General features: G+C 56.3%; 30 protein-coding genes and 1 tRNA gene. 16 read left to right on the forward strand and 15 right to left on the reverse strand.

What is annotated here, in order from left to right; genetic code table 11:
- Positions 1-207 precede the first annotated feature (207 nt).
- The 6 genes from glk to JAO32_RS17400 all read right to left on the reverse strand — a co-directional run bounded on the left by glk (position 208) and on the right by JAO32_RS17400 (position 9,441).
- Positions 208-1,254 (reverse strand): glucokinase, encoded by a 1,047-nt coding sequence (glk, locus tag JAO32_RS17375; RefSeq protein WP_334242732.1) that lies wholly within the window; start codon positions 1,252-1,254, stop codon positions 208-210.
- Entirely contained in the window at positions 1,251-2,051 is an 801-nt protein-coding gene (gene pgl, locus JAO32_RS17380) for a 6-phosphogluconolactonase (RefSeq protein ID WP_334242734.1), read from the reverse strand. Before pgl ends, glk begins: the two co-directional genes overlap by 4 nt.
- Before the next feature lie 157 nt (positions 2,052-2,208).
- On the reverse strand, positions 2,209-3,741 hold the full coding sequence (gene zwf / locus JAO32_RS17385; protein ID WP_334242736.1) for a glucose-6-phosphate dehydrogenase: 1,533 nt from the start codon (positions 3,739-3,741) through the stop codon (positions 2,209-2,211).
- A 122-nt stretch (positions 3,742-3,863) separates the two neighbouring features.
- Entirely contained in the window at positions 3,864-4,769 is a 906-nt protein-coding gene (gene gnd / locus JAO32_RS17390) for a phosphogluconate dehydrogenase (NAD(+)-dependent, decarboxylating) (RefSeq protein ID WP_334242738.1), read from the reverse strand.
- A 96-nt stretch (positions 4,770-4,865) separates the two neighbouring features.
- Complete coding sequence (gene tkt, locus JAO32_RS17395; RefSeq protein ID WP_334242740.1) at positions 4,866-6,851, reverse strand: transketolase; 1,986 nt, start codon at positions 6,849-6,851, stop codon at positions 4,866-4,868.
- 160 nt (positions 6,852-7,011) lie between these two features.
- Entirely contained in the window at positions 7,012-9,441 is a 2,430-nt protein-coding gene (locus JAO32_RS17400) for a glycoside hydrolase family 15 protein (protein ID WP_334242743.1), read from the reverse strand.
- A gap of 246 nt (positions 9,442-9,687) precedes the next feature.
- Here JAO32_RS17400 and JAO32_RS17405 point away from each other — a divergent pair, with 246 nt between their 5' ends.
- Positions 9,688-10,302 carry a superoxide dismutase gene (locus JAO32_RS17405; RefSeq protein ID WP_334242746.1) on the forward strand — a complete coding sequence of 205 codons (615 nt, stop codon included), beginning with the start codon at positions 9,688-9,690 and terminating at the stop codon, positions 10,300-10,302.
- 82 nt (positions 10,303-10,384) lie between these two features.
- On the forward strand, positions 10,385-11,077 hold the full coding sequence (locus tag JAO32_RS17410) for a GNAT family N-acetyltransferase (protein WP_334242748.1): 693 nt from the start codon (positions 10,385-10,387) through the stop codon (positions 11,075-11,077).
- Here JAO32_RS17410 and hemL read toward each other — a convergent pair.
- On the reverse strand, positions 11,074-12,369 hold the full coding sequence (gene hemL, locus JAO32_RS17415) for a glutamate-1-semialdehyde 2,1-aminomutase (RefSeq protein WP_334242750.1): 1,296 nt from the start codon (positions 12,367-12,369) through the stop codon (positions 11,074-11,076). The genes JAO32_RS17410 and hemL overlap by 4 nt on opposite strands.
- A 50-nt stretch (positions 12,370-12,419) precedes the next feature.
- Here hemL and purM point away from each other — a divergent pair, with 50 nt between their 5' ends.
- Genes purM through JAO32_RS17430 form a run of 3 tightly spaced genes read left to right on the forward strand, consistent with a single transcriptional unit; the run spans position 12,420 to position 15,762 of the window.
- On the forward strand, positions 12,420-13,601 hold the full coding sequence (gene purM / locus JAO32_RS17420; protein ID WP_334242752.1) for a phosphoribosylformylglycinamidine cyclo-ligase: 1,182 nt from the start codon (positions 12,420-12,422) through the stop codon (positions 13,599-13,601).
- Positions 13,598-14,215, forward strand: a complete 618-nt coding sequence (purN, locus tag JAO32_RS17425) for a phosphoribosylglycinamide formyltransferase (protein WP_334242753.1) — start codon at positions 13,598-13,600, stop codon at positions 14,213-14,215. Before purM ends, purN begins: the two co-directional genes overlap by 4 nt.
- Before the next feature lie 59 nt (positions 14,216-14,274).
- Positions 14,275-15,762, forward strand: a complete 1,488-nt coding sequence (locus JAO32_RS17430) for an ATP-binding protein (RefSeq protein WP_334242756.1) — start codon at positions 14,275-14,277, stop codon at positions 15,760-15,762.
- A gap of 74 nt (positions 15,763-15,836) precedes the next feature.
- Here JAO32_RS17430 and JAO32_RS17435 read toward each other — a convergent pair whose 3' ends face one another.
- The 3 genes from JAO32_RS17435 to JAO32_RS17445 are packed head-to-tail and all read right to left on the reverse strand — an operon-like array spanning position 15,837 to position 18,676.
- On the reverse strand, positions 15,837-17,036 hold the full coding sequence (locus JAO32_RS17435; protein WP_334242758.1) for a S1C family serine protease: 1,200 nt from the start codon (positions 17,034-17,036) through the stop codon (positions 15,837-15,839).
- Between the two features lie 54 nt (positions 17,037-17,090).
- Positions 17,091-17,759 carry a dephospho-CoA kinase gene (gene coaE / locus JAO32_RS17440; RefSeq protein WP_334242760.1) on the reverse strand — a complete coding sequence of 223 codons (669 nt, stop codon included), beginning with the start codon at positions 17,757-17,759 and terminating at the stop codon, positions 17,091-17,093.
- 5 nt (positions 17,760-17,764) lie between these two features.
- Positions 17,765-18,676: a bifunctional 5,10-methylenetetrahydrofolate dehydrogenase/5,10-methenyltetrahydrofolate cyclohydrolase gene (locus JAO32_RS17445; RefSeq protein ID WP_334242761.1), complete on the reverse strand. Its 912-nt coding sequence runs from the start codon at positions 18,674-18,676 to the stop codon at positions 17,765-17,767.
- 163 nt (positions 18,677-18,839) lie between these two features.
- On the opposite strand from JAO32_RS17445, the gene JAO32_RS17450 reads away from it, so the two are divergent.
- A complete protein-coding gene (locus tag JAO32_RS17450) occupies positions 18,840-19,082 on the forward strand; it encodes a hypothetical protein (RefSeq protein WP_334242763.1) in 243 nt (80 codons plus the stop codon).
- A gap of 29 nt (positions 19,083-19,111) precedes the next feature.
- Here the strand turns inward: JAO32_RS17450 and JAO32_RS17455 are convergent, their stop codons facing one another.
- Positions 19,112-20,380 (reverse strand): ABC transporter permease, encoded by a 1,269-nt coding sequence (locus JAO32_RS17455; protein WP_334242764.1) that lies wholly within the window; start codon positions 20,378-20,380, stop codon positions 19,112-19,114.
- Positions 20,381-20,477: 97 nt separating this feature from the next.
- Here JAO32_RS17455 and JAO32_RS17460 point away from each other — a divergent pair.
- Positions 20,478-20,567, forward strand: a tRNA-Ser gene (locus tag JAO32_RS17460).
- Between the two features lie 351 nt (positions 20,568-20,918).
- Here JAO32_RS17460 and JAO32_RS17465 read toward each other — a convergent pair.
- Positions 20,919-24,272 carry a TonB-dependent receptor gene (locus JAO32_RS17465; protein WP_334242766.1) on the reverse strand — a complete coding sequence of 1,118 codons (3,354 nt, stop codon included), beginning with the start codon at positions 24,270-24,272 and terminating at the stop codon, positions 20,919-20,921.
- Between the two features lie 194 nt (positions 24,273-24,466).
- Between JAO32_RS17465 and JAO32_RS17470 the strand changes: the two genes are divergently transcribed.
- From JAO32_RS17470 to JAO32_RS17480, 3 genes are all read left to right on the forward strand, one after another.
- Positions 24,467-25,903 (forward strand): ATP-binding protein, encoded by a 1,437-nt coding sequence (locus tag JAO32_RS17470; RefSeq protein WP_334242768.1) that lies wholly within the window; start codon positions 24,467-24,469, stop codon positions 25,901-25,903.
- A gap of 2 nt (positions 25,904-25,905) precedes the next feature.
- Positions 25,906-26,598 carry a response regulator transcription factor gene (locus tag JAO32_RS17475; protein WP_334242770.1) on the forward strand — a complete coding sequence of 231 codons (693 nt, stop codon included), beginning with the start codon at positions 25,906-25,908 and terminating at the stop codon, positions 26,596-26,598.
- A gap of 377 nt (positions 26,599-26,975) precedes the next feature.
- The gene (locus JAO32_RS17480) at positions 26,976-28,688 is read left to right on the forward strand and encodes a glycosyltransferase family 39 protein (RefSeq protein WP_334242772.1); all 1,713 of its coding nucleotides are present in this window, start codon (positions 26,976-26,978) and stop codon (positions 28,686-28,688) included.
- A gap of 218 nt (positions 28,689-28,906) precedes the next feature.
- On the opposite strand, the gene JAO32_RS17485 is transcribed toward JAO32_RS17480, so the two are convergent.
- The 3 genes from JAO32_RS17485 to JAO32_RS17495 all read right to left on the reverse strand — a co-directional run bounded on the left by JAO32_RS17485 (position 28,907) and on the right by JAO32_RS17495 (position 35,787).
- Positions 28,907-31,018: a phosphocholine-specific phospholipase C gene (locus tag JAO32_RS17485; protein WP_334242774.1), complete on the reverse strand. Its 2,112-nt coding sequence runs from the start codon at positions 31,016-31,018 to the stop codon at positions 28,907-28,909.
- Positions 31,019-31,115: 97 nt separating this feature from the next.
- Positions 31,116-34,613 carry a TonB-dependent receptor gene (locus JAO32_RS17490; RefSeq protein WP_334242776.1) on the reverse strand — a complete coding sequence of 1,166 codons (3,498 nt, stop codon included), beginning with the start codon at positions 34,611-34,613 and terminating at the stop codon, positions 31,116-31,118.
- Between the two features lie 169 nt (positions 34,614-34,782).
- Entirely contained in the window at positions 34,783-35,787 is a 1,005-nt protein-coding gene (locus JAO32_RS17495; protein WP_334242777.1) for a helix-turn-helix domain-containing protein, read from the reverse strand.
- A gap of 153 nt (positions 35,788-35,940) precedes the next feature.
- Between JAO32_RS17495 and eat the strand changes: the two genes are divergently transcribed.
- The 6 genes from eat to JAO32_RS17525 all read left to right on the forward strand — a co-directional run bounded on the left by eat (position 35,941) and on the right by JAO32_RS17525 (position 43,518).
- Complete coding sequence (gene eat, locus JAO32_RS17500) at positions 35,941-37,302, forward strand: ethanolamine permease (RefSeq protein ID WP_334242779.1); 1,362 nt, start codon at positions 35,941-35,943, stop codon at positions 37,300-37,302.
- Between the two features lie 3 nt (positions 37,303-37,305).
- Positions 37,306-38,682, forward strand: a complete 1,377-nt coding sequence (locus JAO32_RS17505; protein ID WP_334242781.1) for an ethanolamine ammonia-lyase subunit EutB — start codon at positions 37,306-37,308, stop codon at positions 38,680-38,682.
- 6 nt (positions 38,683-38,688) lie between these two features.
- Entirely contained in the window at positions 38,689-39,453 is a 765-nt protein-coding gene (gene eutC / locus JAO32_RS17510) for an ethanolamine ammonia-lyase subunit EutC (RefSeq protein ID WP_334242783.1), read from the forward strand.
- Between the two features lie 113 nt (positions 39,454-39,566).
- The gene (locus JAO32_RS17515) at positions 39,567-39,875 is read left to right on the forward strand and encodes a DUF3175 domain-containing protein (RefSeq protein WP_334242785.1); all 309 of its coding nucleotides are present in this window, start codon (positions 39,567-39,569) and stop codon (positions 39,873-39,875) included.
- A 284-nt stretch (positions 39,876-40,159) separates the two neighbouring features.
- Positions 40,160-41,491 carry a GGDEF domain-containing protein gene (locus tag JAO32_RS17520; protein WP_334242787.1) on the forward strand — a complete coding sequence of 444 codons (1,332 nt, stop codon included), beginning with the start codon at positions 40,160-40,162 and terminating at the stop codon, positions 41,489-41,491.
- A 188-nt stretch (positions 41,492-41,679) separates the two neighbouring features.
- Positions 41,680-43,518 (forward strand): phosphoenolpyruvate carboxykinase (GTP), encoded by a 1,839-nt coding sequence (locus JAO32_RS17525; protein WP_334242789.1) that lies wholly within the window; start codon positions 41,680-41,682, stop codon positions 43,516-43,518.
- Positions 43,519-43,659 lie beyond the last annotated feature (141 nt).

The following is a 43,659-nucleotide window of genomic DNA, read 5'->3' on the forward strand; positions in this document are numbered from 1 at the left end:
AAGGGGGAATTTGCGTCCGAACATTAAGGTCTCCAGAAAGTGTTTCGGTGAAGCGAACGAAGATTATTGATAATCGTCTAGATCGTCAATAACAGCCTCGCGTTACATTTCCGTTGACCGAAGTAGCTACGAATGAAAGCGAATTCATAAACGATGAAGGTGGCCGTGGCGGCCACCTTCATCGTTTATATTCAAAATCGCCTTTAGTTACGGCTGTGAAGCAGCTCGTTCACTGTGTCCGCTGATCTCCGCAGCACGTGCTTCTGCAAACGCAGCAGCACCAATCAGCGCACACTTGTCTTCTAAGATGACGCGTACTGGCATGGTGTGAAGTAGCGGAGAGAGACGGCCCTTATCCAATAGCGCATCACGGAACGGACCCGACTTTAGTGTCTTCAAAATCTTCGGCGGGATGCCACCACCAAGATAGATACCGCCAGCAGCCAGCAGCTTCAATCCCATGTTGCCGCACTCTGCGCCAAGAGAGGCACTGAACATCTCCAGTACCTTCGCGGTCAGTTCGCACGAACCATCCTCACCCGTGGTGCCGATCACGAAGTTCGGATCTTCCGTCTCCATGCGTTCGCGCAACCACTTGGGTTCTTCCATCTTCTTCGCGTCGCGAAGGAATTCATAGATGTTCTTCAAACCAAGACCACTCACCACGCGCTCGGTAGATACGCGGCCCTTGAGAGTCTTCAGCAGGTATTGCAACAGTTCAATCTCAAGCGGATTGCGCGGCGCCCAATCCACATGGCCGCCCTCCGATGGCAGCGGAACATGCCGCCGCGCTAACGGATTCCAGACCAGCAGGGCCTCTCCAAGACCGGTTCCTGGAGATACAAGAGCACGATGTCCCAGAGCCGACTTATCGCCTGCTTCCAACTCAAATATCTGATCCGGGCCAAGCTCCGCAACACCGTAGCCATTCGCTTCCAGATCGTTGATCAGGAAGATGTGTTCAATGCCCAGGCCCTTCGACAACTCACGCGCATCCAGTTCCCACGGCAGATTGGTCAGCTTTAGGTGACCATCCTTCACCGGCCCAGGAACGCCGAAGCATGCGGCCACTACCTGCTTCTCAACGCCCGGAGCAATACCGGGATCATCGAGAAATTCCTGAACGACATCCTGCAGACCGGCATAACCACCGGCGGGATACTTCTTGTTGCAGACCATCTGCAACTTACCGCTCGTGAAGTTATACAAGGCAAGATCAACCTTAGTGCCACCTACATCGCCTGCAAGAATCATCGTGTTAGCTCCAGAGTTCCTGTCTCTGCATCGCCGTGTGTGCCTGACTTCGGCAGCCGCTTTGCGGCCTCGGCATCCAGCAGAAGTCCAATCTGTCCATTCTCAGGCCGAATGAGCTGTGCGGGAAGTCGATCCGGATCATAACTGCCCAAAAGAACCTCGCGCAGCACCTCTGCCTTCGCGCCACCTTCAATCAGGAACACCACGCGACGGCCGTGATTGATGACCGGCCACGTCAGCGTGATGCGCCAGGAATCCTTCTGCGGTACATGGTTCGCTGCAACCAGCGTTCCCATCGCATCGATCGCGGAGGTGTTCGGGAAGATCGACGCTGTGTGACCGTCATCGCCCATGCCTAACAGCACAAGATCAAACGCAGGAGCTTCTGCTCCTTCTAGTCGGAAAGTATTGCGCAACGTCGCTTCATAACGCGAGGCAGCATCCTCAGGATTCAGTTCGCCTTCCATGCGGAAGACATTCTCTTCTGCCAACGGCACTTTGCTCAGTAGCTGCTCGCGCGTCATGCGGTAGTTGGAGTCCGCATGATCCGCAGGAACGCAGCGCTCATCCACCCAGTAAAGACGCAGTTTTTCCCAATTAATCTGTGAACGGAACGGCTCCTCTGCCAGCAGAGCGAGCATGCGCTTCGGGGTGCTGCCTCCACTGATAGCGATACGCGCCACGCCACGCGCTGCGACACCATCTGCGGCATACTTCGCAAAGACCTCTGCTGCTGCGTGTGCCAGCCGTTGCGGCGTGTCGTAGACAAGATAATCGGCAATAGTTTTTCTCGGCATTTCTTGATCCTTCTGTTCTTCGGATGCGTCGCCGCGCTGCGAGATAGTCTAGGCCTTCATCCTGAAAAAACAGAATGACGACACCATCGCCTCAAGCTCCGCACAAAGAAAACGGGCGCTGATGAGATTTCATCAGCGCCCGCTCCTGTTCCGTTAGTTAGGCCTGCCATGCGCGTCCATCGCGCTCCAACAGTTCATCTGCTTCCTTCGGGCCCCACGAACCAGCATCGTAGTTCGGGAAGTCCTTCTTCTGAGCCTTCCATGCTTCGAGGATCGGCGTCATCAGAGCCCATGTGGTCTCCACGCCTTCACGCTCTGCGAACAGCGTTCCATCACCCAGCATGGCATCCAGCAACAGACGCTCGTAGCCATTGGCAGACGACTTGCCGAACGCTTCAGCATAGGAGAAGTTCATGTTCACCTGTGCAATGTTCGTCGTCGGTCCAGGGATCTTCGCACCGAACTTCAGCTTGATGCCGTCATCCGGCTGAATGCGCAGCGTAAGAACGTTCGGCTCAAGCTGTTCTGCACCAGCACCAGAACCCTGGAAGATGTGCAGCGGAGGACGCTTGAAGGTGATGACCACTTCCGTCACACGCGTCTTCAGACGCTTGCCTGCGCGGATGTAGAACGGCACACCAGCCCAACGCCAGTTGTCGATCTCTAGCTTCATCGCAGCAAACGTCTCCGTCTGCGATTCTGGACTCACACGGTCTTCCTCGCGATAGCCCTTTACGGCTTCGCCATCAACAGTGCCCGGACCATACTGGCCACGCGCCGTGTTCTCTACCGGAATGGGGCTGATTGCCTTCCAAACCTTCAGCTTCTCGATACGCACGGGAGCCGACTCGAAAACGTCTGGTGGTTCCATGGCGACGAAGCTGAGTACTTCCATCACGTGGTTCTGCAGAACGTCACGCAGAGCACCGGCTGCCTCGTAGAACGGTCCGCGGCCTTCAATGCCGATGGATTCCGCAGCGGTGATCTGGATGTGATCGATGTAATTGCGGTTCCAGATGGGCTCAAAGATGCCATTGCCGAAGCGGAAGACGAGGATGTTCTGAACCGTCTCTTTGCCCAGGTAATGGTCGATACGGAAGATCTGATCTTCCTTGAGCACCTGGTTGATCTCAGAATTGAGCTTCTTCGCGCTTTCCAGATCCGTACCGAAGGGCTTCTCGATGATGACGCGGACCCAGTGGTCGCCGTCTTCACCAGTCATGCCGTGGTTGCCCAGGCGGTGGGTGATGTCAGCGAAGAACTCCGGAGCAACGGCAAGATAGAACAGGCGGTTGCCCTTGGTGCCGAACTGCTTGTCGAGGTCGGCGAGATACGCCTTCAGCTTCTCAAAACCTTCGTCGTTGTCGAACTCGGTGGCGAAGTACTTCACGCGGTCGATGAACTTGCCGAGCTTCTCTTCCTTCTCATCGACGCCGCCGCCCTTGAGGATGCCGTCCTTCATGTCCGGCGCAAAGGTAGCAGAGAGGTCGCGACGAGCTACGCCGACAACCGCAAAATTCTCAGGCAGAAGATTCGCCTGCTCCAGGTGATAGAGCGCGGGCAGCAGCTTACGCTTCGTCAAATCGCCCGAAGCACCAAAAATCACAACGATGCAAGGCTCCGGAATGCTTTCCTTGCACTTGTTCGCTTCCACCTGCTCCGGGGAAACATTGATACCGGTTGTTGCCATGGGTTCAATCCTTCTTCAATTCTTGCTGCGAAAGGCCGCCGCAGTCTTCTTTGTTGTTAGAGCGCACGGCGGCCTCGCCGGATTCATGGGAATGCGCTCGAATACTGCTCCAGTAGACGAAACTACTCCTTCTTCATGGCGTGACCGCCGAAGGCATTACGCATCACGGACAGCATCTTGTCCGTCAGGTTGTCAGTTTCACGCGAACGAATACGGCGGATCAGCGACTCCGTGATCACCGGTGCCGAAACATTCAGATCGATTGCCTCAAACACTGTCCAGCGGCCTTCGCCCGAATCCGGAACGAACGGTGCGATGCCCTTCAGTTCGGGGTTCGCCTTTAGAGCTTCCGCGGTCAGGTCCAGAAGCCACGAACGGACGACCGAACCGTACTGCCAGATCTCTGCGATCTGTGCGTTGTTCAGGTTCAGCTCCTTCTTCGCTTCAAAGATCGCAAAGCCTTCTGCGAACGCCTGCATCATGCCGTACTCAATGCCGTTGTGCACCATCTTCACGAAGTGGCCTGCGCCGCTCGGTCCAGTGCGTCCCCAGCCCTTATCAGGAGCAGGAGCCAGCGTCTCGAAGATGGGGCGAAGCTTCTCAACCACGTCTTCGTCGCCGCCAATCATCATCGAGTAGCCTTCCTTCAGGCCCCACACGCCGCCGGACGTACCTACGTCGACAAACTCAAAGCCTTCAGCCTTCAGCTCGCCGTGACGACGGATCGATTCCTTGTAGTTCGAGTTACCGCCATCGATGAAGATGTCGCCCTTCTGCATCAGGGGCTTCAGCTTGGCAATGGTGTCGTCCACGGGCTTGCCGTCCGGAACCATGATCCAGACTGCGCGCGGAGCCTGCAGGTTCTTCACCAGGTCTTCCACGGAATCCACGCCTACCGAACCGGCAGCGGTCAGCTTTGCAGTGGCTTCCTTGTTGAAGTCAAAACCCACCACCTTGTGGCCACCCAGGCGGAGACGCTCCGCCATGTTGCCGCCCATTTTGCCAAGGCCAATCAGACCAATTTCCATGTTGTACTTCCTCTCAAAATCGGTTGAAGCTGAATCTCTTGAAATAGGGGAAAGAGCCGGATTGCTCCGGCCCTTCCTGTAGTTCTCCGCGAAGTGTTACTTCGCGATGGCTGCCTGTGCAGCCTTGACGATGTTTTCCGGCGTGAATCCGAAGTGCGCCAGCACTTCCGGTCCAGGCGCCGAACCGCCGAAGTGGTCCAGTCCGACAACGGAACCGTCGCGGCCCACGTACTTCCACCAGCCCTGCGTTGCACCGGCTTCCACAGCCACCTTTGCCACGCCGTGCGGGAAGATGCTGTTCTTGTACTCTTCCGTCTGCTCATCGAAGAGGTGGAAGCTGGGCATGGAGATCACGCGAGCCTTGATGCCAGCCTTCTCAAACTCAGGCAGCGTCTTGAGTACCAGCGAGATTTCAGAGCCGGTTGCCACAACGATGACGTCCGGGTTCTCCACGTCGACGAGGACATATGCGCCCTTGCGAACGCCTTCCCACAGTGTGGGATACTTCGCGACGTCGAGTACCGGCAGGTCCTGACGCGACAGCGCCATGAACGAAGCCGACTTGCGCTCCACCATCAGCTGGTAGCAGACCGCGGTCTCATTCGCATCCGCCGGACGGAAGTCCGTAAGCTGCGGGATCGCGCGAAGGCTCATCAAGTGCTCCACCGGCTGGTGTGTCGGACCGTCAGCGCCGAGCGCGATCGAATCGTGCGTGAAGACGAAGAGCGAGTGCGTGCTCATCAACGCTGCGAGACGGATGGCGTTCCGCATATAGTCGCTGAACACGAAGAAGGTCGATCCGAAGGGGATCAGGCCGCCGTGCGCTGCCATGCCGTTCACTGCTGCCGCCATACCGAATTCGCGCACGCCGAAGAAGATGTTGCGGCCCTTCGGATCGTCGTGGAACGAAGGCGAGTTGTTGAAGATCGTCTTCGTCGACGAGGTAAGGTCAGCTGCGCCGCCGATCAGTTCCGGCAGAGCATCGCCCAACGCCTGCAGAACCACCTGACCGGCGGAACGCGTCGCAATGGCCTTTTCTGTGGAGAAAGGCTTGATGTTCTTGTTGTAGTCAGCAGGAAGCTCAGGCTTTGCCGTGCGCGTGAACTGCGCAGCCAGCTCGGGGTGAGCCGCCTTGTACTTTGCAAACAGCTCGTTCCAGGCTTCCTGTTCCTTCTTGCCCTTGGGAACTGCGGAACGCCAGTCATCCAGCGCGGCCTGCGGCTCAGCGAAGTCAACATCCGGATCGAATCCGAAGAATTCCTTCGTCTTGCGCGTGGCTTCCTTGCCCAGAGCTTCACCGTGCACGTGCTTGGTGCCAGCCTTCGGCGAACCGTAGCCGATGATGGTGCGGATGCGGATCAGCGACGGCTTCTCCGTCTCCAGCTTCGCAATGTTGATCGCCTGCTGGATCTTCGCGAGGTCGTTGCCATCGTCAACGTACTGCACGTGCCAGTGGTACGCATTGAAGCGCTCATCCACGTTCTCCGTGTAGCTCAGTTCGGTGGGACCATCCAGCGAGATCAGGTTGTCGTCATAGAATACGATCAGCTTGCCCAGCTTGAGCGTGCCAGCCAACGAAGCGGACTCGTGCGAGATACCTTCCATCAAGCAGCCATCACCCACAATGCAGTAGGTGTGGTGATCGACGATCTTCATATCCGGCTGGTTGTAAACAGCGGCCTGGTGCTTTTCAGCAATTGCCAGACCAACGGCCATGGCAAGTCCCTGACCAAGCGGTCCGGTGGTCACTTCCACGCCCGGCGTGAAGCCGTATTCCGGGTGTCCCGGAGCCTTGGAGTGCCACTGACGGAATGCCTTCAGGTCGTCCAGCGAAAGGTCATAACCGGACAGGTGCAGTGCGCCGTACTGCAGCATGGAAGCGTGGCCGTTCGATAGTACAAAGCGGTCGCGATCAATCCACAATGGGTCCGTCGGGTTGTGCTTCATGTTGCGCGCGTACAGCAGGTATGTCAGCGGCGACAGCGCAATCGGCGCTCCGGGGTGCCCATTGGCCGCCTTTTCAATCGCATCTACGGCGAGCAGGCGGAGTGTGTCAATTGACAGCTTCTCGAGATCGGTCATTCGTTCCTCTGGGTTGGTGGTCGCCTCTCATGGGCGCCGGATCAACGTTTGCGGCAGCACGCCGCATCTTCAGTAATCAAAACGCTTCAGCCCCGCATAACCGTGCATTTACGTAAACAGGGCTTAGCATTCAGTGTACAGGCGACGTGCGAAAACCGCCTCACGCCCCCTCTAGATTCACCGAGAAGTTACGCCCAAGCCACCGGTTTTCCAGCGGCCAGAACAGTGTCATCTCCAGTGTTCCACTTGTTCCCGGAGGAATCGGCAGTTCCGCCGCAAACCCCGGATATCCGACCAGTTTTGCATCGGTATTATGGGTATTCGCCCAGCCATCCACGGTCCACACCACGCGGAAACGCTCCGGATCAAGCACCTGCAGGCGCTTCCCCGCAGGCAATTCCGTTACAGGTCGCGTGATCTGGAAGAACTCCACTTCGCTGCGGAAAGTACGCTCCTCGCGCCGCACGCCGTAGCGCTCTTCCACTACGGAAATGCGGTCGAACACCCGACCATCCACCACAGAACGCAATAGCTTGATGTACTCGGCATGGGCCCACACCAGCGGTTGCGCCGATCCGGCGCTGCGGCCGAAGTACAGCCCTTGCTCCGGCATATCCGCGTAATCCCACACCTGCTCCGGCAACATGCCACCGAACGAACTGAACCGCTCAATCGCCTTCACATACTGCGCGTAATTGCCGCCGCCAGCCAGTTCATAATGGGCGCGTTCGCCGGTCAGAATCGGCCATGCCCTGCCCTGGCCATAGTGAATGAACGGTTCGCCATCCTTCTGCTGACCGTAGCCATCATGGTTGTACCGCCGCCAGCACGCGCCATAGGGCGTGTCGATCTTCAACACCTTGTCGATGACCTTCAACGAATCAACAATCAGAGGATCATCCGCACGCCGCACACCGTAGCGCACCAACTCCAGGAAGCCCGCATCGACAATCTCATTCGCCGCGAAGTTATAACGCTCACCGGGAGCGCGATTCGCGATGTTGTAGCGGCCTTCGCCAAAGGCAGGGTTATAGAAGCTCTCGCCCGGCTTTGGCGGCTGGATACGCACATAATGCCGCTTCACATCTGGATGCAGCACACCGTCATTCGTAACGGTCCACTCATCCAGATGATCTTCAATCCAGTCGGCATAGCTTTCCAGAAAGTTCGCCAACTCCGGCGAATGATGTGCACGCGCGACATCTGCCGCGCATACCAGCGCAGAGATCACCGTAGCCAGCGTCGAAGGCGAATAGCCCGAAGCCTCTTCCCAACGCTCCTGCTGCGTAATCGGCGCATAACGCACAAGAAACGCTGCAGCATGCTCAATGAACGGAAACACATCAAAATTTCCCAATCCATCCAGCTTCCACAAACGCCACGCCAGCATGATGGGAAACGCTACTTCATCCAGTTGAATGCCGGTCCAGTAAGGCGTTCCGTCAATCCAGAAATTCTGCGCAAACGATCCATCCGGACGTTGCGTACAAGCCAGATACACCAGCGCACGCCGCGCCGTATCAATGCGTCCACACGCAAGTAAAGCCGTGGCGGATTGGATCATGTCTCGCGTCCACACAAGGTGGTATCCGCCCAGATCGTCATCGCCCTTTGCATTGCCCCACGGGATCGAGGCCGATGCAATGAACGCGCCCGAATACGTCTTGTCCTCGTGCGCCAGAATCGTATTGTGACTAATGCGCATCAAGCGGCCATTGTCATGCGAAGCCGCCGCCAAACGTTCCGGTGAAGCCGCACGATGCCACTGTTCCACAAACCGCTTCACATGCAGTTCATATGGCACCGAAAGCGACTGCATCATGCCCGCCAGCGCCGCGTGATAGCCATCGCCAAACGCAATCGCAAGTGTGAATTCTCGGTTACGGGCTACGTCAATTTCGCCCGTCACGGCGATGTTGCCGTCCAACGCCTGGCCGAACTCCCAGTCCATCCGCATATTGCCGGACAAATCCTGGTAACCATCGCTTGAGCCCACATACCCGCAGGAACTGCGCGTAAATCCGCAATCCACGCCCATTGCCAGCGATGTGTTTCCCTTCCACGCCAGGATTGCGCGGCGACCAGCCACTTCAATCGATCGCGCGCTGTTCCCTGCGCCGCCGCCGTCCAAATGAGGAGCCAGCAGCGCATAACACTTCAAACGCGAGAGAACGCTCTCATCGCCTTCAATCTTCACGTGCATTAGCACTACAGGATGATGCGGATCGCAGACGAATTCCTTCGTCACCGTGTAGCGTCCGCCCAGGTCGCTGGCCACAACGCGCACCGCCAACGCATCCGGATCGATGTAGTGAAAATCAAACTCGAAATCGCGCTTTTCTTCATGTACGAACGTCTCGCCGTCCGTGAAGATCAGTTCCATGTCGCGCGTCTGCGGGCGATCGATGGTGGGATAGTAAATCTCGTTCAGAATGCCATGGGAAATGGTGTACCAGACACGGCTGGACGCGGCATACGCGGTACACACCGCATCCTTCTTGCTGGAAGTCCAGCGCGCTTCCAGCCCGGGTGCGCCAAAAGCTGGGCCCTGATCGTTCAGCCACCGGTAAGCAGCGGTCAATGCATTCATGCTGATTCCATTACACCCTACCCGGCGCGGCATGTACACGGCGGAAGCCACTCTGAAACGGGAAATATCGACCGTTATGCCGCTTTCTGTAATCCACAACTCACGGCGCATCCACTCCGCGCACCCCGGCATCCAACCTTAACGCGATAGCAAGCCGTGTGTTGTCACAATGAAACCCGGGTGTTTCATAATGGACGCACCAACAAAGTTCCCCCGAGACGAGCAGCACCCAAGGAGAAGAACACCGTGCCTTTCGAACTTCCGCCACTTCCCTACGCGTACAACGGCCTGGAGCCGCACATTGACGAAGCGACCATGAAGCTTCACCACGACAAGCACCACGCTACCTATGTGAACAATCTGAATGGCGCGGTGGAGAAGCACCCCGAACTCGGAACCAAGTCCGTGGACGACCTGCTGAAGGATCTGAACGCTATCCCGGAAGATGTGCGCGGCGTAGTGCGCAACAACGGTGGCGGTCATTCCAACCACACCATGTTCTGGGAGATCATGAAGCCCAACGGCGGCGGCGCTCCCGCCGGCGCAATCGCTGAGCAGATCAAGGCTGACTTCGGCGACTTCGAAACCTTCAAGAAGACCTTCAACGAAACCACCGCGAAGCAGTTCGGCAGCGGCTGGGGATGGCTCATCTTCAAGGGCGGCAAGCTCACCATCGTCACCACGCCGAACCAGGATAGCCCCATCTCCACGGGCAGCTACCCCATCCTGGGCAATGACGTTTGGGAGCACGCCTACTACCTGAACTACCAGAACCGCCGCCCCGACTACCTGGCCGCATGGTGGAACACCGTGAACTGGGAAGAGGTCAACAAGCGTTTTGAAAAGGCGAAGAACTACTAGTTCACTTCCTTAACCATAATCCGGGGCCACGAGCAATCGTGGCCCTTCGTTATGGAAGCGATGAAAGGAGCACAATAATCCAATGCCCCTTCTCAGCGAAGCGCAACAGGCATATCTCGCAAACCCGTTCTACAGCGCGCTCACCACTGCTCAAAGAGCTTTTTGCGAACACGTGAGTGGAGCATTGCGTTATCGCCCCGAAATACTTCCTTTCGCGGCGGTCGCAACACCCGAAACACACCTCGATCTCATACGATTACGCCGCGATACCGATACCAACTTCATCGGCGTTATCCCACGCATGGCAGCAGAAATGCCAGATGCAATACGTGCCACATGCGTGCAGATGGCCTGGCAGCCACGCAAACACTTCATCCCACCCGCGCCACTCCCCAACGAATGCGAACTTGGCGCTGCGGAAGCGCATGAGATGGTGGAACTCACACAGGCAGCCTTCCCCGGTTATTTCCGCGCAAAAACGTACCGTCTGGGCCGTTACATTGGCATGCGCGAGAATGGGCAGCTAGTCGCCATGGCAGGCCACCGCACACGCATGCCCGGCCTGCGTGAAATCAGCGGTGTCTGCACACGCCCCGGCCACACAGGCAAGGGCTATGCACAACACCTCATCCAACGATTGTTAGCGGATGAATCGGGCGATATTCCTTACCTGCACAGCGTCAGCACCAACGCACGCGCCATCGCCATCTACAAAGCACTCGGCTTCATCACGACGGGCGAAGTGGACTTCCTGAAGTTGTCGCAGCACCCTTAAAACGAAGCGAACACTTCACGCGCAGCGGCAATGGTTGCTTCCACTTCTGCTTCGCCGTGCTGCAACGAAACAAACGCTGCCTCAAACTGCGAGGGCGGCAACCACACGCCCCGCTCCAGCATGCCGCGATGGAATCTCCCAAAGCGCGCCGTGTCGCTCTTGGAAGCATCCTCAAAGTTACGCACCGGGCCCTGCTGGAAGAACCACGTAAACATCGAACCTGTTCCTGCAACCCAGAGATCGATGCCGGCTTTCTTCGCTTCCCGCGCCACACCATGCGCGATCAGACTCGTGACCTCCGCAAGCTGTTCGTACAGAGCATCGCCGCCATCCAACAACTGCCGCAAAGTCGCAATGCCCGCAGCCATTGCCAACGGATTGCCGCTTAGCGTTCCCGCCTGATAAACAGGGCCCAGCGGTGCAAGGAGATTCATAATCTCCGCGCGACCGCCGAACGCACCCACCGGCAAGCCACCGCCAATAATCTTTCCAAGCGTCGTCAGATCCGGCGTAATGCCGTAGAGCGACTGTGCACCGCCCAGCGACACGCGGAAGCCCGTCATCACCTCGTCAAAGATCAGCAGTGTGCCTTCGCGCGTGCAGATCGCACGCAAACCTTCCAGAAACTCTGGCTGCGGCAGAATCGTTCCTGCGTTGCCCACCACCGGCTCCAAAATTACGCACGCTATTTCGCCGGGATGCTTCGCAAACACCGCCTCGACCTCGGCAAGATCGTTGTATCGAATGGCCGTGGTGAACTGCGTCGTCTCCATGGGAATGCCAGCAGAACCGGGAATACCCAGCGTCGCCACACCGCTACCTGCCTTCACCAGCAGGGCGTCGGAGTGTCCGTGATAACAGCCCTCAAACTTCAGAATCCGATTGCGATGCGTAAACGCGCGCGCCACGCGAATCGCACTCATCACAGCTTCCGTGCCGCTGGAAACAAAGCGCAGCTTTTCAATGGACGGCACACATTGCATCACCATCGCAGCCAATTCCGCCTCAGCCGCGGTTGAGGCACCAAAGCTCGTCCCCTTTGCCGCCGCTGCCTGCACCGCTGCCGTCACCGTCGGTTCGGCATGGCCCAGGATCATTGGCCCCCACGAGCCGAAGTAGTCGATGTAGCGATTACCGTCCGCATCGAACAAGTACGCGCCCTCCGCGCGTTCCACAAACGGTGGGTCGCCGCCGACAGAGCGAAAGGCCCGCACCGGCGAGTCCACGCCTCCGGGGATGAGCGCCTCAGCGCGCTGCTGCAGTTCACGGGAGCGATTCAGAGAAAGAGACATCAGGAAAAGTATAAAGTTCCTCTGAGAACGGCTCGGACCCCCTGTATCACATGCCGCGCCTGATATCCTCAAAGCTCACGCAGCAAAGCGCCGCCGACCGCCTTACACCGCAGCCAACCACTCCGCGACAAAGACGCAAGGGATCGAACGTGAACGCAGGCACCAAAACAACCAAGGCCGCAACCAAAACCGCCGTAAAGACCAAGCCCGTCACCTATGCTGACGCTGGCGTAGACATCTCTGAAGGCGACCGCACCAAGCAGCGTATCAAGATGCTTGCGCGCAAGACGTTCAACAAGGGCGTCCTCAGTGAAATCGGCGGCTTCGGCGGCCTCTTTGGCCTCGATGTGGCCAAGTATCCTGACCCCGTTCTGGTTTCCAGCGCCGACGGCGTGGGCACCAAGCTGAAGGTCGCCTTCGAGCTCGGAATCCACCACACCGTGGGTTGTGACCTGGTCAACCACTGCGTCAACGACATCGCTGTACAGGGCGCTACCCCCCTCTTCTTTCTGGATTACCTCGCCACCGGCAAGCTCGAAGGCGGCGTTCTGGAGAAGGTTGTGGAAGGCCTCAGCGAAGCCTGCCGCGCCAACGGTTGCGCGCTGATCGGTGGCGAAACCGCGCAGATGCCCGGCTTCTATGCCGAAGGCGAATACGATCTCGCAGGCTTCATCGTGGGCGTGGTCAATCGCGACCAGATCATCACCGGCGACAAGATTCAGGCGGGCGATGTGCTCTTCGGCCTGCCCTCTAACGGCCTCCACACCAACGGCTATTCCCTGGCTCGCAAGCTGCTCTTTGAGGTAGCAAAGTACGGTGCGGACCAGTACGTGAATGAGTTGAAGGACAAGACTGGCGCGGCCCTGATGCGTCAGCACCGCAGCTACCTCAGCATCCTGAAGAAGCTCACCTCCGCAGGCATCGTCACCGGCATGGCCCACATCACCGGCGGCGGCATCACGGAAAATCTGCCGCGCATTCTGCCCAAGGGCCTTTGCGCACAGGTGGAGCTCAGCTCGTGGGAAGTTCCGCCACTCTTCCAGCATCTGCAGACGCTCGGACAGGTAGATCAGGATGAGATGATGCGCACCTTCAACATGGGCATCGGCATGATCGTCGTTGTTCCTGCGGAAGCTGCGAAAAAGGCCAAGGCAATCCTGAACCGCGCGAACGAGCGCTTCCACGTCATCGGCCGCATCGCTCGTGGCGAACGCCGCGTGAACTACGTATGAGCGAGGCACGTAAGGCGCGGCTCGGAGTTCTGCTCAGTGGTCGTGGATCGAACTTCATTGCCATCGCCGATGCCATCGCCAATGGCTCCCTGACCGGCTGCGATATTGCCGTGGTGCTCTCCAACCTTGCAGATGCACCCGGCCTCGCCGCAGCGCAGCAACGCGGCCTCGCCACCGAGGTACACGTCTCCAAGGGCGTCCCGCGCGCCGAGCACGACGCAAAGATGATCGCTGCGCTCAATGCGCATGAGATTGACCTGGTCATCCTCGCCGGCTACATGCGTGTGCTTTCGCCGGAATTTATTCGCGCCTTCCCGGATCGCATTCTGAACATCCACCCCTCACTGTTGCCGTCCTTCCCGGGACTCCACGCACAGAAGCAGGCGCTGGACTACGGCGCAAAGGTCGCCGGATGCACCGTCCATTTCGTGGACGAAGCCGTGGACCACGGCGTCATCATCCTGCAGCGCGTCGTTCCAGTAGAAGACAACGACGACGAAGCCACGCTCTCCGCGCGCATCCTTGAACAGGAACATCAGGCCTACACGGAGGCCATTGCCCGCGTCCTCAGCGGGCGGTATCGCGCAGAAGACAGACGTTACCGGTTGTCGTAAAGCTGTTTCGCTGCATCACAACATTGGCTGCACAATCTTTGCTTACGGATTCATCTGCCTTGACGCTTTCGGTTAACGCACTCCCAGACGACCAGAGCTCCATACGCCGGATGATGTCGCAGTTCTTCGACGCCACCTCCGATGCCGTCCTTTTCCTGAACCGCGATTTCATCATCACCTTCCTGAATCGGCGCGCCGAAGAGATTCTGGCCCCGCGCGGATACATTCTGGGCATAAGCCTATGGGAGGCTTTCCCGGCAGCGGCAGTTCCGGATTCGCCCTACTGGATCAACTATCACCGCACCATGAACGAAGGCATCTCCACGCGCTTTGAGGCGTACTACGGCGATCCACTCAACCTGTGGTTCGACGTCCATGCGCTTCCATCGGACGATGGCATCATTCTCTTCTTTCGCGACGCCACACGTGGACGCGCCAACCGTGAAGCTCTTGTAGAGAAGACGCGCGAGGTGGAACAGCAACTCGCGGAGATTGAATCTCTCTACCGCACTGCGCCCATCGGACTGGCCCTCTTCGACCTCGACGACTATCACTATGTTCGCCTGAACAATCGCCAGGCCGCCTTCTTCGGACTCAAACCGGAAGAGATTGTTGGCCGCACGCTGACAGAAATGGCACCCATCGAAGGCCTGCGTGAACTCTTCGATCAGGTCGCACACGGTGGCCCTCCCGTTGTGAACTTCCCGCTCGAAGGAGCACTCGTCACAGATCCAGACGACTACCGCTACTGGACGGTCAGCTACTTCCCGGTCACTGGCCCCGATGGTGTCATCCAAGGCATTACCGCAGCATCGTTGGAAATCACGCAGCAGAAAAAAGCCGAGCAGGCTCTAATGGAAAGCGAGAAGCTTGCCGCCGTGGGCCGCCTCGCCGCTTCCATCGCACACGAGATCAACAATCCGCTGGAATCTGTCACCAACCTGCTCTACCTCGCACGGCACAGCAACTGCATCGAAGACGCGCAGCAGTTCATTCTGCAAGCGGAAACGGAGTTACAGCGGGTTGCGCACATCACGAGTCAGACACTCCGCTTCCATAAGCAGGCCAGCAGCCCGCAGGAGGTCTCCGGTAAGGCCCTGATGGAAAGCGTCCGCTCCGTCTTCCACGGCAAACTTGTGAACACAGCCGCTGTGGTAGAAGAACGCCATCGCGATGCCCCGCCGGTACGCTGCTTCGAGGGTGAGATACGTCAGGTCATTAGCAATCTGATGGGCAATGCGCTGGACGCCATGCCACACGGTGGGGGCCGCCTTCTGTTGCGTAGCCGCAAGGCATTTGATCCACATACCGGCGCGCCGATGCTTGTGCTTACTGTGGCCGACAACGGCAGCGGCATTCCCAAACAGATACTCGAGAAAATCTTCCGCCCCTTCTACACCACCAAGGGCATCGTGGGTACCGGCCTTGGCCTATGGATCAGCCAGGAGATTGTCGACCGCCACCACGGCAGAATGCGCGTCCGCAGCCGCGAAGGCAAAGGCACCGTCTTCACTATCGCGCTGCCCTACGACGCCGTCAGCCGTTAGATCAAACGCAAATCGCAAAGGGCATGGCGTAAGCCATGCCCTTCGTCGATATTTATGTTGTTAAGAGACGCGCCCTAAATCTGCCGGTCATTCGACGCTTCGCCCAGCGTCACCTTCACATCCATCCTGCGGCGTCCGCGGAAGGCCGTAACCGTCACAACATCGCCAGTTTTGTGTGAGTTCATCACGCTGGAAATGTCCTGCACGTTAGTGATTTCTTCGCCATCAATTGCCACGATGAAATCGCCACCCAGCATCACCGGAGTATTGCCAAGCGCAGCACGCTGTGTTCCGCCCTTCAAGCCGGCACGCTCCGCAGCACCACCCGGCAACACACGCTGAATCAGCACACCGTAATCCGCCGGCAAGCCAATCTGGTCGGCCAGATCCGGCCCGATCTCCAGCGGCGTAATCGCCAACGACGGACGACGAACATGCCCATACTTTGAGAAGTCATCCAACACAGCGCGCGCCGTATTGATCGGAATTGCAAAGCCAATGCCCGCGCTCTGGTCCGCACCGTTGTTGCTGGCAATCATCGTGTTGATACCGATCACCTGCCCACGCGAATTCATCAACGGACCACCGCTGTTACCGGGGTTAATCGCGGCATCCGTCTGGATCGCGTTATCGATCGCATTGCCGTTCGGCCCGCGCACGCTGCGGATAGCGGAGATGATGCCGCGCGTCATGGTGCCAGACAAGCCAAACGGATTGCCGATGGCAAAAACCTTCTGCCCCACCTGCAGATTGCGCGAATCCGCAAGCTCCACCGGCTGCAGGTTTGGCGCGTTGATCTGCAACAGCGCAAGGTCATGCGCTTTGTCCACCGTCACTACCTGCGCCTTGTACTTGTGCTTGTCTGCAAGCTGAACTTCCACGCGCTGATAGTTCTCGCCAATCACGTGGTTGTTCGTCAGGATGTGTCCCTGCTTGTCCAGGATGAAGCCAGACCCCTGGCCCTGCTGTGGCACCGCGCCATAGAAGAAGTCGAGCGCAATCGTGGTGCTGGTGATATTCACCACACTCGGCGTCACACGCTTGTACACGGCAATGTTGTTTTGTTCTTCCGCGTCATACGCAGGCTGCGCGTTCGCCACGTTCAGATCAAACGCACCCAGCGGCCCGCTCAGATGCTCCATCCGGCTACCGTTCATCGACGGCGCATAACGCTCCATCAACGCGGCGACCGTACCCGTGGGCCACAGATGCTGCGTCAGCAGATAAAAACCAAATACCAACAAAACAACCAACAGAACTCTACGCAACTTCATCCAGGCGCCCTCCGGAGCGCACCAAAGACAGGCACTTACAGTGTATCTGCGCCACTACATCGCTTCCCCGGCGCGCTCTGCGGATTCCCTCTTCAGGATCTCCCAAAGCGTTTGCACTTCGTCGCGAAGCTCTTCCAGAGAATCATCGTTGGCAATCACATAGTCCGCCATGGCGGCCTTGCGTTCATCGGTCCACTGCGCAGCATTACGACGATCAAAGTCCGCTGCAGCCGCTGCTTTATCCAACCCGGAAACACGCTGAATGTAGCGCCACCGCCGCTGCTCCTCAGGTGCAGTCACCACCACAATGCGATCAAAGCGCGTGCGCCACGGAGTAGCATCCTCAGCGCTGGCCACATGTTTTGTCTCAAACACCAGCGCCGACTCCACAACCGCCACCGCCAGCGGGTCCTTAGCTGCAATCTCTGCGGCCCAGCGTGCCTGCTCCGCAATCACTAACGGATGAACAATGCTGTTCAGTTCCTCAACACGGCCGTCATCAAAGGAAATTCGCGCCAGCGCAGCACGATCCAGCGATCCATCCGCCTTCACCACACCTGTGCCAAACTGTTGCACAATCGCCCCAAACGCAGCTCCGCCTGGCTGCATCAGCGCGCGGCCAATCTCATCTGACTGAGAAAGATACGCGCCGCACTCGCGCAGCATGGCCGCAGCGGTACTCTTACCGCTCCCCACACCGCCCGTCAGCGCGACGCGCAACATCTCGATTACTTCGCGGCCCGCCGCAGCTTCGCAGCCTTCACCGTGTTGTGCATCAACATAGCGATCGTCAGCGCGCCGACCCCCCCCGGAACGGGCGTATAAGCCGACGAAACAGAAAACGCCTGCGGTGCGATATCGCCCATCACCACCGAACCCCGCTTCGCAAACGTCTCCATGCGCTTCGCATCATCGCCAAAGAAGCGGTTCACTTCAGCCGCATCGCTCACGCGGTTGATGCCCACATCGATCAGCACAGCTCCCGGCTTCACCATGTCAGCAGTCACAAATCCTGCCTTACCAATGGCAACCACCAGGATGTCCGCACGACGCGTATGTTCCGCGAGATTCTTCGTGCGCCCGTGACAGATGGTCACCGTGGCATTCGCCGCAGTCAGCATCATCGCCACCGGCTTGCCCACTATGTCGCTGCGGCCAATGACAACAGCCTCCGCGCCTTCGGTGGCGATGCCGCTGCGCTTCAAAATCTCAATCACACCTGTCGGCGTGCACGGCGTCAGGCAATCCTGCCCGGTGCTTAGGCGGCCCACATTGACGGGATGAAAACCATCCACATCCTTCTCGGGGGCAACGGCATCCAGCACCTTCTTGGTGTCCACGTGCTTCGGCAGCGGCAACTGCACCAGAATGCCGTCCACGCTGTCATCCTCGTTCAGCTCGCCAATCATTGCCAGCAACTCTTCCGTGGTGATCGTCGGTTCCGGTCGCAGTTCCACGCTGCGAATCCCCAGTTCCTCACAGGCTTTTACCTTGTTGCGAACGTAAATGGCAGATGCGGGATCTTCGCCGATCAGGATCACCGTCAATCCCGGCGTGTATCCCAACGCTTCCACCTGCGACTTCAACTCAGCTTTGATCTCCGCGGCAATGGCGGTTCCGTCCAGAATGCGTGTGCTCATGTCTCTTTGAGGATATCGTGAACCCGTATCAGCATGCTTTTATGTGGCTTCGCAAAATAACATCAGAAACCCATAAGAATGTGCGGGGAGGCGCAACCCTCCTACGTGCCTCACGTCTAAACTTTCAAAATCCCGGGAGAACCGGCGCGGAAGGAGCATCTGGATGGAAATATCCCCCAATGATGGCAAGTTCTCGCAGGACGACGTTGCCGACCTGCGCAATGAACTGCTCAGTTCCGGTCTGGATAACTGGCAGGCCGCCGAACTGATCGCCAGCTTTCTCGCCGCGCGCGGCTATGGCGTCTCCACCGAAGGCGCACGCTACATTGCCAGCCATCTTGACGCGACGAGTCTTTCCCTTGAAAACATGCAGCGCGAACTGGAACAGCTCGCACGACACATGTAATTTTGCCGCCTGAGAAGTACAGGAGGGCGCTACTCGTACTTGAGCATCTCCACCGGGTCCAGTGACGCTGCGCGATTCGCAGGCACTGTGCCAAAGACCACTCCCACCAGCACGCTGGTCAACAGCGCCACCACGGCCGACAATCCCGACATCGGAATGTGCACCGGCGTCAGCAGGTTCACTGTAACCGGCAGAGCCAACCCCAACAGCGTTCCCACTACGCCGCCGCTCAGCGACAGGAAAACCGCCTCCGTCAGAAACTGAAGACGGATTTCACGACGCGTTGCGCCCAGCGCCTTCCGAATACCAATCTCGCGATAGCGCGCCGTCACATTCGCCAGCATGCTGTTCATAATGCCCACGCCGGAAACCACCAGCGTAATGAACGCAGCCGCCGTCAACACGTACGTTAACGAATCCGCGACCTTCTTCATGGTGTCCAGAATGGCCACCATCGTAAACGCAGTGTATTTGCTGCCCTTGCGGTGTCGAGACTGAATCAGATCCAGAATCCTCTCCGCGCCCCGCGGCACATCTGCCGGGTCCTTCATGGTGAAGAAAATTTCCTTCACCGTATCCGTACCCGTCATGTATCGCGCCACCGGATAAGGCAGCAGCAGTGTGTCGTCACTGATCTCGGACTGTCCAAAGGTATCCACACGCTGCTTAAAAACACCCACAATCGTGATGGGAATACCGCTCAGGTTCAGAACTTTGCCAACGGCTGCATCATCGGAGCCAAAGAGGACCTTCGCCAAGGGTTCCACGATCATGCCCACCTTCTCATGCGCGATGGTGTCCTGATCATCGAAAAACCTGCCGCTCAACACGCCCAGATTGCGCACATCTTTATACCGGGGCGAAACGCCCAGCAGCATCACATCGCGCGTTTTTCCTTCGCCAATCGAGATCGGCGCATGCACTTCCAGCATGGGCGAGCTCTGCGCAATGCCCGGCACCTGTGCCAGCGCCGCAGCCTCGTCTTCCTTGGTCATGTAATCCGGGGTGGAGGCGCCATCCGCGCCCACCGTGGCGCCACCGTTGTACTGCATCTCCACCATGTTGGGGCCAATGCTTGACAACGTATCCAGCGCATACTGCCGTCCCGTCATGCCGACGGTTACCACCAGCACAATCGAAGCCGACCCGATGATCATGCCGAGCATGGTCAGCAGGAAACGCACCTTGCTAGCCCGGAAGCTGTCCAGGGCAAGGTGCATCGTTTCGCGGAACATCAGCGAAGTCTTCGCAGAACGAAGCGTACTCTCGAACGAAGTCTGGCTGGCAGATACCGGCATACTTCCATGCTACTCCCTGCTATTGGACGTTCGAGCCACAAAACACGATGCAACCCAAGGTTCCTGCTACGATTGAAGCAGGAACAACCCCACCCGCGGAGAGGTGTGTGAGTGGTTGAAACAGGCTGTCTTGAAAACAGCTTTCGGTGAAAGCCGAACGGGGGTTCGAATCCCTCCCTCTCCGCCATCCACCGCCTGGATCACAGCGATTCTTATTCCAGCGCTCGTTGCTGCGATGATTGCGATGAAGCGACATTACAAGGCAATCGATCGCGCCTTTCTCTTCGACTGTCCCATGCAGGTTGAGAATCTCTCTGAGCCGCTGGCCATCGTCCCGCTGGATGGAGCCGCATTGCAGAGAAAGGTCTGCGCTTTGCGATGAAACTCTCAAGCGAAGTACAAGCCGTGCACGCTGATGCGGAGAAGTGCCTGGATGGAGCCGAGGCCAATTGGGAACTATTCCTGGATTTGTGATCGTGCAAATCCAGGGAGCCGGATTGGAAGTCCGACTCCCTTTGCAGAAGCATTGCAGTAGCGACTAAAAGTCGATGCGAAGCGCCAACTGCCCCGTTCGATTGCCCGCGTTCTCGGCAGTCTGGGGAGCGCTGAGAACGCCGAAGGTCGAAGTATTATCGATCTGCGTTGCAGGCGGTGCGAAGTTCGTGTGATTCAGTACGTTGGTGAAGGTGGACTCGAAACGCAGCCTCGCCTTTTCCGTGAGAGCGAAATTCTTCGCCAGCCCCAATGAAACCGCAGCCGTTCCTGGGCCCTGCAAAATACCGACACCAGCATTACCGAACCGTCCCGCTTCTGTGGGAGTGGCTTGAAATGCAGCTTGATTAAAGTAGTGAGCTTGCGATCCACCATAAAGGTGTTTTGAGATCACATCAGGACGGAGATAAGCGCCCCGATTGACGACGTTGGTATTGGATTCGTCATAGGAGGTGCTGATGCTGGGTGTCATCCACGGTCCAGTCTCCAGAAGCGTGACAGTGTTCAGATCCCAACCACCGAGCAGCATCTCCTTCCACCCTCCTCCATTGAGGAACGCTCGACCTCGTCCTGCAGGCAGTTGGTAGATACCGCTGAGCAGAAACCGGTTGCGACGTGTTCCTTCTACGTTGCCGTAGTTATTGTGAATGTGGAAGCGATCTGCAATGGGGACGCCATAATTAACCTCTCCGGCAAACGCAGTGGGAGTATCCCCCTGGTTGTCGGCAAGGTTCTTAGCCAGTGTGTAATTTGCGTCGAAGAACAGGCCGTGCGCCATGCGGTGTGTTCCGTTGATCTCCAGTGCCTGGTAATTCGCGACCCCAGCATTGAACGTGCTGTAAAGCGTGAGCCAGTTTTCATACGGTGCACGTGGATCAACGTAAGGACTTGCCGCCGTGGTTTGATAGGGCGTTGTGCTTGCCGGAATCTGATTCAAATCTTCTGTAATGCTGAGCCGGTAAGTGTGCATCCCCACGTAACTCACACGAATTGAATCGTTCGTACTAAGTTGGCGCTCCAGCGTAAGGTTCCACTGCTCAGATTGCGGATCACGATAGTTAGGATCAACACCCTGATCCAAACCACCTCCACCATACTGAACACCGGCAGACGGAGGCGCCGTATTGGGGAACTGGATCAGCGGCGTACCAGCAGTCGTCATCGAATTGGAATATGTGTGCAGGGCAGACGTTGGATTGCCGCTGTTATTGAATGAGAGTGGCCCCAGATTCGTCATGGTGAAGATGCCAAATCCAGCACGGACGACGGTCTTGGTATCGTCAAACGGCCGGTAAGCCAATGAAACACGTGGTTGGAAGTTGCCCTTATAGGTATGGCGCAGACTCTGAGGTAGATGCGCCTGGCTTGCGGTTACGTAGTTCGTGCACGGCAAAGCTTGATATCCCAAATTGCAAGCATTGAAAGACTGCTGGAATGCCAGATTCGATGTCTGCAGATTGTTCGCCTGTAGATACGACGACAGTTCGTCAGGAACCACGATCGAGTTCGTGTTCTGATCGAAGTTCGCGAGATTGCCACCGTCCTCATGAAATCCCGGCAGCACTTGCCAGCGCAGACCATAGTTGACAGTCAGCTTGCTTGTAAGCTGCATCTCGTCTTGCGTGAACACACTATATTGCCATGCTGTTCCACCCACGTCTGGGCTTGAAACAGCGAAGAAGAGAGTAGTGGGAGCGCCTTCCAACAGATCTCCAAAAGCATTGCCGGTAAATGTCGGCTGGAAAGTGAAGAGGCCGAAGTCATCGGATGGCTGAAAGGTCTCGATGTCGAAGTAGCGCACACGGCGAGCATCCAAACCAGCCTTCACAGTATGACGTCCCCATGTGGAAGTCACGTTGTCCGTGAACTGCATTGTCCTGGACTGAGTCACACCTGTCTTGTCCCGACCGATTGCCGTGAAGCCTGTCCCCGATGAAAAATTGAAAGTTGGGAAAGCGTGCGATGTGGGATGCTGGCTGATGTTCACGCCAGTGAGGTCGAGGCTCTGAAGCGCCGTTGCCCCTTGAATGGGAAAACTAACTTCAGTCGTCACATTCGTGAAGCCAAAGCGAAACTCGTTCAGCAACTTCGGCGTAATGGCGTAGGTGTAGGAGGCGAGCAGGCTGCGATTGTGAATCAGGTCCGTATCGTTTGGCAGCAAAGGATTCGCAACGTCCTGGCGAATGTTTTTACGGCTGAATCGCGCGTACGCCGATTGTTTGTCCGTGATGGTCCGATCGATACGAATATCCGCACCATCGGTTGTCGCCGGAGTGGCCTGGAAGTTCTCATAGTTATAGTTCGACTGGCCGGACACATTCGGCAAAGGGTAATAAGCGAGAAGTGCCTTTGCAGTTGCGGAGATTTTGCTGGGGTCAATCACTGGGCCAGGATTTCCGTTGGCATCCGGAAGTCCGCTCAGATCTCCATTCCGCTGTGCTTGTGTTGGCACCAGAAACTGTTGTGCAACGGCAGTTCTGCGACGGTTGCCCTCATAATCCGCGAAGAAGAACGTTTTTCCATCGCCCTTGTAAAAATGAGGAATACCCAAAGGACCACTGAGTGATCCTCCAAAGGTGTTGAATCGTTTTGGAGCCTTGCCGCTAAAGCCATAAGGGCTGGCATCGAGAGCGTCGTTCTGCAGATACTCGAAAAGACTGCCGTGATACTGATTGGCTCCGCTCTTCGTTGTGAAGGTCACATCACCAACCTGAGAGAACTCTGCACTGTTGTTAAAGGCCGTAATCTTGACGGCCGCGATTCCCTCCTGCGATGGATAAGCATCTTGCAGTGCGCCGTTCTGACGCACATTCGCAGTTGAAATGCCGTCGACCGAAAAGTTCACCATAGACGAGCTTGCGCCGCCTACGGCGATGTTGCCGGAACTATCTTGTTGCACGTTAGGCGATAGCGAGAGCGAACCGAGCGGACTTGTCGTCGTGGCGCGGTTGTTCAGCGGTAGCTGCGTCATCAACTGGTTTTCTTTGGAGTCACCGATCGTTCCGTTCTCGGTATTCAACTGATCCTGGCCGGCGATGACTTCGACGACAGTAGCATCTGATGCCACGCTCATCTTTACCGGGACGCGCAACTCCTGTCGCGCCTCGAGGGCAGCTGCGTTAACGACACTGTCCGCAAACCCATCGTGGCGAATAATCAGCTTGTAATGTCCTGCCTTCAGATTCTCAACGAAGAATTCACCTGAGTCAGTCGATGTCACCTGACGATCGAAATTCTCATCGAGCGAATGGATAACAACCTTTGCACCCGGAATGACTGCTCCCGAACCGTCCTGAACTGTACCCCGTATGCTGCCGAAAGTGGATTGCCCAAACGACATGCAAGGAGTGAATGTCAACGTGGCAGCGACCGCAAGAGAAAAGCACAGATACTTTGACACTCTTCCTGAATGGTTGTCGGCCTCACGAAAAGTAGGACAAATGCGTACGAACTTCATTGTTGTTCACCTCAAACGCCAGCCTGATCGACTGGCCTCTTCAGTGAATCGTGCAACTCATAAAACAGGCATAATCGCGACACTTATGAATTTCTTATGGGTTGCGTCATACACTTCTCCATAGGTCTTGGAGAGCAATGTCGAGCATTGCAGTTCGTCGCAGTATCGTCAGGCTGAGTTTCGGAATTGCCGCATCCTCACTGCTTACATTGGGTGCGTATCGATTTCACTTCAACCTGTCTGCTGCTACATCGCTCCATCTTTTCCTCATCGCAGTGATCGCCCTGCGCTGGGGGTTCCTGGAAGCGAGCATGACCTCTCTGGTTTCCGTTGCTTGCCTCGATTACTTCTTTACCGAGCCGTTGTTTCACTTTTACATATCGGACTCACATGACTGGCTGGCTCTGGGTACTTTCGAAAGTGTTGCAGTGCTTGTCAGCCGACTCTCAGCGCAGGTAAACCGGCACGCGAAGGAAGCGGAGACGCACCAGAAGCAGTTGCAGAGGCTTTACGAACTAAGTCAGAACATTCTTCTGCTTGACTTTCAGTGGGCGATCGAAGAGAAGCTCGTCATCCACCTGCACCAGGCTCTTGCGGCGAAAAGCGTCGCTATCTGGAACGCTTACGACCTGCGGTTGTCGAAGAACGGTTATTCGAAATTCTCAGAAGAAGAACTCCGAGCCACTCTCCTTTCAGCGAGCAACGCTGACGAGTGGGAACAGGCACGATCGCGAAGAGTCTTACGCTCAGGTACACGGTCGATTGGCTCGTTTCTGATCGAGGGGCACACCGCAGATGCAGCATCCATCAATGCAGCCGCATCGCTCGTGTCGATCGCAATGGAACGTGCCCGATCCTTTAAGACTGCAAGCAGTGCTGAAGCGGAACGACAGAGTGAACAACTGCGTGCCGCAGTTCTTGACGCATTGGCACACGCTTACAAAACACCGCTCACGGCGATCCAAACATCAAGCTCCGGGCTGCTTGAAATGAATACACTGCCCCCAGCCGAGATGCGCCTCGTCTCTCTGATCGATCGGCAAGTTACACACTTGAACGAAATCACCACACAACTTCTACGTACTGCCAAATTTGATAGCGCGGCGTTGAAGTTAAAGCAGCACGATATGGATTTAGCGGAATTGGCACACGAGAGCGTCGCGGAATCCAGAGAACACCTCGCGATTCCAAATATCCAACTAACGCTGTCTGACCGCCCGACGCGCGCCTTCGCGGATAAACATCTCGTGAAGATGGCTCTCATGCAGTTATTGGACAATGCCGCGAAGTACGGTAGTGCTGAAACGTCGATCGACGTTCAAGTATGGGTGGAAAAAGAAGAGTCGGTGGTCAGTGTGTTCAATCAAGGCTCATTCATTGCTGTTGAAGAACGGACAAAGATCTTCAAGCGCTTCTATCGCTCTCCAGAGATGGCGCATAAAGCTTCCGGGACGGGCATTGGTTTGTCTGTGGTTCGGCAGATCGTCGAAGCCCATCAAGGACGCGTCTGGGTTACGAGCGATCAGAATGTCGGCACGACATTCTTCCTTGCATTCCCACAGAAAGGCCTTTAGAAATGCGAACCAAAGACAAGGTACTTATCGTCGAGGACGATGACGGAATCCGCCAGAGTCTCTTTGAGACACTCGGAGCGCTCGGCTTTGCGATAGGGGAAGCAAGAAGCGGAGAAGAGGCACTGTCACGTTTGGCGATGGCAGAATACGATGCAGTCCTCCTCGATATCAATATGCCGGGTATGGGAGGCATGGAGACCTGCAAGAAGGTCTCTCAAACCTTCCCCGCACTTCCCATCATCATGTTGACGGTCCGCGATGATGAAGATGACAAGGTTCGCGCGCTCGACCTCGGAGCCGACGACTACGTCACCAAGCCCTTCCAGATCCGCGAACTTACTGCACGGCTCCGATCCGCTATCCGGCGTGCGAAGAATACGAATTCACTTAGTTCCCATCTGCTTGCAGTTGGCGATATTCAACTGGATGTGTTACGGCATCGCGTCGAGAAGAAGGGAGCAGAAGTTCACCTGACGCCGAAAGAATTTGCTTTCCTGCACCAACTCATGGCGAACGCCGGTCGACCTATCTCTCACCACCGGCTACTGTCATCGATCTGGGGACCCGAATATGGAGAAGAGCGCGAGTATCTCCGCACTCTCGTAAATCAGCTTCGCAAGAAAATCGAAGACGATTCAGCCAATCCCACATACATCATCACAGATAGCTATATCGGTTATCGATTTCGCGACTGAATCTTGCCTGATACGAAAACGAACCAACCGCGAGTACCGCAAGCTACGAGACGCGGTGTCAAGCCGATCCAGCATTTGCAAACTCTCCGACTGTTGCTAACGAAGTCTTCAGTTCTTACATACTGTGCTCCAACCGCACTGTTGGAACGGCAATGACCTTCTAAAATCTTCAGCATCATAGGACGATGTGCAAGAAAGGCTCACCTGCACTATCCCAAAATTGAGAAAATATTACACGGGGTACATTCGAGGGTATCCAGCCCGGAATCAACACCACAAATCATTGATTTGGTTCACACTACCGCGGCAATAAGAGTCCCGCCCGCCCGCCATCGGCCCGTCCAAGATTGTTCGCACTGATCCATGCACCTTTGTCCTTGGTCCACCTTGATAGTCCAGAAAGACTTCGTAGGTGGTGCATTGTTCGATGTGGTATAAGCTACCGTGATGAGTTGGTTCAATCTCTCACCTGTCAAGGCAACCTGCGCATGAGGCCATCCAATACCGGGCAGCGCTTCATGGAACCTGCTTCGCGCAGCCGTAATGTCCTCGGCTTGCCGTTGCCAGCGATCGCTGCACTACTGCTGACGTTCGTCGTGTCGCTCATCTGGTCACATTTCAGGATGTTTGCGCTGGACGAGTTCTACACATTGCAGACAGATGTGATGAACTTTGCAGAGATTTTTCATATCCAGCGTTTTACGCCGCTCGCTCTTGATCCGCTTGTCTATCACTTCGTTGCCCATCTTTCGATAAGCGTCTTGGGGGCTGGACCGCTCGCGCTTCGTCTGCCTTCTCTCATCGGTTACCTGACGATGCAGGCTTGCCTCTTCGTCTATGTACGACGGATCTCCAACGAGCGCGTGGCGATCTTCTCTCTGGCCTTTGCCGGGTGCGTCGACGGTCTCTTTTATGCCGTGCAGGGGCGCCCCTACGGCATGCTGTTTGGCCTGTGCGGCATCATCCTGGTGACTTGGCAGTCGGCGATTCGAAAGGATCGTAATCGAACCGGTTTGCTCATAGCGCTCGCAGTGGCTATCGCCGTTGCACTGAATACCCACTACTATGCTGTCCTTCTCCTTGTACCCCTCTGCCTGGCTGAGCTCTTTCGCTCTTTGGAGCGCAAGCGGCTGGACCTTCCCGTCGTTGGGGCTATCGCAGTCGGTATAGCAGGTATCGTCTTCACACTTCCATTTACGCAGGCAGCAGGCAAGTTCCGTACCCACTATTCGATCCTGAATGCTGTAAGCTTTAGGGTCATTCCGCAGGGATACCGCGCACTGATTTTGGACTACACGCAGTTTCCCAAACTAGCTCAATACGCCGTTCTCGGCATCTTCGCTCTCGCCTCGCTCGGCATCTTCTGGAGTTTGTTTCGGCAGTGGCAAGAGGGGGCCTACGAGAAGGAGCGTGCTGAGTTCGTCCTTCTAGTCGCGCTCGCGGCATTGCCGATTTTCGGCTATCTGTTGGCGCGGTTCGTGGTGCACGTGATTGAACTCCGCTACGTTGCTTGCGCGCTGGTTGGAGTATCCGCTTTAGTGGCGCTCAGCCTCGCGCCAATGCTGACCAACAAACGGTTCGGCAACCTTGTTTTAGCTTCGGTGCTCGTGCTGCTCGGAGTGTCCGGGGTCGCGCGAATTCTGAGCGAGCGCAAAGCGACGCAGAGCAAGATGGCTTCCTTAATGTTGTCGGAAGAGATTAAGCATGCGCTTCTTGCAAGCCCAACTCAGCTGCTCTACTTTCAGGACCTCGGCAAGTTCGATTACGCATCGTATTACGAGCCTGATCCTTATCTCCGATCAAGGATGGCACTCGTCTACTCATTTGATCAGGAGCTGCGTTGGAATCACCATGACACCATCTCGCTCAACGCTGTTCACATGGCCGCTTTCACTGGTTATCGGATCCTTCCCTACGAAGCCCTGATTGGCCAGCCAGGCGAACACGTTTTCTTCACGATTCCCAATAACCAATGGAATTGGACCAGCGAAGCATTCGCTGCAGAGCATGTGGCAGTAAGACCACTCGGACCGGGATTCGGCAACACGATGGTTGCGGTTCGTTTTGTTCCAGACATCTCGAACAGATAAGTGCTCTGGCATCCCTCGAAAAGCTGGGATTTCCTCCCTGCGCTAAAGATCCTTTCCCGGGATGCCAGTAAGGAATTTGCCAAACAAGATTGAGATGGAATACAGCCCATCTGCGGTCGCGCGGCGCGATTACCCATAGGGGATATGGGTAATCGCAATTGGTTTGTCCAGCAACGACACCACACTTTCAAGTCGCGTGGCTAGTGTAGACACCGGACTCAACCAGGCATCGGTTGAGTCTGGCTCGAAAGACCGTTCTCTACATGCCCGGCAAGCTGCATCTTCAACAAAGCAGGTGAACCAGCTTCGTGGATCAAAAGCTCATACCAGCCCGAACTGCCAGCCAGTGGTATTTCAAACGATGCGTTAGCTCGGGGTGCCACCGAAACATCTTGCCCTGTTACCTCGGTGTGCTTCTCTTCCCAAGCCACGGAAACGGCTTTTCCTGAAGGATTCTTCAGGTTCACTCGCAACATCTGCTTCGTGGCATCCTGACGAACTTCTACGTCCAGCTGCTCCACTTCCGATGTTCCAGCATGACGTGCAAAGAAGCCGTTGGGACCATGCACCTGCAGATCAAACTCACTGCCGTTGGACACTTCCCAGAAATCAGACAACGTATCTCCCGCTGCCACGCTGTATCGGCGCGGATGCATTGCTGGATTTTTCTGGTCGTAGACATAGAACGCCGCTCCAATGCTTCCTGCATTGCGGAGGTCTAGCCATAGCTTCTTATCTTCGTGGCGAACCTGCGTTCCCAGCACATAGCCAATCGCGCGCGCAGGCCTTGTGCCCGGCTCCTGCTCTGGCATCTTCTGCACGGCAGGAATGCTGTATGGCTGATGCGACGAAGCAATGGGCTGTGGCGCGGGATAAGACACGATGCGACGATCACTCATCTGCGCAAAATCGAAGGCCGAGGTGAGATCACCGCAGATGGAGCGCCGCCAGGGAGAGATGTTCGTTTCCTCCACACCAAAACGCTTCTCCAGAAAACGCAGAACCGATGTGTGGTCAAAGGTCTCCGAGCATGTCCAGCCGCCCTTGCTCCATGGCGAGACTACCAACATAGGTACGCGTGGCCCAAGCCCGATGGGCTGACGCCCGCCAGGATCAGCGCCCGGAATCAACGGATGCATCTCGTGGGGATAAAGATCAAGGTTCAGGAACTCATCCTCAAGGTTTGACTCCAACGCAGCGGATATCAGCCCACCTCCATTGCGATGCAAAGTCGATGGAGGCATCGGCGGAACAATGTGATCGAACAAACCGTCGTTCTCGTCGTAGTTTATGAAGAAAACTGTCTTGCTCCATACGTCGGGATTCGATGTAAGCGCGTCCAGCACTAGCGAGATGAAGTATGCGCCATCTGTAGGCGAAGCTTCAGGATGCTCGCAGTATTTGTAGGGAGCAACTACCCAGGAGACCTGCGGCAGATTTCCCTTCTGCACATCTTCCTTGAACTGCACCAGCGTACGATCCGTCACACCACGCTGTACTAATTCACTCTTCGGCGATGCACCTTCCTTCACCTGGTACTGCGCGAAAAATTCGAGTGAGTTATCTGTGTAATTATCTGTTGGCGTTCCCGGCTCACCAGTGCCGCCCTGATACACGCGCCAACTTACACCTGCCTTCTGTAAGCGCTCCGGATATGTGGTCCACGTGTAACCGTTGGTCTTCCCGCGCTCTTCAAGCCCTGGTCCATTCCTCCGGATACCAAGGCGGTTCTGCGAATCAATCGTTCCGCTCCACAGATAAATCCTGTTCGGGCAAGTATTCGAATGCACCGAGCAGTGATAGGCGTCGCACAACGTAAAGGCATCAGCAAGCGCGTAATGGAAGGAAACATCCTCGCGCTTCAGATAGCCCATGGTCAGAACATCCTGCTTCTGATTCACCCACTGGTTATGGTGACCGTGGTTCCACGCAAGATGTCCGCTGCTCCACCCGTGATCGGTACCAGCCTGAAACTCTGTCGTCTGCTTCGGATTCAAATAGAACGGCAACACATGAGTCGCATCAGCCGATAAGCCGCGATCGTGATAACGCTTTGTCTTAACCTGTGCTGTTGGCTGATGCCAGACACTCTTGCCATTGGGCGTAGGAGACGGATGCGGGTCACCAAAACCGCGCACACCGCGCAGCGATCCGAAGTAGTGATCGAAGGAACGATTCTCCTGCATCAGGATCACAACGTGCTGCACATCCTGGATGGTGCCGGTTCTACTATCTGGCCCAATGGCAAGCGCGCGACCAATCGCAGGTGGGGTCATTCCCATGCCCGCCGTTGCCGCTGCCATCTTCAGGAAATCTCGTCTGCTTCTCATTTACATCCACTCCCGCACTATCAGACTAAAGCGAGCCGGAATGTTCCCGGCTCGCCTCGGTGCTACGTTGTACATCGTGTTTGTGATTGGTTGTTGATTAGAACTGCAGACGCATCGATACCTGTCCGGTACGCGGACCGCCAAAGTCCACACCAGTCGTCGACGTAATCTGACCGAACGCCGTGCTGGAAATGTTCATATTGGGATTGCCCAGGTTGGTGTGGTTCAGCACGTTCGTAAACGTACCTTCCGCTCGCAGTGAAACACGTTCTGTAATCGCGAATTGCTTGCTTAGACCAGTGGAAAGGTTAACCAGACCCGGGCCCACAACCGAACCGTTCTGCGCATTGCCAAAGCGGCCAATAGGAGCGGGATCGCCTGCCCTTCCACGTCCTGTGGTGCAGGATGTGCCAGCTACCCAATTCGGATTGCCGGGGCACGTGAACGCTGCAGAGCTAAACCACTTCTTCGCAGAACGCTGAGTAGGAACAACGCTGACTCCCACAACGCGATCCACCTTCTGCGAACGACCTGGATACGCCGCACCCACCGCGGACGAGCTCAGACCTGAACCCGTACCGGAAGGATCACCCTGGCCGCTGGAGAAATACGGCGACAGAAACGGTCCGGTCTCCACAACGAAGATGCTGCTCAACTGCCATCCACCAACCAGCAGATCGGCGTAGCGATTCATCTTTCCGCCAAACTGCTTGCCACGGCCAAACGGCAGGCCATACACCAACGTTGTGTTCCAGCGATGACGGCGCGTTCCATAGGCCTGACCGAAATCGACATTCGGATCCAGTCCATAGCTTGCACGCGAACCACCGCTTTCACCAGCAAAGCTGCTCGAACCCGGCCCCATATTGTTAGCCAGATTCTTCGCCAGTGTGTAGGTCGAATCAATCGTCAGGCCATTGCTGCTGGCGCGATGGAAGTTGATCTGGCCTGACTGATAGTTCGAATCAGCTCCCGTTGAGCGAGAGTTGATAACACCCCAGTTCGGGAACAGACGCGCGGATAATGGCTGGTTGTATGCAGAGGTGGTCGACGAGTAAGGCAGATCGTTCAGGTTCGGTGCCCAGACAAGGTGCTTGGTCGTCATGCCAATGTACGACACACGAAGACCGTAGCCCTTTCCAAGATCGCGATCCACTGACAAAGAGAACTGATGTGAGTACGGATCGTTCCAGTGAATATCATTCGCTGTACCGAAGTAGGCCTGGCCATAGCCACTCACAGCATTGGAGCTGGTGCCTGCACCCGCATAGATAGCTGGCCAGGTGTAAGAAGGACCGCTTGCCGTCTGCGTATTCGCATACTGCGTCGTGTTGGACTGTAGCGTACCCGTCAGCGAGTAGAAGTTAGAACCCAACAATGTGATGTTATACAAGCCATAACCACCGCGAACTACAGTACGGTTGCTGCCGAAGGGGCGATACGCAAAGCCGAAGCGCGGAGCGAAACGGAATCGCACTGCGGTACGCAATCCATCCGGGAGTCCTGCCTGCGTGTTGTCCACGGTAGGCGTGCAAGGCGCTCCATTTTGCGCTGGCACACCGGAAGTCTGTCCAAGACCGCAGGAGTTGAAGCTTGCAAGATAGTCGGTGGAAACCAGCGCACCCTTACCCGTCGGATAGATCACACGGCCCGACTTCGCAACCGACGGATCAAAGTTACCGATGTTGCCAGACGGATCGTGATACGCCGGATGGAACTCGTAACGGATGCCGTAGCTCAGCGTCAGGCTGTCCGATACGCGCCACTGATCCTGCGCGTAGAAGTGATAGTGCTTGGCTTTGCCGTCATTATCTGACTGCACAACGTCGTAGAAAGTCGTGTTCGGCGTACCAATCAGGAAGTCTGCAAATTCATTACCCGTGAAGTTCGCCGAAGAATAATCGAACGTTCCGTAGTTATCCGCACCATTAAAGCCAAGCGGCGTAAGAGCTTCAATCCTGCGGATGTCCAGGCCAAACTTCATCGTGTGACGGCCCTTCACCCATGTCAGATTGTCCGTGAACACATGTGTACGCGATTGCGAAACAGACGTCAGGCGGTCAGCATCCAGTTTTGTCAGATAAGAGAAATCGAGTTCTGGAAGGCCGTTGTAAAACAGGTTCTGCAGGCCCTGGAGACCAGAGTTCTGGGTAAACGTCTTGCCGTCAAATGGATTCGTGTTTCCCTGAGTGGAAAAAGTAAATCCATACCGGAATTCATTGATCAGGTTTGGCGTGAAGTTATAGTTTCCAGCGACAAGGAAGATACGGTCCTTCTCAGAATTTTCACTGGAAGGAACGTTCAGGGGCTGCGCACTGTGCGGGTTGTGATTCTTGAACGAAAAGCGGCCAAACACCATTGCCTTCTGTCCAAAGTACTGATCGCCACGGACGTCAAACTGCTCCGAATAAAGCGACGTGTCTTTGTTCGTGGAGTAGTTGTACTGACCAGGAACATACGTTGACGTATCGCCAATATTCGGATCGGGAAAGAACTGCAGAAACTTCGCCGCAACCGCATTGATAGGCACCGCACCCAGGGCATATGTGCCACCGGTGTATGGGTTCTTCAGCGAAGAAACACCCTGCACCCGCGTGAAGTCGCCTTTCTTCATTGCTGCCGTAGGAACGTAATACTGCACCGAGGTAGTGCGCGGGTTGCGATAGCCCTCGTACGTGCCAAAGAAGAATGTCTTATCGTGGCCGTTGTATAGCTTCGGGATGACAACAGGGCCGCCGATTGTGCCGCCGTAGTCATTCGTAACCAGCTTTGCCTTCGACAGCGCACCATACGCCTTGGCGTTCAGCGAAGCATCCTGGTGATACCAGAAAGCCGATCCATGAAGCTGATTTGTTCCACCCTTGGTGGTGGAGGTAACTTCGCCCGGCTGGCCAAACTCGGCGTTGTTCATCACGCCGTCCACACGCATTTCCGCAATGGAATCGCCGGAAGGAAACGCATTTTGGATGGGCGAATTTCCGCCGGTAGCGCTGCGTGTCGTAATACCGTCAACGGTCACTTCCGTCTGGAACGGCAGACCACCCTGAATCGAGAACGACGTGCCGCTGCTATCACCCTGCACGCCAGGCAGCGACTGAATCATGGTCAACGGGCTGGTGCCATTTGAGCTGGCGCGATAGTTCGCAGGCAGATCACGCACTGCGGTGGCAGACAGTGTCGCGTCAATGGAGGGCGATTCCGTTTGGATTGCGCCCGCATCACTGGCATTGACGGATGTCTCCTGGGCCAGCGATCCAAGATCGAGCGCTGCATCAGCACGCAATTCCTGACGCGCCGTCAATCGGAGATTCGATACCTTCTGCGTTGCAAATCCCTGAGCCGTGATCTCAAGCGTGTAGGAGCCTGCATTCAGATTTGGGAATTGATAATTGCCGGAAGAATTTGTTTTCGCAGTCTTGATGGTGCCGGTATCAGTTGCCGTGAGCTTCACTTCGGCGTTGGGAACCACTGCCTCGCTCTTGTCCTTCACGGTTCCCAGGATCGTTCCCTGGGTGGACTGGGCGTGGACGATGAGCGTACCGCTACATAACAACACCGATGCGATCGAAATTGGCGCAAGCCTACGGATAGACATCCTGATCTCCAAGAAGTCCATGGTGGCCAAAGCCAGTTACATCGCTACAGAAAGGCTGCAACGGGCATTCGCACCATGGGGAAGTGAATGCAGCATAGCCAGCCGTGGCCCTGTCCCGTTATCTAATTTCGGCAAAATGCGGAGGAAATACGCCTTTGTCACAGAACTTTCATCTTGGACGAGCATCCTGCGTACGCTTAAGCGTTAACGAAGGCAGTTCCAGAAAGTGCTGCTTGTAATCCTTTGAGAACTGGCTGAGGTGCCAGAAACCCCAATCCGCCGCCACCTGCTGCACAGACTTGTTCAGCGCGCGGCGTCTGCCCAGATCACGTCGCACGCCATTCAACCGCAGAAGTTTCAGGTATGCGTTCGGCCCCATACCCAGCACCTGCTCAAATGCATACTGCAGCGTGCGGCGACTGATGTTGAAGTTACGACAAAGCTCAGGAACAGAAGCCACGCGGTCATCCAGGCTCAGCAGGTATTCGCGAACATCGCGGACAAGGCTAGCCTGTTGGCGCTCGGCCTTGCTCACTTCATAACTCGCACTGCGCTCACGACACGCATCTGCAACCGCATCCATCAGCGATTGCTCCATCGCTTCTCTTGCATTCACGCTCTGCGCCACTTCCGGATACAGCAGCGTTTGCGATAACAATTCATGCAAAAGTGTACGCAGGCGCGTTCGTGCATGCGGCGCCGCCCGCAACAGATCGTCATGGTCATCGGGAGGAGCAACATCGTGAAACAGACGCAAGTGCTCTTCCAGTTTTTTCCGCTCAACCACGATGCCAAAGATCTCAAACGATGCGGGTGTCATTAGCTCGAACACCTGATGTCCACGGCGGATCGCAATCTCACCCCACGGGATCATCCGCGCATCCAGACGGAACGACACGTCCTCTCGCACAGGAATCCCAAACCACCAGGCATCAGACTTCACAACGCACGACTGTCGTAACCGCGCGTTTGTGACCTCGCGAAACACATGCAGCGAATCGGTGCAGATACCCTCAATCGCACCATGAAAACTCCCAGGAGAGATCTGGTCATAAAGCTGTGACCATCCCTGCAGGCTACGCGCTTGCGCATTCGCGTCGTCCGACGCGCACGCATACACCTCCGCCTTTTCAGGCGAACAAGGTAACGCGGCCACCTCCGTAAAAGCTGCCATGATGGTGGGTATTATCCGATAACAACCGCGACACAGCAAAATGTTATAAACAGCATTTCCGAAAATTGCCGAATTTCAATAGTCCCTGCACTCAAATATGAGCATAATGAGCGCACACACACACAATTTCCCTGTTCTGCAGCGAAGGAGCGAATGGAAGAGCACTCTCATCTGAAGGCAACACTGAACACGTGGCAACTGTGGGGCATCGCCGTTGGCCTTGTCATTTCCGGCGAATACTTCGGATGGAGTTACGGCTGGGCAAGTGCAGGCACTATCGGATTTCTCATCACCACGGCGTTCGTGGCCACCATGTATGGCACCTTCATCTTCAGCTTCACAGAGCTCACCACTTCAATTCCTCATGCTGGCGGCCCGTTTGCCTATGCGCAACGAGCGTTCGGCCCCGTCGGCGGATACATCGCAGGTATCGCGACACTCATTGAATTCGTATTCGCCCCGCCTGCTATCGCGTTAGCCATTGGCGCGTATCTCAATGTGCAGTTCCCTTCACTGTCTCCCAAGCTCGCGGCCACCATCGCATACCTCGTCTTCATGACGATCAACATCGTCGGCGTGCAGATTGCAGCCAGCTTTGAACTCTTCATCACTCTGCTTGCTATCGCAGAATTGCTCGTGTTCATGGGTGTGGTCGCTCCGGGCTTCCACTTGTCCAACTTCCTCTCCGGTGGATGGTCCGGCAAAGACCACTTAACACTCGGCACGCTGCACGGCATGTTCACCGCTGTCCCGTTCGCAATTTGGTTCTTCCTTGCAATTGAAGGTGTAGCCATGGCAGCAGAGGAAGCGAAAAACCCCGCCCGCTCCATTCCGCGTGCATATCTGGGTGGCATTGCGACACTGCTGTTGCTGGCCCTCGGAGTCATGCTGATGGCAGGCGGCGCAGGCGACTGGCGTCTTCTGGCCAACATCAACGACCCATTGCCGCAGGCAATGAAGATGATCGTAGGCTCCTCCAGCGGATGGCTCCACATGCTGGTGTGGCTCGGACTCTTTGGCCTTATCGCATCACTGCACGGCATTATTTTTGGTTATTCCCGGCAGATTTACGCTCTGGCGCGCGCCGATTATCTTCCGGAAATCTTCGGGAAAATCCATCCCAAATTCAAAACGCCCTGGGTCGCAATTCTTGCGGGCGGCGTCGTGGGCATTGCGGCCATCTACAGCGATTCATGGCTCGTGATCGCTGGCCAACCACTTACCGCCAACATTGTTACCATGTCCGTTATCGGCGCGCTGGTCATGTATGCCACCAGCATGCTCGCTCTCTTTCGTCTCCGCAAAACAGAGCCAGACATGCCGAGACCTTTCCGCATACGGCTGTATCCCTTTGCCCCTCTTTGGACACTGCTCGGCGTCATCATCTGCCTTGCAAGTGTCGTGTATTACAACCGCTTGATTGCGACGATCTTCCTTGCTACGGTCATCGCGGGATATCTGCTGCTGCGCGTGACGGGCCGTATCGGTGCGGAACGCAACACTTCGCGAGGCTGACGCATGGGCTTTGCCCACACCATTCAGGGAACCCGCTACGCCTTCGCAGATTTGAAAGATCTGCTTGCGAAGGCGTCTCCCCCACGCTCTGGCGACGACCTTGCCGGAGTGGCCGCAGAGTCTGAAATCGTTCGGGCAGCAGCACGCTATGCGCTTGCAGACGTGCCGCTGAAGCATTTTCTTCAGGAAGCCGTCGTTCCGTATGAACAGGATGACGTAACGCGTCTCATTGTTGATACCCACGATCAGGATGCCTTTGCTCCCATCGCGCACCTGACTGTGGGGCAGCTTCGCGAGTGGCTCTTACAGGAAACACAAACACCGGAATCGCTTGCTGCAGTCAGCCGCGGACTCACACCGGAGATGGTCGCTGCCGTCTCCAAGTTAATGCGTAATCAGGATCTGATTCTCGCGGCCAGTCGCTGCAAAGTGGTCACGCGCTTCCGCTCCACCATCGGCCTTCCCGGCACCATGTCTGTCCGTCTGCAGCCGAATCACCCCACCGACGATGCAAAGGGCATCCTCGCTTCCACCATTGATGGCCTTCTATACGGTTGTGGAGACGCTGTCATTGGCATCAACCCAGCCACTGACAGCGTGACATCCAGCATCCGTCTGCTGCAATTGCTGGACGATTTCCGTCTTCGCTTCAACGCTCCAGTGCAAACCTGCGTTCTAACGCACGTCACGAACACTATGGAGGCAATGAAGCGTGGTGCTCCCGTCGATCTTGTCTTCCAATCCATCGCCGGAACACAAAAGGCTAATGAATCCTTCGGCATCTCGCTCTCCATGTTGCGCGAGGCAGAAGAAGCTGCGCTCTCGCTGAAGCGGGGCACCATCGGCACGGATTGCATGTACTTTGAAACGGGCCAGGGCAGCGCTCTTTCCGCGTCCGCAAACTTTGGCGTGGATCAACAGACGTGCGAAGCGCGAGCCTACGCTGTGGCTCGCATGTGCCGTCCTCTGCTTGTGAATACCGTGGTTGGCTTCATTGGCCCGGAGTATCTCTACGACAGCAAACAAATCATCCGTGCTGGCCTTGAAGATCACTTCTGCGGCAAGTTGCTTGGCCTGCCAATGGGATGCGATGTCTGCTATACCAATCACGCCGAAGCAGATCAGGACGACATGGATACGCTGCTCACACTGCTGGGAGTAGCAGGAGTAAACTTCATCATCGGTGTTCCGGGTGCCGATGACATCATGCTGAACTACCAAAGCACGTCGTTCCACGATGCCCTCTACGTTCGCAGTGTGCTGGGCTTAAAGCGCGCGCCGGAATTTGAAGAGTGGCTCAGCGAAATGCAGATTGTGGATGCCAATGGCCGATTCGTTTTATCCAGTCCCAGCCTTGCCCGCATGCTGGCAGGAGCGTAAAGATTCGTGGAACGCTCGCTTGTCAATTCCGAGTCTTGGTCCTCATTGAGCGAGTGGACCTCTGCACGCATTGCATTAGGGCGTGCAGGAGTCAGTCTTCCCACAAAGCCACTCTTGGACTTCACCATGGATCATGCACGCGCACGCGACGCAGTCCATGCGGCGCTTGATCTCGACGCTATCTCGACACAGTTGCATGAACATGGCTTCATCGCAAAGCAGGCAGCCAGTCGAGCCAGGGATCGATCAGAATACCTGCGTCGTCCCGACCTTGGACGCCAACTCAATCCAGACTACGTAGCATCACTCCGACAGCAGGAAACACCGCTCATCCGACGCATCACGATTGTGGTCGCAGACGGGCTCTCGGCACTCGCACCCAGCCTGCATGCGTTGCCCATGCTCACGCGCCTGCGTGAAGCTCTCCCTGATTGGGATATCGATCCTGTGCTCGCAACACAGGCACGCGTCGCACTCGCGGATGATATCGGCGAACTACGGCTCGCGAACATTTCCCTCATCTTCATCGGAGAACGTCCGGGCCTCAAATCACCCGACAGTCTCGGTGCTTATCTCACCTATGCCCCGCGACGCGGCCGCACAGACGCGGAGCGAAACTGCGTCTCCAACATCCGCCCTGCGGGGCTTTCTTATGACGAAGCCACCTTCCGCCTGGCGCATCTCATTCAGTCGTCCTACGCACTCGGAGCCAGCGGCACGCAACTGAAAGACGACAGTGATTCCATCCCTCCAATGTTGGAATCCGCCTGAGCTTCAGCGTCACAAAGCGCCAGAGCAATCGCTTTTGCTCAAGCAGCAATTCCGCAGAAAACCACACAGTCGTCACAGCTCGTCACACTTTTGATAAGGATCGAGGTGTCAGCATGGCGATAAAAAAGACTGCGAAGAAAGCCCCAGCAAGCCATACATCGGACCATCCCAAAAAGTGGTCAGCAGAAGTGACAACCGAATCTACATACCCACGCGAAGGCCTTTTTAACAAAAGCGCAGAGACCATCGCACGCGAGCTGGCCTCTAAGAAAGTCTCACCCAAAGGCCCTGCATCCGGCATGCGAATGCTCACGTTCTACATCAACCGCGCCGGTAAAAACCTTCCGGAAAACCGGTTGAAGGTCTTGCAGCACGCGAAAGAATTGCTTCACGCGCGCATAGAAAAAGCCAAAGCCGCGTAGACCGGCCAGTTTGATATCACGTCCGCAAACTTTCTACAGCCTCTTTTGTGTCATTCGCTCCCTGGAAGAGCAGTGCTAACCTGTTCCTCTCATCGAGAGGCGGAAGACATCGAGTGAGCACGAAGAACGACACACAGAAATCTCTTTCGCTCCCCCAGGGACTGGCCTGCGCCCTAACCTTCCTCTTGGTCCATGCAGCGTCCCTTGCGCTGTTCCCGGCACAACGAACGGTCATTTCTCACGTCTTCTCAATCGTAGTTGTCGCAATGGCGCTCATCTTCTGCATGGCACGCACACGAAGTGCACCGCCAGACACACGGCTTTACTGGCAACTTTTCAGCGCTGCCATCTTTTTATGGGAATGCGGTTCTGTTCGCGCAGCGTGGGAAGAAGTCATTCTGCATTTGAGCATTTCCCAGGCATCCTATGCGGATCTTCCCTACTTTCTGTATGGAGCTCCCATCGTTATGGCTATATCACTGCCAGAGCGAAAGGATCGCGTACCACTCTTCGTCTGGTTGGACACAGTTCAGGTCTCGGTCGCAGCAGTTCTCACTTACCTTCTTATCTTCACCACCTTTCCTTTTTGGGGTAAGCCGATACACCCCATCTCGGACTCCGTTCTTGCATTCGCCTACGCAACGGAAAACGTGGTGCTCGCATTGGCCGCTGCTCTGCGCCTCATCTCTGTCGCACAGGAAGATATGCGCGACTTCTTCCGCACACTCAATATCTTCCTTTGGGTATATGGCTTTTGCGCCATCATCTATAACCAGCTTGATCTCGTCTTGCAGGGCGTTATGGATTACGTTGCTCTTCTCAGCGACGTGCCTTTTCTCGCCCTCATTCTGGCTCTCATCTTTCAGCCACCCGCGACAAAGAAACGCGATTCCGACGGCCAACAACCTCTGGGACAATTCATTCACCATGCCAGCCCCGTGTTCTTCACACTGATTCTGATGGCGCTCGGCCTTGCGGTCATACGCACTCATTTCTACATCGGTTCAGTAGCTATCGTGATTGCAGCAGTCATCTATGGCATCCGCGTCACGGTTTTGCAGACTCGCTATACACATTCACAACGAAAGCTGCAGGAAGCGCGAGACCAACTCGAAACGCTCTCGCTCACCGACGCACTCACCGGTCTTGCAAACCGACGCAGCCTTGACATCTCACTCGATCGTGAGTGGCACAAGAACAACAGGGCTCAAACATCGTTCAGCCTGCTCATGATTGACATCGACCACTTCAAACTACTCAACGATCACTACGGCCACGCCCACGGTGACGAATGCCTGCGCCTCGTCTCTGCCGCGCTTCAGAAATCATTGCGACGAGCTACCGATATCGCGGCACGTCTCGGTGGTGAAGAGTTCACTGTCCTGCTGCCCGCAACCAATGCCGAAGGCGCAAGACAAACGGCGGAACGAATCCGCAGCGATGTCGAAGCCTTGAAACTCCCACATGCAAAATCCGAACTCGGTTACATCACCATCAGCATCGGCGTGGCCACGCAGGAAGGCCAGCGCATTGGCGCGGCGTCAGACCTGCTGCGTGCTGCAGACAATGCCCTCTATCGTGCGAAGCACGCAGGCCGCAATCGCATCGAGCAGTAACGTTCGCACGAAACCGTTTCGATACCGAAAACCTCCGTACATTCCCTAATCTTTCGCTATCTTCCGACCAGGCAGATTTCGCACGCGTGTGCGATTAACGCCGAGCATACTTTGCCTGCCGTCCTGTTAGGAGGAAAATGATGACCGGTGCGTCAAACGTCTATCGCAGGCGCTCCGGAGGCCCTTGGATGGCATCAATTCCCAACAACACTCCCCCCACGACAAATCGACACCTCATCAAGTGGGTGGAAAAAACAGCGGACCTCTGCCAGCCCGACCGCATTCACTGGCTCGATGGCTCCGATGCTGAGAACGAACTGCTCTGCAATGAACTCGTCGAAGCGGGAACCTTCACGCGACTCGATCCGGTGAAGTGGCCCGGATGCTTCTACGCACGCTCCTCGCCGAACGACGTTGCCCGCGTGGAAGATCGCACCTTCATCTGCTCGCTCTCAAAAGACGCCGCCGGTCCCACCAACAACTGGGAAGACCCCTTCGTCATGCGCCGCAAGTTGAAGGCGCTCTTCAAAGGCTGCATGAAGGGCCGCACCATGTACGTTATGCCCTTCAGCATGGGTCCCGTTGGCTCGCCCATGAGCCAGATCGGCGTACAACTCACTGACTCCGCATACGCTGTGGTGAACATGCGCATTATGGCCCGTATCGGCCTGCCCGTCTACGCGGAAATCGACAAGGATTACAAGCGCGTTGTCCCTTGCGTCCACTCTGTTGGCGCACCGCTTGCGCCGGGGCAACAGGACGTTCCCTGGCCGCAAAACGACACCAAGTACATCGTTCACTATCCCGAAACTCGCGAAATCTGGAGTTACGGCTCCGGCTACGGCGGCAACGCTCTGCTAGGCAAAAAGTGCTTCGCTCTCCGCATCGCCTCTGCCATCGGTCGCGACGAAGGATGGATGGCAGAACACATGCTCATCGTCGGCGTGGAATCGCCCGCGAATGAAAACGGCGAGACAGAAAAGACCTACGTCGCCGCGGCCTTCCCCTCTGCATGCGGCAAAACAAACTTCGCCATGCTCATCCCGCCCGCGGGCTTCGATGGCTGGAAAGTCTGGACAGTAGGCGACGACATTGCATGGATCAAGCCTGACGCCACCGGCCAGCTACGCGCCATGAATCCTGAGACGGGCTTCTTCGGCGTAGCCCCCGGCACCAGCGAAAAGACCAATCCCAACGCAATGGCGACGCTGCGCAAGAACAGCATCTTTACCAACGTGGCACTCGTCACGAAGAACGGCACACCCAACGGCGACATCTGGTGGGAAGGCATGACGGACCAACCACCCGCCGAAGCGCTCGATTGGCGCGGCGAACCGTGGACACCGGCATTGAAAACACCCGCAGCGCATCCCAACGGCCGCTTCACCGCGCCCGCCTCACAATGCCCCACCATTGACCCTGACTGGGAAAACCCGGAAGGCGTGCCGCTCAACGCCATCATCTTCGGCGGACGCCGCGCCACCACCATGCCGCTCGTCTACCAGGCCTTCAACTGGTCCAGCGGCGTCTATGTCGGCGCGACGATGGGCAGCGAACAAACCGCAGCAGCCGGTGGCGCAGTCGGCATCGTGCGTCGCGATCCCATGGCCATGCTTCCCTTCTGCGGATATCACATGGGCGACTACTTCCGTCACTGGCTCAAGATGCAGCGCGAACTCACCTCCACACCGCGCATCTTCCACGTGAACTGGTTCCGCAAAGATGAGAACGGAAAATTCCTGTGGCCCGGCTACGGCGAAAATATGCGCGTACTCAAGTGGATCGTCGATCGCGTACGTGGTCGCGTACGTGGACAGGAAACACCCATCGGGTGGATTCCCAAGTACACCGACATCAACTGGAACGGCCTCGACTTTCCCGAAGACAAGTTCAACGAACTCGAGAAGGTCGACCGCGCCACATGGAAACGCGAAGTCATGGGTCACGAGGAAGTCTTCCTCCTGCTCCATGACCACCTGCCACCCGAGATGATCTACGAGCGCGAACTCCTCATCTGCCGCCTTTAGCTGTTAGCTGTTAGCCTTTAGCTCTTGGCCTTAGCCATTCGTTTAAGGTGGGTGCCCCACGTCTCGCATCTGAGACGTGGAATCATCAAAGCTCAAACGGCCGAAGGCCTTCATCCTGAACGAAGCGAAGCGTAGCTGAAG

The organism is Terriglobus sp. ADX1 (assembly GCF_036877645.1).
In the GTDB taxonomy this organism is placed as follows: domain Bacteria; phylum Acidobacteriota; class Terriglobia; order Terriglobales; family Acidobacteriaceae; genus Terriglobus.

Excerpts from the sequence above, each read along its gene's own strand:
- glk (WP_334242732.1), bottom strand. The coding sequence starts at position 1,254 with ATGATTCTTGCAGGCGATGTAGGTGGCACTAAGGTTGATCTTGCCTTG.
- pgl (WP_334242734.1), bottom strand. The coding sequence starts at position 2,051 with ATGCCGAGAAAAACTATTGCCGATTATCTTGTCTACGACACGCCGCAA.
- zwf (WP_334242736.1), bottom strand. The coding sequence starts at position 3,741 with ATGGCAACAACCGGTATCAATGTTTCCCCGGAGCAGGTGGAAGCGAAC.
- gnd (WP_334242738.1), bottom strand. The coding sequence starts at position 4,769 with ATGGAAATTGGTCTGATTGGCCTTGGCAAAATGGGCGGCAACATGGCG.
- tkt (WP_334242740.1), bottom strand. The coding sequence starts at position 6,851 with ATGACCGATCTCGAGAAGCTGTCAATTGACACACTCCGCCTGCTCGCC.
- JAO32_RS17400 (WP_334242743.1), bottom strand. The coding sequence starts at position 9,441 with ATGAATGCATTGACCGCTGCTTACCGGTGGCTGAACGATCAGGGCCCA.
- JAO32_RS17410 (WP_334242748.1), top strand. The coding sequence starts at position 10,385 with ATGCCCCTTCTCAGCGAAGCGCAACAGGCATATCTCGCAAACCCGTTC.
- hemL (WP_334242750.1), bottom strand. The coding sequence starts at position 12,369 with ATGTCTCTTTCTCTGAATCGCTCCCGTGAACTGCAGCAGCGCGCTGAG.
- purM (WP_334242752.1), top strand. The coding sequence starts at position 12,420 with ATGCCGCGCCTGATATCCTCAAAGCTCACGCAGCAAAGCGCCGCCGAC.
- purN (WP_334242753.1), top strand. The coding sequence starts at position 13,598 with ATGAGCGAGGCACGTAAGGCGCGGCTCGGAGTTCTGCTCAGTGGTCGT.
- JAO32_RS17435 (WP_334242758.1), bottom strand. The coding sequence starts at position 17,036 with ATGAAGTTGCGTAGAGTTCTGTTGGTTGTTTTGTTGGTATTTGGTTTT.
- coaE (WP_334242760.1), bottom strand. The coding sequence starts at position 17,759 with ATGTTGCGCGTCGCGCTGACGGGCGGTGTGGGGAGCGGTAAGAGTACC.
- JAO32_RS17445 (WP_334242761.1), bottom strand. The coding sequence starts at position 18,676 with ATGAGCACACGCATTCTGGACGGAACCGCCATTGCCGCGGAGATCAAA.
- JAO32_RS17450 (WP_334242763.1), top strand. The coding sequence starts at position 18,840 with ATGGAAATATCCCCCAATGATGGCAAGTTCTCGCAGGACGACGTTGCC.
- JAO32_RS17455 (WP_334242764.1), bottom strand. The coding sequence starts at position 20,380 with ATGCCGGTATCTGCCAGCCAGACTTCGTTCGAGAGTACGCTTCGTTCT.
- JAO32_RS17470 (WP_334242768.1), top strand. The coding sequence starts at position 24,467 with ATGTCGAGCATTGCAGTTCGTCGCAGTATCGTCAGGCTGAGTTTCGGA.
- JAO32_RS17475 (WP_334242770.1), top strand. The coding sequence starts at position 25,906 with ATGCGAACCAAAGACAAGGTACTTATCGTCGAGGACGATGACGGAATC.
- JAO32_RS17485 (WP_334242774.1), bottom strand. The coding sequence starts at position 31,018 with ATGAGAAGCAGACGAGATTTCCTGAAGATGGCAGCGGCAACGGCGGGC.
- JAO32_RS17490 (WP_334242776.1), bottom strand. The coding sequence starts at position 34,613 with ATGTCTATCCGTAGGCTTGCGCCAATTTCGATCGCATCGGTGTTGTTA.
- JAO32_RS17495 (WP_334242777.1), bottom strand. The coding sequence starts at position 35,787 with ATGGCAGCTTTTACGGAGGTGGCCGCGTTACCTTGTTCGCCTGAAAAG.
- eat (WP_334242779.1), top strand. The coding sequence starts at position 35,941 with ATGGAAGAGCACTCTCATCTGAAGGCAACACTGAACACGTGGCAACTG.
- JAO32_RS17505 (WP_334242781.1), top strand. The coding sequence starts at position 37,306 with ATGGGCTTTGCCCACACCATTCAGGGAACCCGCTACGCCTTCGCAGAT.
- JAO32_RS17515 (WP_334242785.1), top strand. The coding sequence starts at position 39,567 with ATGGCGATAAAAAAGACTGCGAAGAAAGCCCCAGCAAGCCATACATCG.
- JAO32_RS17520 (WP_334242787.1), top strand. The coding sequence starts at position 40,160 with ATGGCACGCACACGAAGTGCACCGCCAGACACACGGCTTTACTGGCAA.
- JAO32_RS17525 (WP_334242789.1), top strand. The coding sequence starts at position 41,680 with ATGGCATCAATTCCCAACAACACTCCCCCCACGACAAATCGACACCTC.